Origin of the sequence: Pseudomonas sp. FEN (assembly GCF_904067045.1) — a bacterium.
Lineage (GTDB): Bacteria > Pseudomonadota > Gammaproteobacteria > Pseudomonadales > Pseudomonadaceae > Aquipseudomonas.
In genome coordinates, this window is record NZ_CAJFDC010000001.1 from 742004 (window position 1) to 797171 (window position 55168).

Below are 55168 nucleotides of genomic sequence, written 5' to 3' on the forward strand. Positions count from 1 at the left end.
GACTGCGTCAGCACATCCCCCGCGTCCGTGCGCAAGGCCGGCACCCGGCCCTGTGGGTTCACCGCCAGATAGGCCGCCTGCCGATGCTCACCGCCGCCCGGGGCGACGAGATTGACCGGCAGCGCATGATATTCCAGGCCCTTGAGGGCCAGGGCGATCCGCACACGGTAGGACGAGGTCGAACGGTAATACGTGTAAAGCTCCATGATCCAACTCCCTCAACGTGCCGGAACAATCCTGCCCCGGCATTCGCCGAAGCCGATGGAAGCAAAGCCCTCACGGTTGCAACGCGCCCGCAGGATGATTTCGTCGCCATCCTCGAGAAACTTGCGTACTTCGCCCGAGGCCAGTTGCACAGGTTTCTTGCCGCCTTCGGTGATCTCCAGCAGGCTGCCGAACTGCCCGGCCTCGGGACCGGACAAGGTGCCCGAACCGAACAGGTCGCCGGCCTGCAACTGGCAGCCGTTGACGCTGTGGTGCGCGACCAGTTGCGCCACGGTCCAGTACATGTACCGGGCGTTGCTCAAGGTCAGGCGCTCAGCCGGCAGATTCTGCTCGCGCATGGCCTCGGTCAGCAACAACACCTCCAGCTCGATATCGAAGGCACCGCCCTGCTGATCACGGGGGTCGAACAGGTACGGCAAGGGTTGCGGATCGCCTGGCGCACGCGCTGGCTGGGCCTTGCGGAACGGCTCCAACGCCTCGGCCGTTACCACCCAGGGCGAAACGCTGGTGATAAAGCTCTTGGACAGAAACGGCCCCAGCGGCTGGTATTCCCAGGCCTGGATATCCCGCGCCGACCAATCGTTGAGCAGGCAGAAACCGGCGATATGCTCGGCGGCATCGCCGATGGCAATCGACTCGCCCAGGGCATTGCCCTGGCCGATCCAGATGCCCAGTTCCAACTCGTAGTCCAGCCGCGCGCAGGGACCGAAGGTCGGTTCGCTTTGCCCGGCCGGCAAGGTCTGGCCCTTGGGCCGCCGCACCTCGGTGCCGGACGGACGGACAGTCGAGGCCCGGCCGTGATAGCCGATGGGCACGTACTTGTAGTTGGGCAGCAGCGGGTTATCGGGGCGGAACAGCTTGCCGACATTCTGCGCATGCTCGATGCCAACATAAAAATCGGTGTAGTCGCCGATCCGGGCCGGCAGGTGCAACTGGCAATCGGTCGCCAGCGGCAGCAGCTTCGTGCCCTGGGCTTCGAGCTTGCCACGCAGGCTGCTGGCTTCGCCGAGCAGTTCCAGCAGGCGTGCGCGTAAAGCCACGCGGGCTGGAGCCCCGAGTTCGAAGAACGCATTCAACTGGCCGCCACGGGTCGCTTCGACCGCGAGCTTGGCCTGGCCGTCAAACAAGCCGAGTTCCAGGGCCGCTTCCAGGTCGAAGATCTGTGCGCCGATCGCCACGCCACTGCGCGGCGCGCAACCTTTGTGGCTGAACACCCCCAGCGGCAGGTTCTGCAACGGAAAATCGGCATGGCCGTTGGCGGACGCAACCCAACTGCGAGGGATGGCTGGTTGAGTCATGGGTTATCTCCGATTCGGGTTGAAGGTGACGGGCAATGTGGCCCAGCAAGTATCGTAGTCGTTCTGCAACTGCGGGCAGTCGAGGGCGAAACGGCTCGGGCGCAGCACCTGGCTGGTCTCGAACATGAAGGCCATGGTGTTGTCGATCTTGCTCGGCGAAAGCTCTGCGGCAATCGCCCGGGTGCAGGTTTCGCCGTCCGGGCCGTGGGCGCTCATGCAACTGTGCAGCGACGCGCCACCGGGCAGGAAGCCCTCGGCCTTGGCGTCGTAGGCCCCCTGGATCAGGCCCATGAACTCATTCATCAGGTTACGGTGGAACCAGGGCGGACGGAAGGTATTCTCGGCCACCATCCAGCGCGGCGGGAAGATCACGAAGTCGAGGTTGGCCAGGCCCGGCACGCTGGTAGGCGAGGTCAGCACGGTGAAGATCGACGGGTCCGGGTGATCGAAGCTGACCGTGCCGAGGGTGTTGAAACGACGCAGGTCGTATTTGTACGGCACATTGTTGCCGTGCCAGGCGACCACGTTGAGCGGCGAATGATCCAGTTCGCAGCCCCAGAGTTCGCCGAGGAACTTCTGCACCAGGGTCGTCGGTTGCCGCAGGTCTTCATAATGGGCGACCGGCGTCAGGAAATCCCGCGGGTTGGCCAGGCCGTTGCTGCCGATCGGCCCCAGGTCCGGCAGGCGCAGCGGCGCCCCGTGGTTCTCGGCGAGGTAGCCACGGGCCTGCGGATCGAGCAGTTCGACACGGAATTTCAGGCCACGGGGCAATACGGCGATTTCCAGCGGCTCGATCTGCAGCACGCCCAGCTCGGTGACCAGCCGCAGCCGTCCCTGTTCCGGGACCAGCAACCATTCGCCGTCGGCATTGAAGAACACCCGCTCCATGGAACGATTGGCGCGGTAGCTGTAAATGCTGATGCCGGCCGGTTTTTCCGCCACCGAGTTGGCCGCCATGCTCACCAGGCCATCGAGGAAGTCGCTGGGCTCGCCGGGGATGTCCAGCGGATTCCAGCGCAGGCGGTTGGGGGTGACCGCGCCGAGCGGGCCGCCCGCCAATTGCCGCTCCAGTTTGATGAACGCCGGGTGCCGGGCCGACGGCTGGATACGGTACATCCAGGTACGCCGCGCTTCGCTGCGGGTCATGGTGAAGGCCGTGCCGGAGAACAGTTCGGCATACAGGCCGTAGGGCGCTTTCTGCGGAGAGTTCTGGCCGACCGGCAGCGCGCCAGGCAAGGCCTCGCTGCTGAATTCGTTACCGAAGCCGGACTGATAGGCCAGCACCGTGGAATCGGGGTTCATGGAGCCTCCTGGAGGGAGTGGGCCCGAGGCCGCCTTCCAGATTCGAGAGACGTGCGGCGCGGGCTGGTTTATTTTTATCAGGGAAAATTGTGCATAACGTAACTTGATTATGCAGAACGTAATTTGATTATGCAGAACGTAATTTGATTGACAGTGCCCGTCAAGCTATAAAGACGCCCATTCGTCCCAGGATTACATTGCCTCCATGGAAAAGCCGCGCCCTACCAGCGACAGCAACGGTAAACAGAAAGTCCGCTCGGCGGAGGTGGGTACCGACATCCTCAAGGCCTTGGCCGAGTTGTCGCCCAGCACCTCGCTGTCGCGCCTGGCCGAGCATGTGCGGATGCCGGCGAGCAAAGTCCACCGTTATCTGCAGGCCTTGATCGCCAGCGGCTTCGCCGAGCAGAACCCGGCGACCAACCACTATGGCCTGGGTCGCGAAGCGCTGCGGGTCGGCCTGGCCGCGCTCAACAGCATGGAGGTACTGCATGTGGCGGCGATGCCACTGGCGGAGTTGCGCGACGACCTGAATGAAAGCTGTTTCCTGGCGGTGTGGGGCAACCACGGGGCCACCGTGGTGCATATCGAACCGGCCGTGCGCGCGGTCACCGTGGTGACGCAACTGGGTTCGGTGTTGCCATTGCTCAGTTCCTCCACCGGGCTGGTGTTCAATGCCTTCCTGCCGGATCGGGAAACGTTCGAGCTGCGTGAAGCGGAGCTCAAGGCCGGTCATCCACACCCACTGGCCGATGTCGCCGCGTATACCGCGACGTGCGAACAGATCCGCCGACGCGGGCTGCATTTCGTCCATGGTTTATTGATGCCGGGGGTCGATGCCTTGTCGGCGCCGGTGTTCAATGCATTGGGGCAGGTTGTGGCCGTGCTGACGGTGGTGGGGCCGACCTCGCTGTTCCATGCCGATGAAGACGGTCCGGCGGCCAGGCGCTTGCTGGCGGCCAGTGAAGCGGTGAGTTGGCGGATGGGCTATCAGAAGACCTGAGCCCTGACCAGCGCTAGCCCATCAGGCCCAATGCCTTGGCCTTGGCTACCGCCTGGGTCCGCCGCTCCACCCCCAGCTTGCTGTGAATCCTCCGCGCATGGGTTTTCACCGTGTGCAGTGAAATAAACAACTGGTCGGCGATCTGCAGATTGGAGCTGCCCAGGGCAATCAGCTTGAGCACTTCCAGTTCACGCTGGCTCAGGGGATTGTCGCCCGTGGCGATCAACGCCTCTTCAAACCCCAGGCTCGCCAGCATCCCCGGCTGGCGCAAACGCAACTCACGCAGGGCCTGTTGCAGGTTGCAGCGACTGACCAGCGCCAGCCCCTCCTCCAGATGACTCTTGGCCAACGTGCCATGCCCCTGTAAAAAAGCCACTTCCGCCAGCGCCAGGCGCAGTTCCGTTTCCATGCCCTGCATGCCGCGACGCTGGGCCTGCTCCAGCAGCGGCGCCAGCGCTTCCAACGGGGCCTGGGCCTTGTGCAGATAGACCTGGGCCAGCACCAGCAGGTATTCAAGGCGCGGAATCAATTCCAGCGTCGCCGGCGGCGCCTGCAACCAATGCTCGCCGCGGTAATGGCGCAGCACCCGGGTCAACGCCTCTTCCGCCAGCTCCGGCCGGCCCTGCTGCAACCAGAAATGACAACTGACCATCAGCAGTACCGCGCGGTACACCACATCCGGAATATGCCGTTGCTGCATCAAGCGTTCGGCATCACGCAAACGGACAAATGCCTGGGCGTAGTCGCCGTGGTTGGCATCCAGCAAGGCCAGCCCGAGAAACCCGTACAGTGCCTGTTTATCCTGGCTGCGCAGGCACTCATCGAGGCCCTCCTGAAAGTGCTCGACCGCCTGTTGATCACGCCCCTGGCGCAAGGCTATCCGTCCTTGACGCAAGGCAATGCGCCCCAGCAGCGGTCCCGCCAGGTAACGCTTGGCCGACAACAAGGCATGTATGTTGTCCAGCAGGCTTTCGCTGCGGTGCAAGGCGCCACGCTGCTCCAGCAACTGCGCATGATCCAGTTCCAGCAGCGCTTCGAACAGCAGCGAGCCTTGTGCCCGCGCCAGGCACAGGGCGTCGCGGCTCAAGGCATGGGCCTGCTCCAACTCACCGTCGAGCAACGCCTGCTGGGTCAGCCCCGACAGACAGAACAAGCGCGCCGGCCAGGCGGCCGCGGGCAGGTCCTGCAAGGCTTCGAGGAAATGTTCACGGGCTCGTTGCGCCTGGCCTTGCAAGTGCAACAACCAGCCTTGCTGGGCCTGCCAGCGCGCCACCAGTTGCCGCTGTGCCGCCGCTGACGGCTGCGGGGTGAAGCGGGCCATCTGCGCGATGCTATGGGCCGCCTCGTCGAAACGACCGGCGAACAGCAAGGCGGTGGTGATCAAGCCCACCAGGTGCGGCGTGCCGAACATCAGCTCGTCCGGCTGTTCCTCGTGCAGACGCAATAGCAGCGCCACGTTATGGTCCTGGAACAGGTAGTCGAAGGTGAAATTATGTAACAGGCTGGCCGCCACTTCGAATTCCTCGGCGGCCAGGGCCTGTTCCACCGCCGCCTGCCAATCGCCCTGGGCACTGAACCACTGGCAGGCGCGCCGATGCCAGGAGCGGCCGGCCGGCCAGGGTTCATCGCGCAGCAACAGGGTCAGCGGCGTGAATATCCGCAGCCACTCCGAGGAATCATCCCAGGGTTCGATGAAACACCCCAGTTCCTGCAAGGTACGCATCCACTGGGCGCCCTCCCCCGCGCCGAACAAGTGCTCGCAGAGGTCGGCATTGAAGCGTGGCAGATGCACCAGCACGCGCCAGGCCTCGACCAACTCAGGCGCCAGGGCGTCGAACAGTTCATGTTGCAGGTAGTCGAGCAGCGTCGCCGAACGACGCGAGCCGGCGTCGGGGGCGTTGGCGATCCAGGCCGGGGCCTCCAGCAAGGCGACCCGTACCCCGGCGCACCAACCGGCGGTGTATTGGCTCATCCGGTCGATGCACTGCGGTGTCACCGTGATCGACGGGTGGCTCACCAACTGTTCGATTTCGCCGCGCTCGAACGCCAGGCTCGGGCCTTCGACTTCGTAGAGTTCACCTTCAAGCAACAGCCGTGGCCAGTTGCAGTGAGGCCGCCGCCGCACGCCCAACCACCAGCTCAGGAGCGGACTGCCGAGCACCAACAGCCGATCGAGCAACTGATCCAGGGCCGGATTGGGTAAACGGCAATAGTCGTCGAGAAAAATCCAGGTGGGGGTGGTCCAGCGCGCCAGCCGTGCCAGCAGGCTCGCCTCGTCGTGGGGCTCATCCAGCCCCAGCGCCTGGGCCAGGGCGGCACAGAAGGCCTCGTTCGTGAGGCTCGCACCGGACAGCGGCAGCCAGCACACACCGTGGCTGGCGGGCGCTTGCAGCAGGCATTCGGCGAGCAAGGCACTCTTGCCGCTGCCGGCGGGCGCGCAGAGCAGGCGGACGCGGGCCTGGGACTCGATCAAGGGTGTACTGAGCCGCGGACGCGGCAAATGGCGGGAGGATAAACGAGGCAGGAACCCGGGACGGTCCAGACGCGGGGTCATGGCGGTCATTGCGGCGGCCTTTCTTGATTTTATCCAGTCACCCTAGCTCTGTTCGAGCCAGGGGATGAACAAATATTCAGGAAACTTATCGCAGGCTATAAAAAAGAGCCCCCAAAGACCAACGAAAGGGATCTTGAAAACGCCACGCACCCTGTAGGAGCAGAGCTTGCTCGCGAAGCTTTTAGCGTGCTCACGGGCCTCTTCGCAAGCACGCTCCGCTCCTACAGGACGAGGGCGGTTAGCGCACTCCGGTCGCCCGCAATGCCGCCGGCGTGTAGTCCGCCGCCTTGCCGACAAAGCCGAACTGGAAGCTGTGTTTCTCTTCGTTCTTCATGCCCAGGGCGATGTAGCGCCCGGCAATCAGGTCGTACAGTGTCTCAACGGTATAAGCCGGCACCTGGTGGTCATAGTAGAACTGCGCATGCCCTTCGGCCACCCGCCACAGTTGGCCACGGCCGTCGTAGTGATCCACCAGCGCGACCTGCCAGCTGTCCTCATCGATGTACATATGACGCTTGGCATAGATATGCCGCTCACTCGGCTTGACCGTTCCCTCGATTTCCCAGACCCGGTGCAGCTCGTAACGGGTCAGGTCCTGGTTGAGATGACCGGCCTTGATCACATCGGTGTACTTGAGAGTCGGCGAGTCCAGCTTGTAGCTGTTGTAGGGAATGTACATCTCCTTCTTGCCGATCAGTTTCCAGTCGTAACGGTCCGGCGCGCCGGAGAACATATCGAAGTTGTCCGAGGTCCGCAGGCCATCGGCGGCGGTACCCGGACCGTCATAGGCGACTTGCGGGGCGCGCCGCACACGACGCTGGCCAGCGTTGTAGACCCAGGCCAGGCGCGGCTCCTTCACCTGGTCGAGGGTTTCGTGCACCAGCAGCACGTTACCCGCCAAGCGTGCCGGCGCGGTGACTTCCTGCTTGAAGAAGGTCAGCACGTTGGCGCCCTTGTCCGGCCCCAGGTCGGGGATTTCCGACGGTACCGCGGCTTCTTCCTCGAAGGTGATCGGGGTGAAGGAGCCGTCGGTCTGCGGCGTGGCCTGGGTAATGGTGCGGCGCAGGTTGCCACCGTGGTAGCGGGTGATGTGGTTCCACAGCACTTCCACGCCGTTCTTCGGAATCGGGAAAGCGTAGTAGCGCACGCCGGTGAAGTTCGACAAGCCGTTACCGTCGTTGATTGCCGTGACGTTGAGAGCGCTGCGCTTGGCCGCCTCTAGCACCGCGTCCGGCAGGACTACAGTGCGGTGTGTCGGGTAGACCGGGATCCTGTAGGTCTGCGGGTAGCGCTTGAACATCGCCAGTTGGCCTTCGGAGAGCTTGGCCTTGTACTGCTCGGCGGTGGCCGCGGTGATGATGAACAGCGGTTTTTCATTGGCGAACGGGTCGGCCAGGAAACCCTTGCTGTCCACCGCGCCGGCATTTTTTGGGATGCCACCGGTGTAGGCCGGGATCGAGCCGTCGGCGTTGCCGGCCTTCTCCGCGCCAATGGCGGTCAGGCTGGTGCCGAGCTTGGCCGCTTCCTCCGCGGAAACCGCCGCCATTACGTTGGCTGCCAGCAGGCTCAGGGCCAGGGCGCCACATTGCAGAATCATCTTGCGCATTAAAGTTGTCCTTCTCAAGCCTGGATCAGAAGTTCGCGCCGACGCTGAGCGCCACGAAATCACGGTCAATCAGGGTGTTGTAGCGGCCACCGAAAAAGTCGGTGTAGCTGAGGCTCGCGGTATAGGTGTTGCGATAGTCGGCATCGACACCGATGCTGACTGCCTTGGCGCCTTCATTGAAGATGCCGTTGGGGCCGTAACCCTTGACGTCATGAGACCAGGACAGGTTGGGCTTGAGGTTGATCCCGGCGAACACGTTGCTGTAGTCGAGGATCGCCCGGGCCCGGTAGCCCCAGGAGGTCGCGGTGACGAAACCGCCGGTATCGCCCTGGTAGCCATAGACGCCGTACACCGAGTCACGTCCGTAACGTAGCTTGTCCTTGGTCTCCAGACCGCCGACGTAGGTCATCCCCGCCTCGCCCACCAACGTCAGACGCTCGGCCCCCAGGACCTGGTCGAAGAACTGCGTGAGGGTGGTTTGTACCTGGGTGATTTCCTTGCGGCGGTAGCCGCTGTTGTCGGCGCCGAGGCTGGTCTGGATCGGTGACGCGGTGCCGCCGGCAATCGGATTGACCAGCGCCAGGGTCAGGTCGGTGGTGTTGAGCTGCACCGGGGCGTTGGGGCGGTAGCTGATCTCGCCGCTCCAGGCGGTGCCGGTGGGCAACGTGGTGGAGAAGCTGGCACCGTAGAGGCGGATATCTTCCGGGTACTCGAGGTAGTACTGACCACGCCCGAGCATGATGCTTTGCGCCAGGCCGCTACGGAACGCGGCCGGCGTCAATGGCAGGATACTGCCCAGCGCGGCGACGGTGCTGGCACCGGCGGTCGTGGTGCCGACGGTCGGGGTACGGCTGTGGTAGTTCATGAAATACAGCCCGTACTCGGTGTCGCTGCCCAGCCAGCGCAAGGCCATGCCCCATTGGCCGCCGTCACGCGCATCGCGGTCATCGCCGCGCTGCACCACGACGCCTTCCGAGGTGACCTGAAAGCCCTGGCCGAACGCCGCCGCCAGGGGTTGCAACGGCGCAATCGCCGGGCTGCCGACGGTGTAGTTGTTGTTGCAACCGTGTTGCACCACGTCGTTGCCGAAGAAGGTCCCGCAGTTGTCGACGACGGTGTTCTCCCAGTTCAACTGGTAGAACCCTTCAACCGTCAGCTGGTCGGTCAGGCTCTGCGAGGCGAAGAACATGTTGACCGGGATCAGCCCTTCCTTGATCTCGGCACCGGGCCGGCGGAAGGCCGATACGTCGATCGGGTTGATGCTGTTGATCGAGTTGCCGATGAAGGTGCTCTCACCCCAACTTACCACCTGCTTGCCCAGGCGCACGGTGCCCGGCAGGTCGGCGATGGAGTAGTTGTGGTAGACGAAGGCGTCGAGGATTTGCGCCCCCGAAGACCGTGCGCCTTCATCGCGGTGATGATCGCTGATGTCCTTGAAGTCCTGACCGCCGTCGGCGGTCGCGAAGTCATACCAGTACTTGCCGCGGACGAAGACACCGGTATCGCCGTACTTCAACTCCAGGTCGTGAATGCCCTTGATGATCTTCGAGAAGGCCTCGCCCTTCTTGTAGTTCAAGCGCCCATCATCACCGGTGGAAGCCTGGCCGGTACCGCCGTTGGGGACCCCAACCAACCCCTTGTTGGCATCGCGCATGCCCCAGCTCACGCCGGCCGACAGGGAGGAGTCGAATTTGCCTTCGATTTCCCCGATGTTGAACGAAACCGCCTGCGCCTGCGCACTGACGCCCATGGCAACCGCAATGGCCAGAGCCTGCAGTGTGAAGATGGCGCGCATTGTTGTTTTTGTCATGCGTCTTCCCCGGTGTGTGACAGAAGGCTTCACCCTACTCACCAGCAACGGGAGCGATAAGCGCACCAAGGAGGTATTCGTGCTGTACCTCGAAAGGATGAATGAGTGCTTGCGGCGCGGCTTTCAGCGGCCCATCGAACCCATGGATAACACGTCATAGCGCACATGGATGGAAGGAGCCCGAGGCAGGCCCGAATGCAGCGGCCTGAACAGACGACTGTTACCAGCTCGGTAACGGTGATTGTCGCAAACCGGGCTTTTTCAGCGAATCTGAAATCCTTAACATAATGACCAATTACTGATTGCCGACGTTGATTCACTCCTTGATCATACGTCTTCCCTTGGCCACCGCGTTTGCAGTGGCCTTTTTTATTCCCGCGCAATTCCACTTGGCACACTCGACACCATCACCTCGGGCGACGACCTGGGCGCGTTTCAGGAAGTAGGGGGTATGACGTGACGGGAACCGACACGCAAGAGGGGAGGGTCAGCAAACGCCATGCCCCCGTGGGAGCCGGCTTGCTGGCGACAGTGGTTTATCAGGCGACGGCGATGCCGACCATCAGATCGCATCGCCAGCAAGCCAGCCACGGGTTTTGCAGCGTATTCGTGAGCTCTGCCCTCGCTATCGAGGGCAGACTCAGGCCATGTACTTCTGCAGATTCGCCATCATTTCCCGCAGGGCTTCGGGCGTATCCTTCGGATGCACGGCCCCCTCGAAATCGCAGATCTGCTTCCAACTGGCCGCCACGTCTTCCACGGAAAAACCGTTGTGCGGATCGAAGCCGGCGCCCAGGCTGCGCTCCCAGCGGGTCTTGCCGATCCAGCCGCCACCGACTTCGAACAGGCCAGCGGTTTCATCGCACTGTTCACTACCGAGAAACACCACCAATGGGCTGATCAGTTCCGGCTTGAGCAGCTCGAACACCTGCGGCGGAATCAGGCCTTCGGTCATGCGCGTGCCGCCGGTCGGCGCGATGGCATTGACCAGGATATTGTTCTTGCGGCCCTCGATGGCCAGGGTCCGGGTCAAGCCATACAGGCCGAGCTTGGCCATGCCGTAGTTGGACTGGCCAAAATTGCCGTAGATACCGGAAGTCGACGCGGTGAAGATCACCCGGCCGTAGTTCTGCTCACGCATGTGCGGCCAGGCCGCGTGGGTGACTTTGTAGGCACCTTCGACATGCACCCGGTAGACCAGGTCCCAGTCGGCATCCTCCATCTTCAGGAAGGTCTTGTCGCGCAGGATCCCGGCGTTGTTCACCAGCACATCGATACGGCCAAAGGCATCCAGAGCGTTCTGCACGATCTTGTCACCATCGGTGACCGAGTCATGGTTGGCCACGGCGGTACCGCCAGCCTCGCGAATCTCGGCCACCACCTTGTCCGCCGCCGAGGCATTGGCGCCTTCACCGTGGGCCGAGCCGCCGAGATCGTTGACCACAACTTTCGCCCCATGGCGGGCGAACAGCAGTGCATGGGCACGCCCCAGGCCGCCGCCGGCACCCGTGACAATCACCACTTTATCTTCGAAGCGCACAGACTCACTCATACAGGACTCCAGCCAGGACCGAGGTAAATAGAACCCGAGTGTCGGACACCCAGCCTTTGGTCACAATAAAGTCAGCCAGGGCTGAATGGTACGCGATAAGGCAGCGGGATAGTCCGGCCCTGGCCGCGACTGCCCGCCTTGACGCCAGAGACCCGGAACAACCCCGGACAGGGGATCAGAGCCGGAACCCGGAATCCTGCTGGTCCAGTTTGCGCAGCAGCGCCGGCCAGGCCAACGCTCCGCCCATGCCCTGGGCGCTGCGGGTGACCCCGGCGAGCATGGCCTTGGCCCCGGCGAGAATCTGCGGCTCGATGGCGATCAGCGGTGCCGCGCCGTTTTGCGCCAGCACCTGGATATCGCAGGCGCGCTGGAAGGTGAACATCATCAGAAAGGTGTCGGCGATGGTCGCGCCACAGGTGAGCAGGCCGTGGTTGTGCAGCATGAGAAAGTTGTTTTCGCCGAGGTCGGCCTGCAGCCGCGCTTTCTCTTCATGGTTGAGGGCCACCCCTTCATAGGCGTGATAAGCCAGGCTCGACAGCACGAACAGCGATTGCTGGCTGATGGGCAGTACGCCCTGCCGTTGCGCCGAGACCGCAACACCCGCCGCCGTGTGGGTGTGCAACACACAGGTCACATCGTGGCGCGCCTCATGAACGGCACTGTGGATGGTGTAGCCGGCCGGGTTGATCTCGTAGGGGCTGTCCAGCAACTTGTTGCCGGCCTGGTCGACCTTGACCAGGCTCGACGCGCTGATCTCGTGGAACATCAGCCCGTAGGGATTGATCAGGAAATCCTCGGTGCCGGGCACCTTCGCCGAGATGTGGGTGAAGATCAGGTCATCCCAGCCATGCATCGCCACCAGGCGATAACAGGCCGCCAGGTCAACGCGGGTCTGCCATTCGGCGGCGCTGACTTGGCTCTTCACATCGGCTGCGGCGCTAACAGGGGCTGCGTTCACGGCACTGACCTCGGCGATTTTCGGCCTTTATTCTGCTACCGGCCAGTCTAGAGCAGCCCGCCGCCACAACGGAGTTGCATTGCCAGCCAGCTTGATGACCCAGCGGGTCAACACGCCGCCCAGGAGCACGCCTTCAGATCAGCATGGCCAACAAGGGTGCGGCAAACAGGTTGAGCAGACCAGTCAGGACCATCACCAGACCGGCCACCGAACCCTCTTCGCCGCCCACTTCACGGGCACGGCTGACACCCGCGCCGTGGGCCCCGACGCCAAACAACGCGCCACGCGCCAGGCTGCTGCGCAGCGGCAACCACTTGAGCAGCAGCCCGCCGAGCAAGGCGCCGAAAACGCCGGTAAGCATCACGAACACCGCGGTCAATTCGGGCACGCCGCCCAGGTCCCGGGCCAAGGGCATGGCAAAGGGCGTGGTGATCGAGCGCGGTACCAGCGACAGGGTCAGGCTATTGTCCAGCGACAGCGCCCTGGCCAGCCCATAGGAACTGCCGATGGAGGCCGCGCTGCCGACGAGCATCCCCAGCAGCAAGGCGGGGCCATACCGCACCAGCATCTGCCGCTGCTGCCAGATCGGCACCGCGAAGGCCACCGTGACCGGTCCCAGGATCAGCATCAACCAGTGGGTATCGCGCGAATACTCGGCGTAGGCGGTATGCAACGGTATCGCCACCGCCAACAACACAAACGGCACCAGGATCAGCGGCGAGAGCAGGTAGCGGCCCGTCCGGCCATACAGCCAACGACTGGACACATAAGCCACCAAGGTCAACCCCAACCAGAACAACGACATCCACTCAAGCTTCACGACGGGCACTCCAGCGGCAGACAAACTCGACGGTAAAGGCCGTCGCCAGCATCACTGCCAGGGTACTGGCGCCGATCACCAGCAGAATCCGCCAGCCGTCCTGGCGCACCATGGCGCCGTAGTCCAGCAGGCTCATCAACGCCGGGATGAAGAACAGCAGCATCTCGGCCATCAGCAGCCCGGCCCCCCGTTGCAGCGTGGCGGGTTTGACCCAGCCCGTGGCAAAGGCCAGCAACAGCAACGCCAAGCCGATCACACCGCCGGGAATCGGCCAGTGGCTCCAGGCAGCGAACAGCGCGCCCACTTGATAGAGCCCCAGCAACACGGCCAGCTCGACGAGCAGGCGGCAGGATTTTTTCAACAGCAAACGGTTCATCGGCTTCAGTCCTCTCTGGGAGCCGATTTTAAAGTTAGCGCTACCATCCCAAAAGCGAATTGTTAGACTGACCTCCATTCCAATCTGGAATCAGGCCATGGAATTCAAGCAACTACGCAGCTTCATCGAAGTGGTCCGCCAAGGCGGCTTCACCCAGGCGGCGAAAACCCTGCACATCAGTCAGTCGGCGGTGAGCAAGCAGGTCGCCCAGCTCGAACACGATCTCGGCACCCCCTTGCTCGACCGCCTGGGCTCACGGGTCCAGCTGACCGCGGCCGGCGGCGTGGTACTGCAACGGGCCGAAGAAATGCTGCGCCTGCGCGACGGGCTGCTCAGTGAACTGGACGACCTGAGCCAACTGGCCCGCGGCGAACTGCGCCTGGGCCTGCCGCAACTGGGCGGCGAAACGCTGTTCGCCGGCCTTTTCGCCGAATACCGGCGGCGTTACCCCAATATCCGCATTCAGTTGCTCGAAGGCGGCAGTCTGAATATCGAACCGGCGGTGCTGAGCGGCGAACTGGAGCTGGGCGGCAGCCTCAAGCCGAGCGATCCGGCGTTCGACTACCAGCCCTTCTGTGATGAACCGTTGGATGTGTTGCTGGCGGCGGACCATCCCCTGGCCGAGGCGGGCGCCATCCGCCTGGAGCAATTGGCCGATACGCCGTTTCTGCTGTACCAGCGCAGTTTCGTGCTCAATCACCGGTTGATGGAGGCCTGTCGAAAAGCCGGGTTCACGCCCAGGGAAAGCGGGCGCAGCGGCCAGGCGGACTTTCTCGCCGCGCTGGTGGCCGCCGGGCAAGGCGTGGCGCTGTTGCCCAGCGTGGTCGCCCGTTCGCTGATACGGCCCGGCGTGGTCCGCCTGGCCCTGAGCTCGCCCACCGACCTGCGCTGGGACATCACGTTCATCTGGCGCCGCGGCGCTTACCTGTCCAAAGCCGCCCAGGCCTGGCTGGCGCTGTTGCGGGAGCGACCAGCCGGCCTTAGCGCAACGCGCTGATGAACTCGGCCAGCCACGGCTCGGCGTCGGTTTCCGGGGTGACGCTTTCACTGGCATCCAGGCGCAGCATGTCCTTGACTTCCCGCACCCCCAATTCGGCAAACAGCTCGCGCATCTGTTCGCCGCCGCCACAGAAGGTGTCGCCGTAGCTGGAATCCCCCAGGCCGATCACCCCGCCCGGCAAACCACGCCATGCCGCCGGCAACTGGTCGCGGATGGCGTTGTACAGCGGCTGGATATTGTCCGGCAGCTCGCCCATGCCGGTAGTGGCGGTCACGGCCAGGAAAGCGTCCGGGGCGAAGGCCTGGACATCGGCCAGGGTCGCGCGCGCGTTGTGCCAGGTTTGGAAACCGGCCTCGCGCAGGATTTTTTCCGCGTGGCGGGCAACTTCTTCGGCGGTGCCATAGACCGAGCCGGAAAGGATGGCAACTTTCATCAATCTGATCCTGATACTGTGTAAAAAAACCCAGGATACCAGCAGATGCGAGACTTTCTCACGAAACCCTGCGCTTGTCTGGTTGGGGATGGACTATTCAAGACGATGCCTTAAACTTCGGCGAACAGGTCAATGGACTGCGGATGCTTTGCGAAATGATAAATCCCAAACTGCTGCAACTGGTGATTGACGCGTCGAGCGACGGTATCGTGGTAGCCGAACAGGAAGGCGAAGACCATATCCTGATCTACGCCAACCCGGCGTTCGAACGCCTGACCGGTTATACCAACGAAGAAATTCTCTACCAGGACTGTCGCTTCCTGCAGTCCGGCGACCGCGACCAGCCGGCACTGGAGCTGATCCGCGAGGCCCTGCACGCGCGCCAGCCGTGCCGCCAGATCCTGCGCAACTACCGCAAGGACGGCAGTCATTTCTGGAACGAGCTGTCGCTGTCCCCGGTCTTCAACGAAAGCGACCAACTGACCTACTTCGTCGGCGTGCAAAAAGACGTGACCGTTCAGGTCAAGGCGCAACAGCGGGTGGCGCAGTTGGAGGCGCAACTGGCCAAGGTTCAGGCTGAACTGGATGCGCTCAAGGCTACCGGCGGCAACCGGCAATAGCGCGGACGCTCAAGTATCGAGCCGGCCCGCCAGCAATTGCTGCAAGCGTCGACGCATCAGCCGACCATCATTGCCCAGGCAACCGATGCTCGAACCTTCCAGACGCTCTTGCAACAACTCCGAAACATCCCCGGCCAGCATCACCGCGCAATCCACCGAGAGCGCCAGGCGGTTGAGGCGACGCGGCAGATCCGCCATCGGCGAGCGGTTGGAATACAGCACCAGCGCCTCGGGTCGGACCTTTTCACAGATCAGGGTCAGCTCATCGAAGGGCTGGCCGACCGCCAGGACGCTGACGCAACGGTCGCCGTCGCCCAGCAACAGGCCCGCCACCAGCAACTCGAGCTCACGACATTGATCCGGCAAAGCGGCGAGCACGATGCGCTGACAGAGGAGTCCGCGGACCGAGTGCAGACGCTGCAATACCCGCGCGCGCAGGAACGCATCGAGAAACAGCCACTCGCTGACCTGGCCGAACTCACCCGGCAGGAGCAGACGCTGCCACAACGGCAGGAGGATACTCTGGAAGACTACGCTCAGCGGATAGCTGGAAAACACCTGTCCATAGAGACGTTCCAGGGCCGCTTCGTCGAAAATGCTGACCGCCGCGCGCAATTGCGTCTGCCAGTCGTCCCATTCAGCCTGGGCAATCGATTGCACCGCGATGCCGGATGGCGTGTGGATAGGCAACACCGGGGCAGCGCTTTTCGCCAGGAGCTTTCCCACTTTGCTTACAGCCACCCCGCGCTCAATCCAGCCCATGATGGTGCGGACCGTCTCGATATCGCTCATGGCGTAGAGTCGATGCCCACTTTCGGTGCGCGTCGGTTGAATCAGACCGTAGCGCCGCTCCCATGCCCGCAGGGTGACCGGATTGACGCCGGTCAGGCGCGAGACTTCACGAATAGGGAACAACTCTTCCTGTTTCAACGCCCGCAACAGCGGCGTGGCAGGTTCAAGTTCGATCATGACAGGCATCAGTCGCACATTTATGAATAGGAGTTGACAGCTATTCTAGCCCACAGCATCCAAACCTTCGCAAATAATACGCAATACAACCTGGCACCTTGGTGCAACACCCGAAATAGGGAATAATTCTTGCCTGTACAAAAACGCAGCCCACCACCCAGGCGCTGCGTTGCGCATCCGTCCTACCCGGGCGGCATGCTGGTCTTACGGAGATATATAATGTCTACCTCACCCGTCACCATGATGGTTGCCCGGCGCGTTGCCGATGGCCGCTACCAGGACATGCTCGCCTGGTTGCACGAAGGCGAATTGCTCGCCACCGACTTTCCCGGTTACCTGGGCTCCGGCGTGCTCGCCCCACCGCCCGGCGACAATGAATTCCAGATGATTTTCCGCTTCAGCGATGCCCTGACCCTCAATGCCTGGGAGCACTCCGCCTCGCGCAAGGCCTGGCTGATACGCGGCAACGACCTGTTCGCCGGACCGCGGGAACGGCGAGTCAGTGGCATCGACGGTTGGTTCGGCGCCGTGGGCCTGCGGCCACCGCGCTGGAAACAGGCGGTGGCGATCTGGCTGGCGTTTTTTCCGGTATCGCTGCTGTTCAACTTCGGCCTTGGGCCGTTGCTGGCCGAACTCAACCTGGCGCCTCGGGTATTGCTCAGCACGCTGATCCTGACACCGCTGATGGTCTATTTCTTCATTCCGCTGTCGACCCACCTGCTGGCGGGCTGGTTGCACCGTACACCGACCAAGCCGCTGCCGGGCGCCGGCGCCAGGAATTGAAACAACCCTCTCCCGTGACAGTTGTACAAGCCCAGTGGCTGGTATAGTTTTGACTTCAACGTCAACCGACGCCTCTCCACCGCTTGCCACGAGCCTTCGATGCCACCGTCTTGTGCCCCCATCCTGATTACCGGCGCCGGCCAGCGTGTCGGCCTGCACTGCGCAGAGCGACTGCTGGCCGACGGTTATCCGGTGATCGTCAGCTATCGCAGTGAGCGCCCTGGCGTGCAGGCCCTGCGCGACCTCGGCGCCACCGCGCTGTTCGCCGATTTCTCCAGCGAGGCCGGGATCCTGGCGTTTATCGCGGCACTGAAGCAGCACACCGACTGCCTGCGGGCGATCGTCCATAATGCCTCGGCCTGGTTGGCGGAAACCCCTGGCAACGAAACGGCGGCCTTTACCCAGATGTTCAGCCTGCATATGCTCGCGCCCTATCTGATCAATCTGCACTGCGCCGAATTGCTGGAGCGCTCGCCCAAGGCCGACATCGTGCACATCAGCGACGATGTCACCCGCAAGGGCAGCAGCCAGCACATCGCCTACTGCGCCAGCAAGGCCGGCCTGGACAGCCTGACGCTGTCCTTCGCGGCCCGCTATGCGCCGCGGATCAAGGTCAACGGCATTGCCCCGGCCTTGCTGATGTTCAACCCCGACGACGACGCGGCGTACCGCGCCAGGACCCTGGCCAAATCGGCCCTGGGTATCGAACCCGGAGCCGGGGTGGTCTACCAGAGCCTGCGCTATCTGCTGGACAACCCGTATGTCACCGGCACAACCTTGACCGTCAACGGCGGCCGGCACCTAAAATAAGCCGCCCCGCGAGGAACCTTTTCCATGAGTGCCACACTGCCCGAGCATTACCGCGAGATCCTCCTGGGACTGGGCGAAAACCCCGACCGCGAGGGTCTGCTGGACACCCCGAAACGGGCCGCCAAGGCCATGCAATACCTGTGTCATGGCTACGCCCAGAGTCTCGATGAGGTGGTCAACGGGGCGCTGTTCGCCTCCGACAATGACGAGATGATCATCGTCAAGGACATCGAGCTGTACTCGCTGTGCGAACATCACCTGCTCCCCTTCATCGGCAAGGTCCATGTCGCCTACATGCCGACCGGCAAGGTCCTGGGACTGTCGAAGATCGCCCGGATCGTCGACATGTTCGCCCGCCGCCTGCAGATCCAGGAAAACCTCACCCGGGAAATCGCCGACGCCATCGAACAAGTGACCCAGGCCGCCGGCGTGGCGGTGGTAATCGAAGCCCAGCACATGTGCATGATGATGCGCGGCGTGGAAAAACAGAATTCGACCATGAACACCTCGGTGATGCTCGGCGCCCTGCGCGACTCGAGCAGCACCCGCATGGAGTTCCTGCAATTGATTGGACGGAGCAAGTAGCAATGCCACAACTTCAACCAGGCATGGCGCGCATCCGGGTCAAGGACCTGTGCCTGCGTACCTTTATCGGCATCAACGAGGACGAGATCCTCAACAAGCAGGACGTGAGGATCAACCTGAGCATCCTGTATGCGGCCCAGGAAGCGGTCCGCGACAACGACATCGATCACGCCCTGAACTACCGCACCATCACCAAGGCGATCATCCAGCATGTCGAGGGCAACCGCTTTGCCCTGCTCGAACGCCTGACCCAGGAACTGCTCGACCTGGTGATGAACAACGCCGCCGTGCTGTATGCCGAGGTCGAAGTCGACAAGCCCCACGCGCTGCGGTTTGCCGAGTCCGTGTCGATTACGCTCGCGGCCAGCCGCTGAGCGCCTGAGCCGTCTGGCGCTCGCCGCGCCAGGCTTTTATCATCGCGCCCCCACCTTCACCCGCACAGAGCCCATCATGACCGAGCAAGAACGCCTCGAACTCGAAGCCGCCGCCTTCCGCCGGCTGGTCGCCCACCTGGACAGCCGCAAGGATGTGCAGAACATCGACCTGATGAACCTCGCCGGGTTCTGCCGCAACTGCCTGTCCAAGTGGTACAAGGCCGAAGCCGACGCACGCCAGATCGAGGTCAGCCTCGACGACGCCCGTGAAGTGGTCTACGGCATGCCTTATGCCGAGTGGAAAGCCCAATACCAGCAAGAAGCCAGCGCCGAACAACAGGCGGCGTTCGCCAAAGGAAAACCCCATGACTGATTTGAATACCCTGCGCACCCGCCTCAACAGCGGCACACATGTTTTCGCCGACACCCTGGCGTTCATTGCCGCCGGTTACGACTATCAACCACAAGCGTTCAACAACGGTGGCGTGGAAAACGCCGCCGGGCAGAACGAAGGCTCGTGCAAGACCCTGAGCCTGGCGCTGCTGGAAGGCTTGAGTGATCAGGAAGCCTTGCTGGCCTTCGGCGAACATTACCGTTCGGTGCTGGCCACCCCGGAAGGCAGCGACCACGGCAATATCCGCGCATTGATCGCCCATGGCCTGGCTGGCGTGAAGTTCGCCCAGGCGCCGCTGACCCGGCGCTGATTCCGCGTCCGGCAAACACATCGCGACTTTTAAGATTGACCCGGCAACTTTATTTCGTTTGCCGGGCAGCGCTGCTCACGGCTTAGATAAAAGAAGCACACCTTCTTCCGAGCCAGGTATCCATGAGCAGCGAAACCATCAGCCAGTCGATTTCCATCGTTCACCCGATCAGCCTCAGCCACGGCAAAAACGCCGAGGTCTGGGACATCCATGGCAAACGCTATATCGATTTTGTCGGTGGCATCGGCGTGCTCAATCTCGGTCATTGCCACCCGCGCATCGTCGAGGCCATTCGCGAGCAGGCCACCCGGCTGACCCACTACGCATTCAACGCCGCCCCCCATGCACCCTACCTCGCACTGATGGAGCGCCTGACGGCGTTTATTCCGGTGGACTACCCGGTCAGCGGCATGCTCACCAACAGCGGCGCGGAAGCGGCGGAAAACGCCCTGAAGATCGTCCGTGGCGCTACCGGGCGCACGGCCGTCATCGCCTTTGACGGTGCCTTCCACGGCCGCACGCTCGCCACCCTCAACCTCAACGGTAAAGTCGCGCCCTACAAACAGAAAGTCGGAGTGCTGCCGGGGCCGGTGTATCACCTGCCCTTCCCCAGTAAAGATAATGGCGTGAGCTGTGCCGAGGCCCTGAAGGCGATGGAGCGGCTGTTCAGCGTCGAGATCGACGTCAATGACATCGCCTGTTTTATCCTTGAACCGGTGCAGGGCGAAGCCGGCTTCCTGGCGCTGGACGTGGAGTTCGCCCAGGCGCTGCGGCGTTTCTGCGATGAGAAAGGCATCCTGCTGATCGCCGATGAAATCCAGTCCGGCTTCGGGCGCACCGGTCAGCGCTTTGCATTCTCGCGATTGGGGATTGAACCGGACCTGATCCTGTTGGGTAAAAGCATTGCCGGTGGCGTACCGCTGGGGGCGGTGGTCGGGCGCAAAGCGCTGCTCGACAGCTTGCCCAAGGGCGGACTGGGCGGCACCTATTCGGGTAATCCGCTTGCCTGTGCCGCGGCCCTGGCGACCCTCGACGAAATGACCGACACCCACTTGCACACCTGGGGCGCGCAACAGGAAGAAACGATTGTCAGCCGTTACCAGGCTTGGCGGGCCAACCAGCTGTCACCCTATCTGGGGCGGCTGACCGGTATCGGCGCCATGCGTGGTCTCGAATTGATCAACCCTGATGGCAGCCCGGCATCGGCACAATTGACGCAATTGCTGGCCTTGGCCCGCGAGGCCGGTTTGCTGCTGATGCCCAGCGGCAAGTCGCGGCACATCATTCGCCTGCTGGCACCGTTGACCACCGAAGTGACAGTGCTGGAGGAAGGCTTGGATATCCTTGAGGCCTGCCTGGCCAGGCTTGCCTGACCCCTGAGCAGAAAAAGTCAGGAGTCAGTAAGCCCAATGCACACCCTGTGGGAGCGATCCGACAAGCACCGCTCCCACAATCGGCATCAAGCGTTCTGCAGGTCGTCGAGGTAGCGCTCAACGTCCAGCGCGGCCATGCAGCCGGCGCCAGCCGAGGTGATGGCTTGACGGTAAACATGGTCAGCCACGTCGCCGGCGGCAAACACGCCTTCCACGCTGGTCGCCGTGGCATTGCCTTCACGACCGCCCTGCACCACCAGGTAGCCATCTTTCAAGGTCAACTGCCCCTCGAACAGCGAAGTGTTCGGAGTATGGCCGATGGCGATGAACACGCCGTCGACTTTCAGCTCGTCGAAGCTACCGTCGTTGTTCTTCAGACGAGCACCGGTCACACCCATGTTGTCGCCCAGTACTTCGTCCAGGGTGGCGTTGAGTTTGAGGACGATCTTGCCCTCGGCGACGCGAGCCTGCAGCTTGTCGATCAGGATCTTCTCGGCACGGAAGGTCTCGCGACGGTGCACCAGAGTCACCTTGCTGGCGATATTGGCCAGGTACAGCGCCTCTTCCACGGCAGTGTTACCACCACCGACCACGGCCACTTCCTTGTTGCGATAGAAGAAACCGTCGCAGGTAGCACAGGCGGAAACCCCCTTGCCCATGAACGTCTCTTCCGACGGCAGGCCCAGGTAACGGGCGCTGGCGCCAGTGGCGATGATCAGCGCGTCACAGGTGAAGGTAGCGCTGTCACCCACCAGGGTGTAAGGCTTCTTCGCCAGGTCCACGGCGTTGATGTGGTCGAAGACGATTTCGGTTTCGAAACGCTCGGCGTGTTCTTTCATCCGTTCCATCAGCGCCGGGCCGGTCAGGCCGTGCACATCGCCGGGCCAGTTGTCGACTTCGGTGGTGGTGGTCAACTGGCCGCCGGCCTGCATGCCAGTGATCAGCAGCGGCTTGAGGTTGGCGCGAGCGGCATAGACCGCGGCGCTGTAACCGGCGGGGCCGGAACCGAGAATAATCACTCGCGAATGGCGTACTTCAGACATGACTCACTCCTATCGACCGCCCGTCAGCTACCGGAGCGGAACGCCGGCTTGCCGGCTGGAATAAAAAAGGACTGCGAAAGCGCTTGGGGAAGGCTTGTAGCACACAGTCCTGAAAAATAATGAGGTGCAGCGTATCGAGGAGGCGAAGATTAAGGAAATACGCAATAACAATCCAGCTCATAGCGGGTCTCTATCCTGAGCGGCGCTCTTCGCGGCGCCTTTGTTACCGCAAATGTCGGCCCTTTCACCGTCCGTGCAAAGTCGGTAAGGTCGGCGCGTTTTCCCTCTTTCGGAGCACGTTATGCCCGCACCCGTCCTGTCCGGCCCGCAGTACCTGCGCGAGGGCCTGAAGCTGGTCCTGAGCCCGGGCCTGCGCCTGTTCGTCCTGATGCCGCTGGCGATCAACCTGGTGCTGTTCGTCGGGTTGATCTACCTGGCCGGCCACTATTTCAGTCTCTGGGTCGACACCCTGATGCCGACCCTGCCCGGTTGGCTGAGCTTTCTCAACTACATCCTCTGGCCGCTGTTCGTGGCACTGGTGGTGTTGATGGTGTTTTTCACCTTTACCATGATTGCCAATGTGATCGCCGCGCCGTTCAACGGTTTTCTCGCCGAGAAGGTCGAAGTGGTGGTGCGCGGCACCGACGACTTCCCGGCTTTCAGTTGGGCCGAACTGCTGGCGATGATCCCCCGCACCCTGGCGCGGGAAATGCGCAAGCTGGGTTATTTTTTGCCCAGGGCCATCGCGCTTTTGGTGTTGTCGTTCATTCCGGTGGTGAATATCGTCGCCGCGCCTCTATGGCTGTTGTTCGGGGTGTGGATGATGGCGATCCAATATATCGACTACCCGGCGGACAACCACAAGCTGAGCTGGCAGGGCATGCTCGCCTGGCTGCGGCAGAAGCGCTGGCAGTGCATGAGTTTTGGCGGGATCGTCTACCTGGTGCTGCTGGTGCCGGTGGTCAACCTGCTGATGATGCCGGCGGCAGTGGCCGGGGCGACCTTGTTCTGGGTCCGTGAGCGCGGCGACGAGGCCCTGGCCGGCGAACGGCGCTGAAATATCGGTATACCGCCGGCGGTGACTGGCCGCCCAGTCACAAATCCATCATCAAACAGCCACAGTGTCGCAACCGCCCGCGGCGACACTGTAAACATGACGACAGCTCTGCATATCACCCTGATCACCGAAACCTTCCCACCGGAAATCAATGGCGTGGCCAATACCCTTGGCCGCTTGTGCGATGGCCTGCGCGCCCGCGGGCATCAGATCGAACTGGTCCGTCCGCGCCAGAACTGCGACCAGGCCCGTCCCAGCGATACCGAGCTGCTGCTCTGCCGGGGCTGGCCGCTGCCCGGCTATCCCGGTCTGCAATGGGGGCAGTCGTCGATGCACAAGTTGCTGCGGCGCTGGAAACGCCAGCGTCCGGACGTACTGTATATCGCCACCGAAGGTCCACTCGGTTTGTCGGCCCTGCGCGCGGCCAGGCGCCTGGGAATTTCAGTGGTCAGCGGTTTCCACACCAACTTCCAGCAATACTCTCATCAATACGGCATGGGTTTGCTGACGCGACTGCTGACCCACTACCTGCGCTGGTTTCACAACCGCTCCAAGCTGACCCTGGTGCCCAGCGTCAGCCAGCGCGTGGAACTGGAGCGGCGGCATTTCGAACGCCTGGAACTGCTCTCCCGGGGCGTCGACAGCCAATTGTTCCATCCCGCCAAACGCTTGAGCGCCCTGCGCGACAGCTGGGGGCTGGCGGATGGCGAGATCGCCCTGCTCTATGTCGGGCGATTGGCGACCGAGAAGAACCTCGGCCTGCTCAAGCGCACCTTTGAGCGCCTGCGGGAAACTTATCCACAGACGGCGATGAAACTGATCGTGGTCGGCGATGGCCCGCAACGCGGCCTATTGGAAAAGGAACTGCCCGAGGCGATTTTCTGCGGCACGCAACGGGGCGAGGCCTTGGCCTGCCACTATGCGTCGGCGGATCTGTTCCTGTTCCCAAGCCTCACCGAAACCTTTGGCAATGTGGTGCTCGAAGCACTGGCGTCGGGATTGGGCGTGGTGGCCTACGACGAGGCCGCCGCCGCCCAGCATATCCGCCATGGCTACAACGGCGTGCTGGCCATGCCCGGCGATGAGGAAGCGTTCTGCGATGCCGCCTGCTGGTTGTTGGAAGGTCGGGAGACCTTGCGCAATGTTCGCCTCAATGCCCGCCAGCATGCCAGCCGGCAAGGTTGGGGGGCGATTATCGAGCAGTTCGAGAAGCAGTTGCGTGGGGCCTGTGACGCGTTGCCGGTGGAACAACAGGCTCCGGGGCTGCCTGCGGATGCCATTGTGACAGCCGGCATTCTGAAAACACCACGCAACCTGTAGGAACCTGACTTGCCGGCGATGGCGATGGCGATGGCGATCAAACATACGCCAGCGCCAGCGCGGCGACCTACACCAGGCTCATCAACGCCTCACGGCTGAATGGCAGGATGTCCTGCTCGCGACCGTCGCGCACTTTCACCGCCCAATCCGGGTCCACCAGCAGGGCACGGCCCACCGCGACCAGATCGAACTCGTCGTTGTTCAGACGCTCCAGCAGCTTCTCCAGGCTCGCCGGCTGCGCCACCTTGTCGGTGTTGACCATGAACTGCAGGAACTCGCCGTCCAGGCCGACGCTGCCGACGGTGATAGTCGGCTTGCCGGTCAGCTGGCGGGTCCAGCCCGCCAGGTTCAGCTCTGAACCTTCGAATTCCGGCTCCCAGAAACGCCGCGTCGAGCAGTGGAAAATATCCACGCCCGCGTCGGACAACGGCTTGAGGAACTCGCCCAGGGCCTCCGGCGTCTGCACCAGACGGGCGCTGTAATCCTGCTGCTTCCACTGGGAAAACCGGAAGATGATCGGAAAGTCCGGCCCCACCGCCGCGCGCACGGCCTGGATCAGCTCGATGGCAAAACGCGAACGCTTGGCCAGGCTGCCACCGTATGCGTCGGTGCGCGGATTGCTACCCTCCCAGAAGAACTGGTCGATCAGGTAACCGTGGGCACCATGGATCTCGACACCATCCATGCCGATGCTTTGGGCATCACGGGCGGCCTGGGCGAATGCCGCGATCACCTCGTCGATGTCCTGTTGGCTCATGCCGTGCACCACGACCTGGCCATCCTTGAGCTTCTCGCTCGGGCCATAGCCCGGCACGCTGGCGTCCGGCTCGGTGCCCAGGCGCCGCACATTACCCACGTGCCAGAGCTGGGGAACGATCTTGCCTCCTTCGGCATGCACCGCATCAACGACCTTTTTCCAACCGGCCAGGGCCGCTTCGCCGTAGAAGTGCGGCACGTTCGGATAGCCGTTGGAGGCCAAGTGACCGACTGTAGTGCCTTCGGTGATGATCAGGCCGACACCGGCCGCCGCACGCTTGCGGTAGTACTCGATGACTTTCGAATTGGGTATGCCGCCCGGGGAAAACGAACGGGTCATCGGCGCCATGACCACACGGGTCGGCAACTCCAGCGCACCGAGATGAAAAGGTCGGAACAGGGCTTCAACGGGCATGGGAGCACTCCACGGCGCAAGGGGAATTTATGATCAGGATAATATTCCGCCTTGCGCACACCGCCCAGCACTATTGATCTGAGTGATTAAGCTTTAGAAGTGCCAGGAGAGCCCGCCCAGTTGAGTACCGGCATCAAGCCAGGGCTTTTTCGATCGCCTGGATCACCGCCGGATCATCCGGAGCGGTGCGCGGCGAGAAACGCGCCAGTACGCGGCCATCCTTGCCCAACAGGAATTTCTCGAAGTTCCAGGTGATGTCGCCAGGAAACTCCGCGCCCTCGCCCGCCAGCAAGCGGTACAACTGGTGACGGTCATGGCCGTTGACCGCAAGCTTGCTGCTCAACGGAAAGCTCACGCCATAGTTCAGGCTGCAGAACGCCTGGATCTCCTCCTCGGAGCCCGGTTCCTGGCCGGCAAACTGGTTGCACGGCAAACCCAGCACAGTGAACCCCTGGTCCTTGTAATGCTGGTAGAGGTGTTCAAGGGCAGCATACTGTGGCGTCAACCCACACTTGGAGGCCACGTTGACCACCAGCACCACATGTCCCTTGAAAGGCGCCAGCGGCAGTTCCTGACCATCCAGCGCTTTTAGTGTCAGATCGTGAAAAGCACTCATGACGAACTCCCGTTATTCCCGGACTCATACGCAAACATTGTTGCCCGACCCCCTGACCGGTTTCCAGTTAAAAACCGCGGAGGACTAAAAAAGGCGCCCGTGGGCGCCTTCCAACTACCAGAGCTTAGCAGCAGAAATCAGTGGTGATGGCCACCTTCGCCATGGACGTGACCATGGGCGACTTCTTCCTGGCTGGCGTCACGGATTTCGATGATCTTGACCTGGAAATTCAAGCGCTGGCCGGCCAACGGGTGGTTGCCGTCGACGGTGACATCGTCGCCCTCCAGATCGCGGATGGTAACGATCTGCATCTGGCCGTCCGGAGCGGAAGCGTGGAACTGCATGCCCACTTCCAGCTCGTCGACACCTTCGAACATGCTACGGTTCAGGGTGCTGACCAGTTCAGCGGAATATTCGCCGTAGGCGTCTTCCGGCTCGACGGCCACGTTCAGCTCGTCGCCGACCTTCTTGCCTTCCAGGGCCTTTTCCAGACCTGGGATAATATTGCCGGCACCGTGCAGGTAAACCAGCGGGGCGCCGCCGGCAGAGCTGTCGATGACCTCACCAGCATCGTTGGTAAGGGTATAGTCGATGGAGACAGCCTTGTTGGCAGCGATCGTCATATGAGCGAGACCTTTTGCATAGGAATAAAGAGCGGACAAGTCTAAACAAGGATTCGTCCGAAAGCGAACTGAACCCGGACAGACGGCCCAAGGCCACACCTGCAACCGTCATCGGTTTTCATCAGGATCAGGACGGGCACTGGGTGGCCGAGCTGTCCTGCGGGCATACCCAGCACCTGCGCCATCAACCGCCCTGGCAATCGCGCGCCTGGGTCCTGGATCCACGGCAACGGGCGGAAAAAATCACTCAAGGCTTTGAATGTGGTTGGTGCGCTCAAGGCTCGGTTAACGATAACCTTGGCGACTGAACTTCGCAGACGGCCAAGCATAGGCCGTCGCACTTGCGCTTCCTCAAGAGAATACGCATGCAAACTTTTTTTATCGCGCCCACCGATTTTGGTGTGGGTCTGACCTCGATCAGCCTCGGGCTGGTACGCACACTGGAACGCGCCGGTTTGAAAGTCGGCTTTTTCAAACCCATTGCCCAGCCCCATCCCGGCGACCTCGGCCCGGAGCGCTCCACTGAACTGGTGGCCCGCACCCATGGCCTGAAACCACCGCAGCCGCTGGGCCTGGCCCATGTCGAGCGGATGCTTGGCGACGGCCAGCTCGATGAGCTGCTGGAAGAAATCATCACCCTCTACCAGCAGGCCGCCGTCGGCAAGGACGTGCTGGTGGTCGAAGGCATGGTCCCGACCCGCAGCGCCAGCTACGCCGCGCGGGTCAACCAGCACCTGGCCAAGAGTCTGGATGCCGAGGTGATCCTGGTTTCGGCCGCGGAAAACGAAGTACTGAGCGAACTCTCCGGGCGGGTGGAGCTGCAGGCGCAACTGTTTGGTGGTCCCAAGGACCCGAAAGTCCTCGGAGTGATCCTCAACAAGGTCCGTACCGACGAGAGCATCGCCGACTTCTCCGCCCGCCTGAAGGAACACTCGCCGCTGCTGCGCAGTGGCGATTTCCGCCTGCTGGGCTGCATTCCGTTCCAGCCCGACCTCAATGCGCCGCGCACCCGCGACGTCGCCGAACTGCTTGGCGCGCAGGTGCTCAACGCCGGTGACTACGAGCAGCGGCGCATGAACAAGATCATCATCTGCGCCCGTACCGTGCGCAACACCATCGACCTGCTCAAGCCCGGCGTGCTGGTGGTGACCCCGGGCGACCGCGACGACATCATTCTCGCCGTGAGCATTGCCGCGATGAACGGCGTGCCCCTGGCCGGCCTGCTGCTGACCAGTGACACCCTGCCCGATCCGCGCATCATGGAACTCTGTCGCGGGGCGATGGCCGCTGGCCTGCCGGTGTTGTCGGTGAGCACCGGCTCCTATGAGACCGCCAACCAGCTCAACAGCCTGAACAAGGAAATTCCCATCGACGACCGCGAGCGCGCGGAGATCATTACCGATTTCGTCGCCGGGCATCTGGACGCCCAGTGGTTGCACCAACGCTGCGGCACCCCGCGGGAAATGCGCCTGACGCCAGCGGTGTTCCGCTACCAGTTGATCCAGCGCGCCCAGCAAGCCAACAAGCGCATCGTCCTGCCCGAAGGCAGCGAACCGCTGACCGTGCAGGCCGCCGCCATCTGCCAGACCCGGGGTATCGCCCGCTGTGTGCTGCTGGCCAAGCCGGCGGAGGTCGAGGCGGTGGCCCGGGCGCATGGTTTCGAACTGCCGCCGGGCCTGGAGATTCTTGACCCGGACCTGATTCGCGGGCGCTATGCCGAACCCATGGTGGCCCTGCGCAAGAGCAAGAGCCTGAACACGCCGATGGCCGAGCAGCAACTGGAAGACACCGTGGTGATCGGCACCATGATGCTGGCGCTGGACGAAGTCGACGGACTGGTCTCCGGGGTGATCCACTCCACCGCCAACACCATCCGCCCGGCCTTGCAACTGATCAAGACCGCGCCGGGTTGCACCCTGGTGTCGTCGGTGTTCTTCATGCTGTTCCCGGACCAGGTGCTGGTCTATGGCGACTGCGTGATGAACCCTCATCCCTCGGCGGCGGAGCTGGCGGAAATCGCCCTGCAAAGCGCCGACTCGGCCCAGGCGTTCGGCATCAGCCCACGGGTGGCGATGATCAGTTACTCCAGCGGCGAATCGGCCAGTGGCGAGGAAGTGGAGAAAGTCCGCGAGGCCACCCTGCTCGCCCATGAGGCCCAGAGCACTTTGCTGATCGACGGGCCGCTGCAGTACGACGCCGCGGCCAACGAAACCGTGGCCCGGCAGTTGGCGCCCAACAGCCAGGTAGCGGGACGCGCCACGGTGTTCGTGTTCCCCGACCTGAACACCGGCAACACCACCCACAAGGCGGTGCAACGCAGCGCCGACTGCGTCAGCCTGGGGCCGATGCTGCAAGGCCTGCGCAAGCCGGTCAATGATCTGCCGCGCGGTGCCCAGGTGGACGATATCGTCTACACCATCGCCCTCACCGCGATCCAAGCCGCCAACCGACCTGTGGATATCTGAATGTTAGACTTTCTTCCGGCCCCGTTGCGAGGTGTGATCGCCTCGCTGCTGTTGACGTTGAATACCCTGCTGCTGTGTTCGTTCCTGTTCTGCGTGGCCCTGCTCAAGGCCCTGCCCTTTGCCCTGACCCAGCGTCTCAGCCACTGGCTGATGAACCATACCCATGAGGCCTGGATCAGCAACAACAAAGCCTGGATGCAACTGGTGCGCCGGACCCGCTGGCACCTCAGCGGCCTGGAGGGCCTGGACTACCAGCACTCCTACCTGGTCACCAGCAACCACCAGAGCTGGGTCGATATCATGGTCTTGCAGTACGTGCTCAACCGGAAGATCCGGCCCTTGAAGTTCTTTCTCAAGCAGGAGCTGATCTGGGTCCCGGTGATCGGCCTGGCCTGGTGGGCGCTGGGTTTTCCCTTCATGAAGCGCTATTCCAAGGCGTACCTGGAGAAGCACCCGGAAAAGAAGGGCAAGGACCTGGAAACCACGCGCAAGACCTGCGCGAAGTTTCGCAACGACCCTGTGGGTATCTTCAATTTCGCCGAAGGCACACGCTTTACCCAGGGCAAGCACGCGCAGCAGCAGTCACCGTTCCGTTATCTGCTCAAACCCAAGGCCGGCGGCATCGCTTTTGTGCTGGATGCCATGGGCGAGCAGTTGGAATCCATCATCAACGTGACCATTCATTATCCGGGCGGCAAGCCGGGGTATTGGGATCTGTTGTGTGGCAACGTGCGGGATGTGGTGGTGCATTTCCAGGAGTTGAAGGTTCCGCCGCAGTTCATTGGCCGCAACTATGACCAGGATGGCGAGTATCGCCTGGAGTTCCAAGGCTGGATCAACCAACTGTGGCAAGACAAGGACGCCTTGCTGGCGCAGATGCATCGCGAGTATCCCGCCAAGTCTTGAGGCGCCAGGAAAACCTTTGTGGCGAGGGGGCTTGCCCCCGTTCGGCCGCGAAGCGGTCGCAAACCCTATATCTGCGGTTTGCCTGAACGCATGCGGCGCCTGAATTCAGGGCCGCTTCGCGCCCCAACGGGGGCAAGCCCCCTCGCCACAAGTCGCTTCCCGACACGTGCAAAAAAGCCCGCGGCCGATCACTCGGCCGCGGGCTTTTCAATGCAGCTGATCCTTAGATCGCGCCGCGCTGGCGCAACAGCTCCAGAACCTGCTTCACGCTGTCCTCCAATGACAACGACTGTGTATCCACCACCAGGTCGGCATTGAGCGGTACGTCGTAAGGGAACGACTCGCCCGGAATGTTATCGCCACCGGCCGCGTACAGGCCCTGGGGATCACGCGCCTGGCAGGCCTGCGGCGAAGCCTGGACATACACCGTCAACATGCGCTCGGCGCCGATCAGTGCCTTGGCCTGTTCACGACCTTCGGCATCCGGCGCCACGAAGGCCGCCAGGGTCAGCAGGCCAGCCTCGTTGAACTGACGCGCCACGTGCGCGGCACGCCGCCAGTTCTCGGTGCGGCCAACACGATCCTGCGGCAAGCCCTTGTTCAGGTCTTGACGCAGATTCTGACCATCGAGCACGAACACCGCACGCCCCATGTCAAACAACTTGCGCTCCACGGCGTAGGCCAGGGTGCTCTTGCCCGCGCCCGACAGGCCGGTGAACAGCACCGTCGCCGGCTGCTGGCCGAAACGCTGGGCACGTTCCTCGGTGGCGACATGGGCCAGCTTGCCGTGGTGCGTGGCGCCGCCATGGACCAGCGGCTGGGCGACGATCATGCCGGCACCCACGGTTCCATTGGTCAAACGGTCGATGATGATGAACGAGCCGGTGGTGCGGTTACTCTCGTAACCATCCAGGGCAATCGGTGCATCCAGGGCGATCTTGACCTTGCCGATCTCGTTCAGCTGCAAGGCGCTGGCCGGGCCCTCTTCGAGGGTGTTCACATCGACTTTGTTGACGATGCTGGCAATCGAGCCTGGCACGTAGCTGGTGGCACGCTTGATGTCGTACTTCTTGCCCGGCAGCATCGGTTCCTCGGCCATCCAGACCAGCATGGCCTCGAAGCTGTCGGTCACTGGAGGCACATTGTCGGCATGTACCAACAGGTCGCCACGGGAGATATCGATCTCGTCTTCCATGGTCAGCGTTACCGCCTGGCCAGGACCGGCATGTTCCAGCTCGCCGTCGAAAGTGACGATGGATTTCACCCGGCTGCTCTTGCCCGAGGGCAGCACCACCACCTCGTCACCCTTCTTCACGATGCCGCTGGCCAGGGTGCCGGCAAAGCCACGGAAATTCAGGTTCGGCCGGTTGACGTACTGCACCGGGAAACGCAGGTCGGTGAAATTGCGATCACCCGCCACTTCCACGGTTTCGAGGATTTCCATCAGCGACTGGCCGGTGTACCAGGGCGACCGCTCGCTCTTGTTCACCACGTTGTCGCCCTTCAAGGCCGACATCGGCACGAAATGCATGCTGGTCGGCTTCAGCTTCAAGCCCTCGGCGAACTTCAGGTAGTCGGCCTTGATCGACTCGAACACGCCCTGGTCGAAGTCCTTGAGGTCCATCTTGTTGATGGCGACGACGATATGCTTGATCCCCAGCAACGAGGCGATGAAGCTGTGGCGACGGGTCTGGGTCTGCACGCCATAGCGGGCATCCACCAGGATGATCGCCAGGTCACAGGTGGAGGCACCGGTGGCCATGTTACGGGTGTACTGCTCATGGCCGGGGGTATCGGCGATGATGAACTTGCGCTTGGCGGTGGAGAAGTAGCGGTAGGCGACATCGATGGTGATGCCCTGCTCACGCTCGGCCTGCAGGCCGTCGACCAGCAACGCCAGGTCGATGTCGTCACCGGTGGTGCCGACTTTCTTCGAATCGCGGGTGATGGCTTCCAGATGGTCTTCGTAGATCATCTTGGAGTCGTGCAGCAAGCGCCCGATCAGGGTGCTCTTGCCGTCGTCGACGTTACCGCAGGTCAGGAAACGCAGCAGTTCCTTGCGTTCGTGCTGGCCCAGGTAGGCGAGGATGTCCTCGCTGATCAAATCAGATTGATGCGACATGCTTAGACCCTGTTTAGAAATAGCCCTGACGTTTCTTGTCTTCCATCGAACCGGCACCATCGTGGTCGATGACCCGGCCCTGGCGCTCGGAAGTACGCGTCAGGAGCATTTCCTGAATGATGTCCGTGAGGGTTTCAGCCTCGGACTCCACCGCGCCCGTCAACGGGTAGCAGCCAAGGGTACGGAAACGCACCTTCTTCTTGACGATACGCGCCTTGTCCTCGTCGGACAGGTGCTCGAGGATCCGCTCGTCGTCGATCATGATCAGGGTGCCGTTCTTCTCGATGACGTCGCGTTCGGCGGCGAAATACAGCGGCACGATCGGGATGCCTTCAAGGTAGATGTATTGCCAGATGTCCAGCTCGGTCCAGTTCGACAGCGGGAAGACGCGGATCGACTCGCCCTTGTTGACCTTGCCGTTGTAGACGTTCCACAACTCCGGGCGCTGGTTCTTCGGGTCCCAACGGTGCTTGCTGTCACGGAAGGAGTAGACACGCTCCTTGGCCCGCGACTTCTCTTCGTCACGCCGGGCACCGCCGAAGGCGGCGTCGAAGCCGTACTTGTCCAGGGCCTGCTTGAGGCCCTCGGTCTTCATGATGTCGGTGTGCTTGGCGCTGCCGTGGGTGAAGGGATTGATGCCTTGCGCCACGCCGTCCGGGTTCACGTAGGTGATCAGGTCCAGGCCCAGCTCGGCAACCATCTTGTCGCGAAAGCTGTACATCTCCTGGAATTTCCAGCGGGTATCGACATGCATCACCGGAAACGGCAGCTTGCCCGGGAAAAACGCCTTGCGCGCCAGGTGCAGCATCACGGCGGAGTCTTTACCGATGGAGTACAGCATCACCGGATTATCGAACTCGGCGGCCACCTCGCGGATGATATGGATGCTTTCCGCCTCCAGCTGTTTCAGATGCGTCAGTTTGTCGACCATGGCTACTCACGAAAAGCGTTCTTATGGACGGCCAGCGGGCCGTGTTCGAGCGAGGCATGCTAGCACAGCCCCCTATTCTATTGAGGGGGCCAACTAGATCGAAACGATATAAGAATATACCCCCCTGTTTGGCCAGGCCAGACCCGTGGGAGCGCCGTCCTTGCAGGAGCGGAGCTTGCCCGCGAAGAGCGATAGCGCGGTGTATCTGAAAAACCGCGGCACTCCTTTCGCGGCGGCGCGGCGTTCCGACAAGCTCCGCTCCCACAAGGGCCAGTCAGCAGTTGCTAGATCGGATTCGGGCAATCGATAAACAGGTGCTCCAGCGCGAAACGCCGCGCCAGGTACTCGCCCAACGCCTGCACGCCATAACGCTCGGTGGCGTGATGGCCAGCGGCGATAAAGCTGATACCGTTCTCCCGCGCACTGTGGAAGGTCTGTTCCGACGCCTCGCCACTCAGGTACAGGTCGACACCAGCCAGCACCGCCTGATCAATGTAACCCTGGCCACCGCCGGTACACCAGCCGACCCGACGGATCATCTCGTCGCCCTCGATCAGCAACGGTTCGCGCCCCAGCACTTGCTGGACCTTGCGCGCGAAGTCGCGGGCGGTCAGCGGTTCATGCAGCGAGCCCACCAGTCCGACAATCTTCGGGTTGTCCGGGTCCAACGGGCCTTCCACGGTGATATCCAGCTGTCGCGCCAGCTGCACGTTGTTGCCGACTTCCGGATGCAGGTCCAGTGGCAGGTGGTAGGCCAGCAGGCTGATGTCGTGCTTGAGCAAGGTCTTGAGCCGGCGCTGCTTCATGCCGGTGACGCAAGGGTCCTCGCCCTTCCAGAAATAACCGTGGTGCACCAGGATCAGGTCGGCCTGGGCTTCGACGGCCGCGTCCAGCAGCGCCTGGCTGGCGGTCACGCCGCTGACGATACGCATCACCTGCGGCCGGCCCTCGACCTGCAGGCCGTTGGGGCAATAATCGGCAATCCGCGCGCTGTTCAGAAAGCGATCCGCTTCCTCGACCAGCGTATTCAATGAAACCGCCATAAAAACTCCTGAATATCCCATTCAGAGGCGCTCGCGGCCTCGTATAATGCGCCACATTATGGGCCGTCCGACATGGCCTGCAACCTTCCAGGACTTTGCTCAATGCTCAAGGCTCTGCGTTTCTTAGGCTGGCCACTGCTGGCCGGTGTGCTGGTGGCAATGCTGATCATCCAGCGCTACCCGCAATGGGTCGGCCTGCCCAACCTCGACGTGAACCTGCAACAGGCGCCGCAGACCACCCTCAGCCAGCAAGGCCCAGCCTCCTATGCCGACGCGGTGAGCCTCGCCGCACCGGCGGTGGCCAACCTGTACACCACCAAGATGGTCAACAAGAACACTCATCCGCTGTTCGAGGACCCGCAGTTCCGACGCTTCTTCGGCGACAACCTGCCCAAGCAGAAGCGCATGGAGTCGAGCCTCGGTTCGGCGGTGATCATGAGTTCCACCGGCTACCTGCTGACCAACAACCATGTGACGGCCGGGGCCGACCAGATCGTGGTGGCCCTCAAGGACGGTCGTGAAACCCTGGCCAAGGTCGTCGGCAGCGATCCGGAAACCGACCTGGCGGTGCTCAAGATCGATCTGCCGAACCTGCCGTCGATCACCATCGGTCGTTCGGACCAGATCCGCATCGGCGACATCGCCCTGGCCATCGGCAACCCGTTCGGGGTTGGCCAGACCACCACCATGGGCATTATCAGCGCCACCGGCCGCAACCAGTTGGGGCTGAACAACTATGAAGACTTCATCCAGACCGACGCGGCCATCAACCCCGGCAACTCCGGCGGCGCACTGGTGGATGCCAACGGCAACCTGACCGGTATCAACACCGCGATCTTCTCCAAATCCGGCGGTTCCCAAGGCATCGGCTTTGCGATTCCGATCAACCTGGCGGTGGAAGTGATGAAGGCGATCATCGAGCACGGCCAGGTGATTCGTGGCTGGCTGGGGATCGAAGTGCAGCCCTTGACCCAGGACCTGGCGGAATCATTCGGTCTCAGCGGACGTCCGGGCATCGTCGTGGCCGGGGTATTCCGTGACGGTCCGGCGCAGAAGGCCGGCTTGCAGTTGGGCGATGTGATTCTCAGCATCGACGGCGTGCCGGCCACGGACGGTCGTCGCTCGATGAACCAGGTGGCGCGGATCAAGCCGACCGACAATGTGGCCATCCAGGTGCTGCGCAATGGCAAGGAACTCAAGCTGATGGCGGAAATCGGCCTGCGTCCACCGCAGCAGACGCCACCGCAGGAAGAGGAATAACAAACACGCTCCCTTGTAGGAGCGCCGACCGGCTGCTCCTACACCCGGCCAGCAGGCCGGGGTAAACCGTCAGAGATCGCCCAGGGCGTCGACCAGGGCCTGGTTCTGCTCAGGCGTGCCGATGGTGATCCGCAGGAACTGGGCAATACGCTCCTGCTTGAAGTGCCGCACGATCACCCCCTGCTCCCGGACCTTGGCCGCCAGCGCCGCCGCATCGTGTTGCGGGTGACGGGCGAAGATGAAGTTCGCCGCCGACGGCAGCACCTCAAAGCCCTTGACCTGCAGCTGCGCCACCAGCCATTCGCGACTGTCGATGACCTTGCGGCAGGTTTCCTCGAAGTAGGCCCGGTCCTCGAATGCCGCCGCCGCCCCGGCAATCGCCATACGGTCCAATGGGTAGGAGTTGAAGCTGTTCTTGATCCGCTCCAGGGCCTCGATCAGGTCCGCGTGCCCAATCGCCAGGCCGACCCGCAAGCCCGCCAGGGAACGGGACTTGGACAGGGTCTGGGTGACCAGCAGATTCGGGTAACGGTCCACCAGGCTGATGGCCGTTTCGCCGCCGAAATCGATATAGGCTTCATCGACCACCACCACCGAATCCGGGCTGGCCTTGAGCATCTGCTCCACCGCGTCCAGCGCCAGCAGGCAACCGGTCGGCGCATTCGGGTTGGGGAAAATGATCCCGCCGTTGGGCCGAGCGTAGTCCGTCACACGGATCTGGAACTGCTCGTCCAGCGCTACCGCCTCGAAGTTGATCCCATACAGGCCGCAGTACACCGGGTAGAAGCTGTAGCTGATATCCGGGAACAGCAGTGGCCGGTCCTGCTGGAACAGCCCGTGGAAGATGTGCGCCAGGACTTCGTCGGAACCATTGCCGAGAAACACCTGGTTGGTCTTGACGCCGTAGTACCCGGCCACGGCCTGCTTGAGCAGATCACCGTTGGGATCCGGGTACAGACGCAGATTGTCGCTCACCTCGGCCTGCATCGCCGCCAGGGCCTTGGGCGAAGGACCATAGGGGTTCTCGTTGGTATTGAGCTTGACCAGTTTGGCCAGCTTCGGTTGCTCACCTGGCACATAAGGCACCAGGTCCTTGACGAATTTGCTCCAGAACTTGCTCATGCTTGTTTCCCCTGTTCCTTATCAGCGACGATCCGATATTCCGCGCTGCGGGCGTGCGCGCTCAGCGACTCGCCACGGGCCAGTACCGAAGCGGTCTTGCCCAGTTCGGACGCGCCCTGCTCCGAGCAGAAAATGATCGACGAACGTTTCTGGAAGTCATACACCCCCAGCGGCGACGAGAAGCGTGCGGTCCCGGAAGTCGGCAACACGTGGTTGGGACCGGCGCAGTAGTCGCCCAGGGCCTCGGAGGTGTGCCGGCCCATGAAGATTGCTCCGGCGTGGCGGATCTGCGGCAACCAGGCCTGCGGGTCGGCGACCGATAGTTCCAGGTGTTCCGGCGCGATGCGATTGGCCACGTCAATGGCCTGCTGCATGTCACGTACCTGGATCAGCGCTCCACGGCCGTTGATCGAGGTCTCGATAATCGCCGCGCGCTCCATGGTCGGCAGCAGTTTGGCGATGCTCGCGGCAACCCGGTCGAGGAAATCGGCATCCGGGCTGACCAGAATCGCCTGGGCATCTTCGTCGTGCTCGGCCTGGGAGAACAGGTCCATGGCAATCCAGTCCGGGTCGGTCTGGCCATCGCAGACCACGAGGATCTCCGAGGGGCCGGCGATCATGTCGATACCGACCTGGCCGAACACATGGCGCTTGGCCGTCGCCACATAGATGTTGCCGGGACCGACCACCTTGTCGACCCTGGGCACGCTCTCGGTGCCGTAGGCCAGCGCCGCGACCGCCTGGGCGCCGCCGATGGTGAACACCCGGTCGACCCCGGCGATGCACGCCGCCGCCAGCACCAGTTCGTTGATTTCACCACGCGGGGTCGGCACCACCATCACCACCTCAGCGACACCCGCCACCTTGGCCGGAATCGCATTCATCAGCACCGAAGACGGATAGGACGCCTTGCCACCCGGTACGTACAACCCGGCCCGGTCCAGCGGCGTGACCTTCTGGCCCAGCACCGTGCCGTCGGCCTCGGTGTAGCTCCAGGAGTCCTGTTTTTGCTTCTCGTGGTAGCTACGCACGCGCTCGGCGGCTTTTTCCAGGGCCAGGCGCTGCGGTTCGGTGATCCGGGTCAAGGCCAGTTCCAGGCGCTCGCGGGGCAGGATCAGATCGGCCATGGAGGCGACTTCCAGGCCGTCGAAACGCTGGGTGAACTCCACCAGCGCCGCGTCGCCGCGCTCACGCACGGCCTTGATGATGTCCAGCACCCGCTGGTTGACCGAGTCGTCGGACACACTTTCCCAGCTCAGCAGATGATCCAGATGATGAGCGAAATCAGGATCGGCGGCGTTGAGTCGGCGAATGGCGATAGACGTGGTCATAGCGTGGGCCTCAATAATTGGCGAATGCTTGGGAACAGCAGATCTCAGGCGCCGCAAGATTACCAAGCCATCCGCGTGGGCACCTGAGAATTCTGGCTATGACACGGATAGATGGGCGCGGCTCAAGGCCGCGCATGTGAGTCAGTTGCGGTGTCGCGACTCCACTGCCTTGCGCAGGGTGTCGATCAGGGACTGGATGCGGGCGTGCTGCATTTTCATCGACGCCTTGTTCACCACCAGCCGGGAGCTGATGGTCGCGATCAGTTCCTGCGGTTCGAGGCCGTTGGCCCGCAGGGTATTGCCGGTGTCGACGACGTCGATGATCTTGTCGGCCAGGCCGATCAGCGGTGCCAGTTCCATGGAGCCATAGAGCTTGATGATGTCGACCTGACGACCTTGCTCGGCGTAGTAGCGCTTGGCAACGTTGACGAACTTGGTCGCCACGCGCAGACGGCCCTTGGGCTCGACGGCACCGATGGCGCCGGCGGTCATCAGCTTGCACTGGGCGATCTGCAAGTCCAGCGGCTCGTACAGACCCTGGCCGCCGTACTCCATCAACACATCTTTACCGGCCACACCGAGGTCGGCCGCGCCATGCTCGACATAAGTCGGCACGTCGGTAGCCCGCACGATCAGCAGACGGACATCGTCCTGGGTCGTGGGGATGATCAGCTTGCGACTCTTGTCCGGATTCTCGGTCGGCACGATGCCCGCTTCAGCGAGCAGCGGCAGGGTGTCATCGAGAATGCGGCCCTTGGACAGTGCAATGGTCAGCATGGGGAAACCTAAGTCCTTCAACCTGTATCAAAAAAGCACACGCCACCTGTAGGAGCAGCGTCGGTACTAGCCTGGAACGCGGCGGATCTTGGCACCGAGCATCTGCAACTTCTCTTCGATGCACTCATAACCACGGTCAATGTGGTAGATGCGATCGATCAGCGTGTCGCCCTCAGCGGTCAGGGCCGAAATTACCAGGCTGGCCGAAGCCCGCAGGTCGGTGGCCATGACCGGCGCGCCTTTCAGGCGTTCGGTACCGGTGACGATGGCGGTGTTGCCTTCGACCTGGATCTTGGCGCCCATGCGATGCAACTCGTAAACGTGCATGAAACGGTTTTCGAAAATGGTCTCGATCACCGCGCCAGTGCCCTCGGCGATGGCGTTGAGGGAAATGAACTGGGCCTGCATGTCGGTCGGGAATGCCGGATACGGCGCGGTGCGCACGTTGACGGCCTTCGGACGCTTGCCATGCATGTTCAGCTCGATCCAGTCTTCACCCGTGGTGATTTCGGCACCGGACTCTTTCAGTTTCTCCAGCACGGCTTCGAGGATGGTCGGATCGGTGTCCTTGACCTTGACCCGACCACCGGTAGCGGCCGCAGCCACCAGGTAGGTGCCGGTCTCGATACGGTCCGGCATCACCTTGTAGGTGGCCGAATGCAGGCGCTCGACGCCGTCGATGGTGATGGTGTCGGAACCAGCACCGCTGACCTTCGCGCCCATGGCGTTGAGGAAGTTCGCCAGGTCGACGACTTCCGGCTCGCGCGCGGCGTTCTGCAGCACGCTGCGGCCACGGGCCAGGGAAGCGGCCATCATGATGTTCTCGGTGCCGGTCACGGAGACGGTATCGAAGAAGAAGTTCGCCCCACGCAGGCCGCCTTCCGGCGCCTTGGCCTTGATGTAACCGCCTTCGACGTCGATCACCGCGCCCATGGCTTCCAGGCCACGGATGTGCAGGTCCACCGGACGCGAGCCAATGGCGCAACCGCCGGGCAGGGCGACTTCGGCCTCACCGAAACGAGCGACCATCGGCCCCAGCACCAGGATCGAGGCGCGCATGGTTTTCACCAATTCGTAAGGCGCGATCAGGGTCTTGATGGTGCGCGGATCGATTTCCACGCTGAGCTTTTCGTCGATCACCGGCTCAATACCCATGCGCCCGAACAGCTCGATCATGGTAGTGATGTCGTGCAGGTGCGGCAGGTTGGCCACGGTCACCGGGCCATCGCACAGCAAGGTGGCGGCGAGGATCGGCAGGGCGGAGTTCTTCGCCCCGGAAATGCGGATTTCGCCATCAAGACGAACGCCGCCAGTAATAATCAATTTGTCCATAAGGGTCTCGACGCCAATTCAGGCTCAGGTGCGCTCGGCCCAGGCCGCGCGGCTGAAAAATTTCATAGTGACCGCATGGATGCTGCCATCGGCGATCCACGGGTTCAAATGGGCATAGATGCTTTGCTGACGCTTCACCGGGCTCAGGGCCACCAGTTCGTCGCTAATCACGTTCAGTTGGAAGTTGCAGCCTTCGCCTTCAACTTCAACCTGCACCTGGGAAAGAGAGCCCGACAGCTTTCCTTCAAGGAAGCTCTTTACTTCGTAGGCCTGCATGCTCAACCTCAATCGGCGCCCAACGCGCGCGGGTCGGCCATCATACAAAAAAGCCCCGCGCCTGCGAACCCCGTATTGCAGGGACGCTGACGGAGGGCCTCTTTATTTATGGCACAGTTAATGAACGCCGAGGATCTCCGTCAACTCGGAAACCTCGGCGATTTCGCGCATATCTTGTGGCATGGCGCGAATGCTCAGGGATTTACCCAGCTCAACGGCGTCACGCATGAACGCCAGCAGCAAGGCCAGGCCGACACTGCTGGACTTCTGCACGGCAGAGCAGTCGACCACCACGGCCTGCGCCTTGCTGGCCTTGATCAACGCCTGCCCGTCCTTGCGCAGGGCCGGGCCGGTGCTGTAGTCGATCACGCCGGCCAGCAGCAAGTCACCCGCCTCACCGGCGCGAACGCTGGCCTCACTCATTCTGCGCGGCCTTCTGCGGGTTCTTCTCGGATTCGGCCTTGGCCTTCTCCACCTCGCCAGCCCAGTTGTTGATGGTCAGGTCCAGGTTGTTGCCGTTGCGCTGCATCGCGTCGGCGAACTGATCGCGGAACAGCTTGCCGATATTGATGCCATTGATGATCACGTTGCGCAGTTTCCACTCGCCGTTGATTTTCTCAAGGGTGTAGGAAACCGGATAGATCGCGCCGTTGCTGCCCTTGACGGTCATGCCAACGCTAGTACGGTCGCCCGACTCATCCTTGGGCGAGTCGACGGTGATGCCCTGGTTGTTGTACTCAAGCAAGGCGTTGCCATAGAACTGGAACAGGCCCTTCTTGAAGTTTTCCGCGAAGGTCTTCATCTGCTCGGGCGTGGCCTTGCGCGAGTACTTGACCGTCATGATGCTTTTGGAAATACCCTCGGCGTCCACCACCGGACCGACGATGGTATTGAGCGCGTCATAGAAGGCACTGGGGTTTTGCTTGTACTGGGCCTTGTTGGCCGACAGATCGGCCAACATCCGGTCGGTGGTGTTCTTGACCAGGTCATGGGCCGAGGTTGCCGCCAGGGCGTTGCCCATCAAGGGCAAAGTCGCCAGCAACACCAGCAGACCGCGTCGCAACATCGAGATCATGGAAAAACTCCTCATTTGGCGTCTTTGTTCACGGTATTGAGCAGGAATTTACCGATCAGATCTTCCAGCACCAGCGACGACTGGGTGTCGTGAATGGTCCCACCATCCTTGAGCAGGGTGTCTTCCCCGCCCACGCTGAGGCCGATGTACTTCTCACCGAGCAAGCCCGCCGTGAGGATAGACGCGGTGGAATCAGTCGGCAGGTTGTTCACGCGTTTTTCAACTTGCATGGTCACCCGGCCGGTGAAACTGTCGCGGTCCAGATCGATCGCCGTCACCTTGCCGATAGTGACACCGGCCATGGTGACCTTAGCTCTGACAGTCAAACCGGCGATATTGTCGAAGTACGCATATAATTTATACGTGTCAGTGTTTGTCGTAGGGGACAGTCCACTGACCCGCAACGCAAGCAGCAGCAAAGCCAGGATGCCAGCCAGCAGAAAAAGGCCGACACCGATTTCCAGGGTGCGGTTTTGCATCAGAAATCTCCAAACATCAAGGCGGTCAGAATAAAGTCAAGGCCCAGCACTGCCAGGGAGGCATAGACCACGGTCTTGGTCGTGGCACGGCTGATCCCCTCGGATGTGGGCTCACAGTCGTAGCCTTGAAAAACGGCAATCCAGGTCACCACGAAGGCGAATACGATACTTTTGATAATGCCGTTGAGCACATCACTGTTGAACGTCACGCTGTTTTGCATGTTGGCCCAGTAGGAGCCCTCATAGACCCCCAGCCAGTCCACCGCCACCCACGAACCGCCCCAGATCCCGACCACGCTGAAGATCATCGCCAGCACCGGCAGGGAAATGAAGCCGGCCCACAGCCGCGGCGCGATGATGTACTTGAGCGGATCGACACCGATCATTTCCAGGCTGGACAGTTGCTCGGTGGACTTCATGTTGCCGATTTCGGCGGTGAGCGCCGAACCGGCCCGCCCGGCAAACAGCAGCGCGGTGACCACCGGCCCGAGTTCACGCAACAGCGTCAGGGCAACCATCTGCCCCACCGCCTGCTCGGAACCGTAGCTGGACAGGATATTGAAGCCCTGCAGGGCCAGGACCATGCCGATGAAAACCCCGGAGACGACGATGATCACCAGGCTCATCACGCCCACGGAATGCAGTTGCTTGACCAGCAAGCCGAAGCCACCGCCAATCCCGCCACGGCCGAACAGCACATGGAACAGGAACAGCGTCGAACGACCGAGCACGGCAAGCACGTCCAGGCCCGAACGACCGAACAGACGCACTCTCTCGATAATGGATGTCTTGCGCATTGTCAGCGCTTCCCCAACAGGTCGGTGCGGTAGTCCGGCGCCGGAAAGTGGAACGGTACGGGACCGTCGGGATCGCCTTTCATGAACTGGCGAATACGCGGGTTATCGGCGTTCATCAGCTCTTCGGGCGTACCTTGCCCGAGCACCTGGCCGTCGCCGACCACGTACAGGTAGTCGGCGATACTGGCGGTTTCGGCCAGATCGTGGGAGACCACGATGCTGGTGATGCCCAGGGCGTCATTGAGCAGCCGGATCAGGCGCACGAGCACGCCCATGGCGATGGGGTCCTGGCCGACGAACGGTTCATCGTACATGAGGATCTGCGGATCCAGGGCGATCGCCCTGGCCAGCGCCACGCGACGCTTCATGCCGCCGGACAGCTCGTCGGGCATCAGGTCGATCGCCCCGCGCAAGCCGACGGCTTGTAGTTTGAGCAGGACAATGTCACGAATCATTTCATCCGGCAGTTCGGTGTGAACCCGCAGCGGAAAGGCGACATTCTCGAAAACGTCCAGGTCGGTGAACAGTGCACCGCTCTGGAACAGCACCCCCATATGTTTGCGGGCATCGAACAGATCGCCGCGCGACAGCGTGGGCAGGTTCTGCCCATTGACCCATACTTCACCGGCGTTGGGCCGCAGTTGCGCGCCCATCAGCCGCAACAGGGTGGTCTTGCCGCACCCGGACGGCCCCATGATGCCGGTGACCTTGCCTCGCGGGATACGAATGTCGACATTATTGAAGATGCTCCGCGTACCGCGCTTGAAGGTCACACCCTTCAGCTCGACCGCGTAGGCGTTATCGGCGTTCATCTAAACTCCTTGCGATGCAGCCTCTGACTCGGACACCAGGTCTCCCTTGAAAAAGAAGCACACACTTCCTGAGCGGGCCGAGCTGGCCGCGAACTATATCACTGCTAATACGAGCCGCCCAAGGCCGAAGCCATCCTTGTTCAGGATAAATACAGCCGGGTTTGACCGCCTGCGAGAGCAAAACCGAAGGCAAAGTCCTACAGATCCAGTGCAAAACACAACGATCTAGTGTGAGTGAAGAAGGCATTACCGCTATAATCGCGCCTTTTCATCAGGCTATACGATTTCTGACATGAGCCAATCCAGCGACCTGATTCAATCAGCACAACGCACCATCCGCCTCGAACTCGAAGCCGTAGAAGGCTTGCTGCCGCATATCGACGCTGATTTCGTACGCGCTTGCGAAATGATTCTGGCCAGCAAGGGCCGTGTGGTCGTGGTCGGCATGGGCAAATCCGGGCACATAGGTAACAAGATCGCCGCCACCCTGGCCAGCACCGGCACCACGGCCTTTTTCGTGCATCCCGCCGAGGCCAGCCACGGCGACATGGGCATGATCACCCGGGACGACATCATCCTGGCCCTGTCCAATTCCGGCTCGACCGCGGAAATCGTCACCCTGCTGCCCTTGATCAAGCGCCTGGGCATCCAATTGATCAGCCTGACCGGCAATCCCGAGTCGCCGCTGGCCAAGGCCGCCGAAGTCAACCTGAACGTGCACGTCGAGCATGAAGCCTGCCCGCTGAACCTGGCGCCGACTTCCTCCACCACGGCGGCCCTGGTGATGGGCGACGCCCTCGCGGTGGCGCTGCTCGAGGCCCGTGGCTTCACCGCCGAGGACTTTGCCTTTTCCCACCCGGGCGGCGCCCTGGGTCGTCGACTGCTGCTGAAAGTGGAAAATGTCATGCACGCCGGCACAGAGCTGCCGCAGGTGCTGCGCGGCACCCTGCTGAAAGACGCGCTGATGGAAATGACCCATAAAGGCCTGGGCATGACCGTGATCGTCGAAACCGATGGGCGCCTGGCCGGGATCTTCACCGACGGCGATCTGCGCCGGACCCTGGACCGGACCATCGACATTCACACAGCCCGGATCGAAGACGTCATGACCCCCCACGGCAAGACCGCCCGGGCCGAGATGCTTGCCGCCGAAGCCCTGAAAATCATGGAAGACCACAAGATCAGCGCGCTGGTGGTGGTCGACGACGCGGATCACCCGGTGGGCGCCCTGAACATGCACGATCTGCTGCGCGCGGGAGTGATGTAAATGAACGACGATCTACTGCAACGCGGCAAGGCCATCAAGCTGGCGGTCTTCGACGTCGATGGCGTACTGACCGACGGTCGCCTGTACTTCCTCGAAGACGGCAGCGAATTCAAGTCATTCAGCACCCTCGACGGCCAGGGCATCAAGATGCTGATGAGCGCCGGCGTGCAAACCGCGATCATCAGCGGACGCAAGACCACCCTGGTCGAGCGCCGCGCGCAGAACCTCGGCATCCCCCATGTCTACCAGGGCCGCGAAGACAAACTGGTAGTGCTCGACGCGCTGCTCGCCCAGCTCAATCTAAGCTATGAACAGGTGGCCTACCTGGGCGACGACCTGCCGGACCTGCCGGTGATCCGCCGCGTCGGCCTGGGCATGGCCGTGGCCAACGCCGCCAGCTTCGTCCGCGAACACGCCCACGGCATTACCCGCGCCCGGGGTGGCGAAGGCGCCGCCCGCGAATTCTGCGAGCTGATCCTGCAAGCCCAGGGCAGCCTTGAAGCGGCTCACGCCGCCTACCTGTAGAGCTATTTATGCTGAGCAAGAAAATTCGCAATATTCTGCTGTTCGCTGTCATTGCCGCCATGTTCGCGGCCGTTGGCTACTGGAACATCAGTCCGGAACGCTTTCTGGAGCGCCCGGTGGCGCAGGTCGATGAAACACAGATCGACTACTACGCTATTAACGCCCACAGCATTCAATACATGCCCGACGGTCGCGTGCAGTACGACCTGACCGGCGACAAGGTCGAACACCTCAGGGCCTCGGATGTGACCCTGGTGACCAAGCCCGACATGCACATCTACCGCGGCACGGTCTATCCCTGGCATGTCCAGAGCGAGCACGCCGAGGTCAATCCGGACGGTACCGAGATCGAACTGATCGACTCGGTGCGGGTGGCGCGCACCGACGAACTACAACGCGAAGTCATTATTACCAGCAGCCGAATGACAGTATTCCCACAGAAGCAATATGCGCAGACCGAGCAAGCCGTTAGAATCGACGGCGCCGACGGCGTGACCACTGGCAAGGGAATGAAAGCGTATTTGAACGACAGCCGGATACACCTGCTGTCCAATGTAAGAGGACAGTATGAGTCTCGTTAAAACCCTCCCTATTTTGCTTGGCCTGGGTGCGGCACTGGGAAGCGTGAGCGCCTGGGCACTGCCGACCGACAACCAGCAGCCCATCCGCATCCAAGCCGACGACGCTCAACTGGACGACAAGCAAGGCATCGCCACCTATAAGGGCGACGTGGTCATCACCCAGGGCTCGATGATCGTCAAGGGCAACACCGTGACGCTGACCCGCACCAAGGACGGCGCCATCGACGTGGTGACCTCGGTGGGCAACCTGGCCTACTTCGAACAACTGCAGAAAGTCGGCGATCCGAAGCCGGTGCAAGGCTATGGCGTGACCATCCAGTACCACGCCCAGCAGAATCGCATCATCCTGATCGACAAGGCCAAGGTGATCAACGACGGCAACACCACCGAAGGCGAGAAAATCGTCTACGACACGGTGAAGCAGATCGCCCAGGCCGGTCGCGCCAACGGTAGCGCCATCACCGCACCGCGCCCACGCATCGACATGGTCATCCAGCCGAAGCCGAAAACCGACCAGCAGAAGGCGCAGTAATGGCAACCCTGAAAGCCCAGCATCTGGCCAAGGCCTACAAAAGTCGCCAGGTGGTGCGTGATGTCAGCCTGTCGATCGACAGCGGGCAGATCGTCGGCTTGCTCGGCCCCAACGGTGCCGGCAAGACCACCTGCTTCTACATGATTGTCGGCCTGGTCCAGGCCGACCAGGGTCGCGTGCTGATCGACGACCAGGACGTCAGCCACCAGCCCATGCATGGCCGCGCCCGCGCCGGGATCGGCTACCTGCCCCAGGAAGCATCGATTTTCCGCAAACTGTCGGTGGCCGACAACATCATGGCGATCCTCGAGACCCGCAAGGACCTCGACAAGAACGATCGCCGCAAGGAACTGGAAAGCCTGTTGCAGGAGTTCCACATCAGCCACATTCGCGACAACCTCGGCATGAGCCTGTCCGGTGGCGAGCGGCGTCGCGTGGAAATCGCCCGCGCCCTGGCCACCGCGCCGAAATTCATCCTGCTCGATGAGCCCTTCGCCGGGGTCGACCCGATTTCCGTAGGCGATATCAAACAGATCATCTATCACCTCAAGGCCAAGGGTATCGGCGTACTGATCACCGACCACAACGTCCGCGAGACTCTGGATATCTGCGAAACCGCCTACATCGTCAACGATGGACAACTGATCGCCGAGGGCGACTCAGCCACCATCCTGGCCAACGAACTGGTCAAGGAAGTCTATCTGGGCCACGAATTCCGCCTGTAGACATGAGGTAGCGGACCAATCGCCAGAGCGCGCTCCGTTCAATAAAAACCACACGATTTTTATTGTTACAGCGCTCTAGGCAAACGCTCGGGTTTCAGGCATATAATTTGCTTATGTTTGGCGCCCCGGCGCCCTGTAGAGTGGATGGCGCATGCGCGCCGGCGAATAAGGTGTTAAGCCCCTGCCATGAAACCATCGCTAGTCCTGAGAATGGGCCAGCAGCTGACGATGACACCGCAGCTGCAACAGGCCATCCGCCTGCTCCAATTGTCGACCCTGGACCTTCAGCAGGAAATCCAGGAGGCCCTGGAGTCCAACCCGATGCTCGAACGCCAGGAAGAAGGCGACGACTTCGACAATACCGACCCGCTGGCCGACAACGCCGAGCACACAGCCAATACCGAGATCCAGGAACCGTCCTACCAGCAGGAGACCGCGCCGACCGTGGACAACCTCGAGGAAGGCGACTGGAACGAGCGCATTCCCAACGAACTGCCGGTCGACACCGCCTGGGAGGATGTCTACCAGACCAGCGCCAGCAGCCTGCCCAGCAGCGATGACGACGAGTGGGACTTCACCACTCGCACCTCGGCCGGGGAAAGCCTGCAGAGCCATCTGCTCTGGCAACTGAACCTGGCGCCGATGTCCGACACCGACCGCCTGATCGCCGTGACCCTGATCGACTGCATCAACAATCAGGGCTACCTGGACGAAACCCTCGAGGAAATCCTCGACGCCTTCGACCCGGAGCTGGATATCGAGCTGGACGAGATCGAAGCGGTACTGCATCGCATCCAGCAATTCGAACCGGCCGGCATCGGCGCCCGCAACCTGGGTGAATGCCTGTTGCTGCAACTGCGCCAGTTGCCGGCGCGCACGCCCTGGCTGGCCGAGGCGCAGCGCCTGGTCAGCGACTACATCGACCTGTTGGGCAGCCGCGACTACAGCCAGTTGATGCGCCGCATGAAGATCAAGGAAGACGAGCTGCGCCAGGTCATCGAACTGGTCCAGAGCCTCAACCCGCGTCCGGGCTCGCAAATCGAGTCCAGCGAAGCCGAGTACGTGGTACCCGACGTGATCGTGCGCAAGCACAACGAGCGTTGGCTGGTGGAACTGAACCAGGAGTCGGTGCCACGCCTGCGGGTCAACCCGCAGTACGCCGGTTTCGTCCGGCGCGCCGACACCAGCGCCGACAACACTTTCATGCGCAACCAGTTGCAGGAAGCCCGCTGGTTCATCAAGAGCCTGCAGAGCCGCAACGAAACCCTGATGAAAGTCGCCACCCAGATCGTCGAGCACCAGCGCGGCTTCCTGGAGTACGGCGATGAAGCGATGAAACCGCTGGTGCTGCATGACATCGCCGAGGCGGTCGGCATGCATGAGTCGACGATTTCCCGGGTAACCACACAGAAATTCATGCATACCCCACGCGGTATCTATGAACTGAAATACTTTTTCTCCAGCCATGTCAGTACCTCCGAAGGCGGTGAATGCTCGTCCACGGCGATCCGCGCGATCATCAAAAAACTGGTTGCGGCGGAAAATCAGAAAAAGCCGTTGAGTGACAGCAAGATCGCTGGTTTACTGGAGGCACAAGGCATTCAGGTGGCCCGCCGTACCGTCGCCAAATACCGTGAGTCGTTGGGGATCGCCCCCTCCAGCGAACGGAAGCGACTGATGTAGCACGGGCCCCGTTACAGCGTCTGGCTGTGTTTTGAAACTCGCCGCGCAGGCAGTTTCAGGACATGGCACTGTGGCAGGCAATCGCCTGCCGCGTTATGCACTGGCAACGAAGGAGAAGCTGTATGCAAGTCAATATCAGTGGACATCAACTGGAAGTGACCGACCCCCTGCGCACTTACATCGGCGAGAAATTCGACCGATTGGAGCGTCATTTCGACAAGATCACCAACGTACAGGTGACCATGGCCGTCGAAAAACTGAAGCAGAAAATCGAAGCCACCTTGCATATCCACGGCGGTGAAGTAGTCGCCAACGCCGAGCATGACGACATGTATGCGGCGATCGACCTGCTTACCGACAAGCTGGACCGACAACTGAAAAAACATAAGGAAAAGAACCTGCACCTGCTCCAGGGTACGGGTCGCTGACACCCATCCATGATCCGACTTGAAAGCATCCTGACCCCCGGCCGTTCCCTGGTGAACGTGCCGGGCGGCAGTAAAAAGAAAGCCCTCGAGCAAATTGCCAACCTGATCAGCCACGAAGTCCCTTACCTGGCCATGCAGGATGTCTTCGATAGCCTGGTCGCACGGGAAAAGCTCGGCTCGACCGGTTTTGGCAATGGCATCGCCATTCCACACTGCCGCCTCAAGGGTTGCGTAACACCCATCAGCGCCCTGATGCATCTGGATGCCCCCATCGATTTCGACGCTATCGACGGGGCTCCGGTTGACCTGCTGTTCGTCCTGCTGGTCCCGGAAGCGGCTACCGATGCCCATCTGGAGCTGCTTCGGCAGATTGCCAGCATGCTGGACCGCAAGGACGTCCGCGAAAAACTGCGTGGTGCCACCTCCAACCAGGCCCTGTATCAGGTGGTCCTGGACGAGCAGAGCGGTCATTGACCATGCGCTTGATCATCGTCAGCGGGCGCTCCGGCTCGGGTAAAAGCACCGCCCTCGATGTTCTCGAGGACAGCGGCTACTACTGCATCGACAACCTGCCAGCCGGGCTGCTGCCGGAGCTGGCCGAGCGAGCGCTGATCCATACCGAGCTGGCGCAACCGTTGGTCGCCGTCTCCATCGATGCGCGCAACCTGCCCAGCCACCTGTCGCGATTCCCGGAACTGCTGGATGAAGTGCGCAGCCGCCATATCCAGTGCGATATCCTGTACCTGGATGCCGACGAGGAGACCCTGCTCAAGCGCTTTTCCGAAACCCGTCGGCGCCACCCGCTGAGCAGTGCCAATCGCTCCCTGGCCGAGGCCATCCGCGACGAAAGCAACCTGCTCGGGCCGATCTCGGACCTGGCGGACCTCAAGGTCAATACCACCCACCTGAACCTCTATCAGTTGCGCGACACCATCAAGCTGCGTCTGCTCAACCAGCCGGAACCGGGGACTGCCTTTCTGGTCGAATCATTCGGCTTCAAGCGCGGGATGCCCGTGGATGCCGATCTGGTGTTCGATGTGCGCTGCCTGCCCAACCCCTACTGGAAACCGGAGTTGCGCGAGCAGTCCGGGCTCGACCCGGCGGTAGCCGAGTACCTGGCCGCGCAGCCGGATGTCGAGGAAATGTACCAGGATATTTCCAGCTATTTGCTCAAATGGTTGCCGCGTTTTGCCGCGAGCAACCGGGCTTATGTCACTATTGCCATCGGCTGCACGGGCGGGCATCACCGCTCCGTCTACCTTACCGAACGCTTGGGCAAGGCCCTGCAACAATCCCTGAAGAACGTCCAGGTCCGCCACCGCGACCTTAGCTGAAAGGACCACCACCGCGATGCCCGCTCTGGAAATTGAAATCATCAACAAACTCGGCCTGCACGCCCGCGCTTCGGCGAAGTTCGTCGGCGTTGCCGGCCAGTTTCCCTGCCAGATCCGCGTTGGGCGCACGCCCGAAAGCATGATCGATGGCAAGAGCATCATGGCCATGATGATGCTGGCCGCCGGCAAGGGCACGCGGATTTACCTGAAGACCGAGGGCGAACAGGAAAACGAGGCGATGGATGCGCTGGCCAAGCTGATCAACAACTATTTCGACGAAGGCCAATAACGCCCCGCCCCTGTAGGAGCGAGCTTGCTCCTACAGGGGCGACGGCGATGACAGCCGCAAGCCTTGCGGCTGTCCGGCCGCTATCGCCGGCAAGCCGGCTCCTACAATCAGCTACCGGCGACAGTCATCCGCTCGATCAACACCGAGCCCGTGCGGATATGGCTGCGCAGTTCAAGATCGCTACCTATAGCCACGATCTGCTTGAACATATCGCGCATGTTGCCGGCGATGGTCACTTCCTGGACCGGGAACTGGATCTCGCCATTCTCGACCCAGAAACCCGCCGCGCCCCGCGAATAATCCCCGGTGACCATGTTCAGGCCGTGGCCCATCAACTCGGTCACCAGCAGACCGCGATCCATGCGCCGGATCAGCGCATCCTGATCCTCGGCCCCATGGGTCACGAACAGGTTGTGCACGCCACCAGCGTTGGCCGTGCTCGGCAGACCCAGCTTGCGTCCCGAGTAGGTACCCAGCACATAGGAGACCAGGCTGCCATTTTCGACGAACGGCTTGGCATAGGTCGCCAGGCCGTCGCCGTCAAACGCCGAACTACCCATGCCACGCATCAGGTGCGGACGCTCGTCGAGGGTCAGCCACTCCGGGAACAGGCGTTGGCCCATCGCCCCCTCGAGGAACGAAGACTTGCGGTACAGGTTGCCACCGGAAATCGCCGAGAGGAAACTGCCGAACAAGCCACCGGCCAACTCCGCCGAGAACAGCACCGGCACTTCGCAGGTTGGCACCGGACGCGCGCCCAGGCGGCTGGCCGCCCGCTGCGCGGCCTTGCGGCCAATGCTGGCGGCATCTGCCAGCAATTCGCCCTGGCGATTGACGTCATACCAGTAATCGCGCTGCATCTGGCCATCGCCTTCGGCGATCATCACACAACTGAGGCTATGCCGGGTCGATGCGGAACCACCGATAAAACCATGGCTGTTGCCATATACGCGACAGCCCTGGGAGGTGCTCAGGGTCGTACCGTCGGCATTCTTGATCCGGCTGTCGGCATCGAAAGCCGCCGCTTCGCAGATCAATGCGCGCTCGATGGCCTGCTCGGGGCTGATGTCCCAGGCATGGAACAGATCGAAGTCCTTGATCTCCTTTGCCATCAGCGCTGCGTCAGCCAGGCCCGAGTGCTCGTCTTCCGAGGTGTGCTGGGCAATGGCCAGGGCCGCCGCCACGGTCTCGCGAATCGCTTCGGGGCCACTGGCCGAGGTGCTGGCCGAGCCCTTGCGCTGACCTACGTACAAGGTGATGCCGAAGCCCTGGTCGCGGTTGAACTCGACGGTTTCCACTTCCCGCTGGCGCACCGAAGTCGACAGCCCCTGCTCCAGGGACACCGCCACTTCACAGGCACTGGCGCCCTGGCGTTTGGCTTCGGCGAGGATCTGCTCGACCTGCTCCTGCAGGACCGGCAACGCCTGCGGGCCGACGCTTTGTGCTGAACTCATGGCTTTCTCCACTCAAATTCTGCTTTCGGTCTAGGTCTTCGAGCGACCGGGCCGGACAAGCGGCCCCCGACTGGTTATCATGGCGGCGTTTCTTTGCGGACTGCCACCATGGTTGATTCTTACGACGACTCCCTCGATGGGGAGAAAAGCAAAACCCAGGTCAAACGCGAGCTACATGCTCTGGTTGATCTCGGCGAGCGCCTCACCACTCTCAAGCCTGACTTGCTGGCCAAACTGCCACTGACCGACGGCTTGCGCCGTGCCTTGGCCGATGCGCCGAAGCACACCGCGAATATCGCGCGTAAACGGCATATCCAGTTCATCGGCAAGCTGATGCGCGATCAGGACATCGACGCGGTTCTGCAGTTGCTCGATCAACTCGATGCCTCCACCCGGCAATACAACGAACGTTTCCACAATCTCGAACGCTGGCGCGATCGCCTGATCGCAGGCGCCGACGATGTGCTGGAAAAATTCGTCGTCGAATACCCGGACGCTGATCGCCAGCAACTGCGTTCCCTGATCCGCCAGGCTCAACATGAGCTTGCGCAGAGCAAGGCGCCGGCCGCCAGCCGTAAAATCTTCAAGTACATCCGTGAGCTGGACGAAACTCAACGCGGTCTGCGCTGATCTTCGCCCCGGGTGAGTCGCCTTGGCGCTCACCCGACGCTCCACCTCTTCCTACGACCCCGTGCCACCCACGGTGATCGCATCGATCTTCAAGGTCGGCTGGCCGACACCCACCGGTACCGACTGCCCATCCTTGCCGCACGTCCCCACGCCACTGTCCAGTGCCAGGTCGTTGCCGACCATCGACACCCGACTCATGGCTTCCGGTCCATTGCCGATCAGCGTTGCCCCCTTGACCGGCGCGGTGATCTTGCCGTCCTCGATCAGATAGGCCTCGCTGGTGGAGAACACGAACTTGCCACTGGTGATATCGACCTGGCCGCCGCCGAGGTTGGCGCAGTAGATACCACGCTTCACCGAGGCGATGATTTCCGCCGGATCGCTTTCGCCGCCAAGCATGTAGGTGTTGGTCATACGCGGCATCGGCAGGTGCGCGTAGGACTCGCGACGACCGTTACCGGTCCGGGCCACCCCCATCAAGCGGGCATTGAGCTTGTCCTGCATATAGCCTTTGAGCACGCCGTTTTCGATCAGCGTGGTGCACTCGGTCGGCGTGCCTTCGTCGTCAACGCTCAGGGAACCGCGACGGCCCGCCAAGGTACCGTCATCGACGATGGTGCAGAGCTTGGAGGCGACCATTTCACCCATCCGCCCGCTGTAGGCCGAACTGCCCTTGCGGTTGAAATCGCCTTCCAGGCCGTGGCCGACCGCTTCGTGCAGCAACACTCCGGACCAACCGGAACCAAGCACCACCGGCAGGGTACCTGCCGGCGCGGGAATGGCCTCGAGGTTGACCAACGCCTGGCGCAAGGCCTCGCGGGCATACCCCATGGCACGGTCCTCGGTGAGGAAATAGCGATAGTCGGTGCGCCCGCCGCCGCCGTGACCGCCGCGCTCGCGACGGCCATTCTGCTCGACGATCACGCTGACATTGAAACGCACCAGCGGCCGTACATCGGCCGCCAGGCCGCCGTCGGTGGAGGCGACGAGAATTCGCTCCCAGACCCCGGCCATGCTCACCGAGACCTGCTGGATACGCGGATCCAGGGCCCGCGTGGCGACATCGACGCGCTTGAGCAACTCGACCTTCTCGGCACGGCTCATCACGTCCAGCGGGTTGTCCGGCGCATACAACTGCGTCACTTCCTGGCTGCTGAATACCTGGACCTTGCCGTGCTGCCCGGCCCGGGAAATCGAACGCGCGGCGCGCGCCGCCGAGCCCAGGGCTTCGAGGGTGATGGCGTTGCTGTAGGCAAACCCGGTTTTCTCACCGGACTGGGCACGTACGCCGACCCCCTGGTCAAGGTTGAAACTGCCTTCCTTGACGATGCCGTCTTCCAGGGCCCAGGACTCGGAAATCTGCCCCTGAAAGTACAGGTCGGCAGCATCGATGCCCGGCCCGGCCAGGTCGCCCAACACTGCTTGCAGGCTTTCGATGCTTACGCCACCCGGCGCCAACAGGTGTTCACTGACTGAGGACAACAACTCGCTCATGGTTTTGCGCCTTATTTCGTCATTCCGATGCAGGCCGCCGCGCGCCCTGCGAGAAAAAGCGCCGATGGCTCGCCACCGGCATCCGCGCCCGGATGGACGCTTGTTCCTTACTGTCGCGTTCGGCCAGCAACACCGCTTCGCCTTGATCCTGTTCGGCAACGATGCGTCCCCACGGGTCGACAATCGCCGCATGCCCGAAGGTTTCCCGTGGCCCCGGATGGACACCGCCCTGGGCCGCCGCCAGCAGGTAGCACTGGGTCTCGATGGCCCGGGCGCGAATCAGCACCTCCCAATGCGCGGCCCCCGTCACAGCAGTAAAAGCCGAGGGCGCGCTGATCAATTCGGCACCGGCCTTGCGCAACTCGCTGTAGAGCTCGGGAAAGCGCAGGTCGTAGCACACGCTCAGGCCCAGGCGCCCGACCGGAGTATCGGCCACCACCACCTGGTTACCATGAGCATAGTCATCGGATTCGCGATAACGCCCGCGCGTGTCCGCCACGTCCACGTCGAACAGAT

The 55168-nt window shown here is 62.2% G+C and carries 59 protein-coding genes (2 of these 59 cut by a window edge); 27 read left to right on the forward strand and 32 right to left on the reverse strand.

What is annotated here, in order from left to right; translation table 11 throughout:
- The 3 genes in view from maiA to hmgA are tightly spaced (at most 12 nt apart) and all read right to left on the reverse strand, a layout consistent with a single transcriptional unit that may run on beyond the window.
- Positions 1–206: the 5' end (the start) of a maleylacetoacetate isomerase gene (maiA, locus tag PFEN_RS03465; protein ID WP_191485633.1), read on the reverse strand. The gene continues 433 nt to the left of window position 1, outside the view; 206 of the gene's 639 nt are visible here — the first part of the coding sequence; it begins with the start codon at positions 204–206; its stop codon lies beyond the left edge, outside the window.
- 12 nt (positions 207–218) lie between these two features.
- A complete protein-coding gene (gene fahA, locus PFEN_RS03470; RefSeq protein WP_191485634.1) occupies positions 219–1523 on the reverse strand; it encodes a fumarylacetoacetase in 1305 nt (434 codons plus the stop codon).
- A gap of 3 nt (positions 1524–1526) precedes the next feature.
- The gene (hmgA, locus tag PFEN_RS03475; protein WP_191485635.1) at positions 1527–2825 is read right to left on the reverse strand and encodes a homogentisate 1,2-dioxygenase; all 1299 of its coding nucleotides are present in this window, start codon (positions 2823–2825) and stop codon (positions 1527–1529) included.
- Between the two features lie 205 nt (positions 2826–3030).
- Between hmgA and PFEN_RS03480 the strand changes: the two genes are divergently transcribed.
- The gene (locus tag PFEN_RS03480; RefSeq protein WP_191485636.1) at positions 3031–3825 is read left to right on the forward strand and encodes an IclR family transcriptional regulator; all 795 of its coding nucleotides are present in this window, start codon (positions 3031–3033) and stop codon (positions 3823–3825) included.
- A gap of 13 nt (positions 3826–3838) precedes the next feature.
- Here PFEN_RS03480 and PFEN_RS03485 read toward each other — a convergent pair whose 3' ends face one another.
- The 7 genes from PFEN_RS03485 to PFEN_RS03515 all read right to left on the reverse strand — a co-directional run bounded on the left by PFEN_RS03485 (position 3839) and on the right by PFEN_RS03515 (position 13501).
- Positions 3839–6388 carry a LuxR C-terminal-related transcriptional regulator gene (locus tag PFEN_RS03485; protein ID WP_191485637.1) on the reverse strand — a complete coding sequence of 850 codons (2550 nt, stop codon included), beginning with the start codon at positions 6386–6388 and terminating at the stop codon, positions 3839–3841.
- Between the two features lie 229 nt (positions 6389–6617).
- Positions 6618–7985: a DUF1329 domain-containing protein gene (locus tag PFEN_RS03490; protein WP_191485638.1), complete on the reverse strand. Its 1368-nt coding sequence runs from the start codon at positions 7983–7985 to the stop codon at positions 6618–6620.
- Between the two features lie 25 nt (positions 7986–8010).
- Positions 8011–9795 (reverse strand): DUF1302 domain-containing protein, encoded by a 1785-nt coding sequence (locus PFEN_RS03495; RefSeq protein WP_191485639.1) that lies wholly within the window; start codon positions 9793–9795, stop codon positions 8011–8013.
- A 640-nt stretch (positions 9796–10435) separates the two neighbouring features.
- Positions 10436–11347, reverse strand: coding sequence for an SDR family oxidoreductase (locus tag PFEN_RS03500; RefSeq protein ID WP_191485640.1), 912 nt, complete (start codon positions 11345–11347; stop codon positions 10436–10438).
- A gap of 175 nt (positions 11348–11522) precedes the next feature.
- Positions 11523–12305 (reverse strand): class II aldolase/adducin family protein, encoded by a 783-nt coding sequence (locus PFEN_RS03505; protein ID WP_191485641.1) that lies wholly within the window; start codon positions 12303–12305, stop codon positions 11523–11525.
- A 133-nt stretch (positions 12306–12438) separates the two neighbouring features.
- The gene (locus PFEN_RS03510; RefSeq protein WP_191485642.1) at positions 12439–13125 is read right to left on the reverse strand and encodes an LrgB family protein; all 687 of its coding nucleotides are present in this window, start codon (positions 13123–13125) and stop codon (positions 12439–12441) included.
- Positions 13115–13501: a CidA/LrgA family protein gene (locus PFEN_RS03515; protein WP_191485643.1), complete on the reverse strand. Its 387-nt coding sequence runs from the start codon at positions 13499–13501 to the stop codon at positions 13115–13117. Before PFEN_RS03515 ends, PFEN_RS03510 begins: the two co-directional genes overlap by 11 nt.
- A 97-nt stretch (positions 13502–13598) precedes the next feature.
- On the opposite strand from PFEN_RS03515, the gene PFEN_RS03520 reads away from it, so the two are divergent.
- Positions 13599–14498: a LysR family transcriptional regulator gene (locus tag PFEN_RS03520; protein WP_191485644.1), complete on the forward strand. Its 900-nt coding sequence runs from the start codon at positions 13599–13601 to the stop codon at positions 14496–14498.
- Here PFEN_RS03520 and PFEN_RS03525 read toward each other — a convergent pair.
- A complete protein-coding gene (locus PFEN_RS03525; protein ID WP_191485645.1) occupies positions 14482–14934 on the reverse strand; it encodes a flavodoxin in 453 nt (150 codons plus the stop codon). The genes PFEN_RS03520 and PFEN_RS03525 overlap by 17 nt on opposite strands.
- A gap of 155 nt (positions 14935–15089) precedes the next feature.
- Between PFEN_RS03525 and PFEN_RS03530 the strand changes: the two genes are divergently transcribed.
- A complete protein-coding gene (locus PFEN_RS03530) occupies positions 15090–15554 on the forward strand; it encodes a PAS domain-containing protein (RefSeq protein WP_191485646.1) in 465 nt (154 codons plus the stop codon).
- A 9-nt stretch (positions 15555–15563) separates the two neighbouring features.
- On the opposite strand, the gene PFEN_RS03535 is transcribed toward PFEN_RS03530, so the two are convergent.
- Entirely contained in the window at positions 15564–16532 is a 969-nt protein-coding gene (locus tag PFEN_RS03535) for a MerR family transcriptional regulator (RefSeq protein WP_191485647.1), read from the reverse strand.
- A 210-nt stretch (positions 16533–16742) separates the two neighbouring features.
- Here PFEN_RS03535 and PFEN_RS03540 point away from each other — a divergent pair, with 210 nt between their 5' ends.
- The 7 genes from PFEN_RS03540 to PFEN_RS03570 all read left to right on the forward strand — a co-directional run bounded on the left by PFEN_RS03540 (position 16743) and on the right by PFEN_RS03570 (position 21152).
- Positions 16743–17306 carry an antibiotic biosynthesis monooxygenase gene (locus PFEN_RS03540; RefSeq protein ID WP_191485648.1) on the forward strand — a complete coding sequence of 188 codons (564 nt, stop codon included), beginning with the start codon at positions 16743–16745 and terminating at the stop codon, positions 17304–17306.
- Between the two features lie 99 nt (positions 17307–17405).
- Positions 17406–18116, forward strand: coding sequence for a dihydromonapterin reductase (gene folM, locus PFEN_RS03545; RefSeq protein WP_191485649.1), 711 nt, complete (start codon positions 17406–17408; stop codon positions 18114–18116).
- Positions 18117–18140: 24 nt separating this feature from the next.
- On the forward strand, positions 18141–18701 hold the full coding sequence (gene folE, locus PFEN_RS03550) for a GTP cyclohydrolase I FolE (protein WP_191485650.1): 561 nt from the start codon (positions 18141–18143) through the stop codon (positions 18699–18701).
- A 2-nt stretch (positions 18702–18703) separates the two neighbouring features.
- Positions 18704–19075, forward strand: coding sequence for a dihydroneopterin triphosphate 2'-epimerase (gene folX, locus PFEN_RS03555; protein WP_191485651.1), 372 nt, complete (start codon positions 18704–18706; stop codon positions 19073–19075).
- A gap of 76 nt (positions 19076–19151) precedes the next feature.
- On the forward strand, positions 19152–19448 hold the full coding sequence (locus PFEN_RS03560; protein WP_191485652.1) for a DUF1244 domain-containing protein: 297 nt from the start codon (positions 19152–19154) through the stop codon (positions 19446–19448).
- Positions 19441–19779 carry a HopJ type III effector protein gene (locus PFEN_RS03565; RefSeq protein ID WP_191485653.1) on the forward strand — a complete coding sequence of 113 codons (339 nt, stop codon included), beginning with the start codon at positions 19441–19443 and terminating at the stop codon, positions 19777–19779. The genes PFEN_RS03560 and PFEN_RS03565 overlap by 8 nt, the downstream gene beginning before the upstream one ends.
- A 122-nt stretch (positions 19780–19901) precedes the next feature.
- The gene (locus PFEN_RS03570; protein WP_191485654.1) at positions 19902–21152 is read left to right on the forward strand and encodes an aspartate aminotransferase family protein; all 1251 of its coding nucleotides are present in this window, start codon (positions 19902–19904) and stop codon (positions 21150–21152) included.
- A gap of 86 nt (positions 21153–21238) precedes the next feature.
- On the opposite strand, the gene trxB is transcribed toward PFEN_RS03570, so the two are convergent.
- Positions 21239–22195, reverse strand: coding sequence for a thioredoxin-disulfide reductase (trxB, locus tag PFEN_RS03575; RefSeq protein WP_191485655.1), 957 nt, complete (start codon positions 22193–22195; stop codon positions 21239–21241).
- 301 nt (positions 22196–22496) lie between these two features.
- On the opposite strand from trxB, the gene cysZ reads away from it, so the two are divergent.
- Together cysZ and PFEN_RS03585 are read left to right on the forward strand one after the other, a co-directional pair.
- Entirely contained in the window at positions 22497–23252 is a 756-nt protein-coding gene (gene cysZ / locus PFEN_RS03580; protein ID WP_191485656.1) for a sulfate transporter CysZ, read from the forward strand.
- Positions 23253–23348: 96 nt separating this feature from the next.
- A complete protein-coding gene (locus tag PFEN_RS03585; protein ID WP_224770879.1) occupies positions 23349–24572 on the forward strand; it encodes a glycosyltransferase family 4 protein in 1224 nt (407 codons plus the stop codon).
- Between the two features lie 67 nt (positions 24573–24639).
- Here PFEN_RS03585 and PFEN_RS03590 read toward each other — a convergent pair whose 3' ends face one another.
- The 3 genes from PFEN_RS03590 to PFEN_RS03600 form a co-directional block, all read right to left on the reverse strand.
- Complete coding sequence (locus PFEN_RS03590) at positions 24640–25743, reverse strand: NADH:flavin oxidoreductase (RefSeq protein ID WP_191485657.1); 1104 nt, start codon at positions 25741–25743, stop codon at positions 24640–24642.
- 133 nt (positions 25744–25876) lie between these two features.
- Positions 25877–26359 carry a glutathione peroxidase gene (locus tag PFEN_RS03595; RefSeq protein WP_191485658.1) on the reverse strand — a complete coding sequence of 161 codons (483 nt, stop codon included), beginning with the start codon at positions 26357–26359 and terminating at the stop codon, positions 25877–25879.
- A gap of 137 nt (positions 26360–26496) precedes the next feature.
- Entirely contained in the window at positions 26497–26982 is a 486-nt protein-coding gene (locus tag PFEN_RS03600) for an FKBP-type peptidyl-prolyl cis-trans isomerase (RefSeq protein ID WP_191485659.1), read from the reverse strand.
- A 14-nt stretch (positions 26983–26996) separates the two neighbouring features.
- On the opposite strand from PFEN_RS03600, the gene PFEN_RS03605 reads away from it, so the two are divergent.
- The 3 genes from PFEN_RS03605 to PFEN_RS03615 are packed head-to-tail and all read left to right on the forward strand — an operon-like array spanning position 26997 to position 30353.
- Entirely contained in the window at positions 26997–27290 is a 294-nt protein-coding gene (locus PFEN_RS03605; protein WP_191485660.1) for a DUF3565 domain-containing protein, read from the forward strand.
- A 57-nt stretch (positions 27291–27347) separates the two neighbouring features.
- On the forward strand, positions 27348–29447 hold the full coding sequence (gene pta / locus PFEN_RS03610; protein ID WP_191485661.1) for a phosphate acetyltransferase: 2100 nt from the start codon (positions 27348–27350) through the stop codon (positions 29445–29447).
- Positions 29448–30353 carry an acyltransferase gene (locus PFEN_RS03615; protein WP_191485662.1) on the forward strand — a complete coding sequence of 302 codons (906 nt, stop codon included), beginning with the start codon at positions 29448–29450 and terminating at the stop codon, positions 30351–30353.
- Positions 30354–30576: 223 nt separating this feature from the next.
- Here the strand turns inward: PFEN_RS03615 and cysN are convergent, their stop codons facing one another.
- From cysN to PFEN_RS03630, 3 genes are all read right to left on the reverse strand, one after another.
- Positions 30577–32475 carry a sulfate adenylyltransferase subunit CysN gene (gene cysN / locus PFEN_RS03620; RefSeq protein WP_191485663.1) on the reverse strand — a complete coding sequence of 633 codons (1899 nt, stop codon included), beginning with the start codon at positions 32473–32475 and terminating at the stop codon, positions 30577–30579.
- A gap of 13 nt (positions 32476–32488) precedes the next feature.
- Positions 32489–33406 carry a sulfate adenylyltransferase subunit CysD gene (cysD, locus tag PFEN_RS03625; protein WP_191485664.1) on the reverse strand — a complete coding sequence of 306 codons (918 nt, stop codon included), beginning with the start codon at positions 33404–33406 and terminating at the stop codon, positions 32489–32491.
- A gap of 284 nt (positions 33407–33690) precedes the next feature.
- Positions 33691–34449 (reverse strand): Nif3-like dinuclear metal center hexameric protein, encoded by a 759-nt coding sequence (locus PFEN_RS03630; RefSeq protein WP_191485665.1) that lies wholly within the window; start codon positions 34447–34449, stop codon positions 33691–33693.
- Positions 34450–34551: 102 nt separating this feature from the next.
- Between PFEN_RS03630 and algW the strand changes: the two genes are divergently transcribed.
- Positions 34552–35709, forward strand: coding sequence for a Do family serine endopeptidase AlgW (algW, locus tag PFEN_RS03635; protein WP_191485666.1), 1158 nt, complete (start codon positions 34552–34554; stop codon positions 35707–35709).
- A gap of 69 nt (positions 35710–35778) precedes the next feature.
- On the opposite strand, the gene hisC is transcribed toward algW, so the two are convergent.
- From hisC to PFEN_RS03685, 10 genes are all read right to left on the reverse strand, one after another.
- Positions 35779–36831 carry a histidinol-phosphate transaminase gene (hisC, locus tag PFEN_RS03640; protein WP_191485667.1) on the reverse strand — a complete coding sequence of 351 codons (1053 nt, stop codon included), beginning with the start codon at positions 36829–36831 and terminating at the stop codon, positions 35779–35781.
- Complete coding sequence (gene hisD, locus PFEN_RS03645) at positions 36828–38162, reverse strand: histidinol dehydrogenase (protein WP_191485668.1); 1335 nt, start codon at positions 38160–38162, stop codon at positions 36828–36830. The genes hisC and hisD overlap by 4 nt, the downstream gene beginning before the upstream one ends.
- A gap of 141 nt (positions 38163–38303) precedes the next feature.
- Entirely contained in the window at positions 38304–38939 is a 636-nt protein-coding gene (gene hisG, locus PFEN_RS03650) for an ATP phosphoribosyltransferase (RefSeq protein ID WP_191485669.1), read from the reverse strand.
- Positions 38940–39005: 66 nt separating this feature from the next.
- A complete protein-coding gene (gene murA, locus PFEN_RS03655; protein ID WP_191485670.1) occupies positions 39006–40271 on the reverse strand; it encodes a UDP-N-acetylglucosamine 1-carboxyvinyltransferase in 1266 nt (421 codons plus the stop codon).
- A 24-nt stretch (positions 40272–40295) separates the two neighbouring features.
- Complete coding sequence (locus tag PFEN_RS03660; RefSeq protein ID WP_121136659.1) at positions 40296–40547, reverse strand: BolA family protein; 252 nt, start codon at positions 40545–40547, stop codon at positions 40296–40298.
- A gap of 117 nt (positions 40548–40664) precedes the next feature.
- A complete protein-coding gene (locus PFEN_RS03665; protein ID WP_191485671.1) occupies positions 40665–40970 on the reverse strand; it encodes a lipid asymmetry maintenance protein MlaB in 306 nt (101 codons plus the stop codon).
- A complete protein-coding gene (locus PFEN_RS03670; protein WP_191485672.1) occupies positions 40963–41622 on the reverse strand; it encodes a phospholipid-binding protein MlaC in 660 nt (219 codons plus the stop codon). The genes PFEN_RS03665 and PFEN_RS03670 overlap by 8 nt, the downstream gene beginning before the upstream one ends.
- 11 nt (positions 41623–41633) lie before the next feature.
- Positions 41634–42101 carry an outer membrane lipid asymmetry maintenance protein MlaD gene (gene mlaD, locus PFEN_RS03675; protein ID WP_191485673.1) on the reverse strand — a complete coding sequence of 156 codons (468 nt, stop codon included), beginning with the start codon at positions 42099–42101 and terminating at the stop codon, positions 41634–41636.
- Complete coding sequence (gene mlaE / locus PFEN_RS03680; RefSeq protein WP_191485674.1) at positions 42101–42898, reverse strand: lipid asymmetry maintenance ABC transporter permease subunit MlaE; 798 nt, start codon at positions 42896–42898, stop codon at positions 42101–42103. Before mlaE ends, mlaD begins: the two co-directional genes overlap by 1 nt.
- 2 nt (positions 42899–42900) lie before the next feature.
- Positions 42901–43710 (reverse strand): ATP-binding cassette domain-containing protein, encoded by an 810-nt coding sequence (locus PFEN_RS03685; RefSeq protein ID WP_191485675.1) that lies wholly within the window; start codon positions 43708–43710, stop codon positions 42901–42903.
- A 292-nt stretch (positions 43711–44002) separates the two neighbouring features.
- Here PFEN_RS03685 and PFEN_RS03690 point away from each other — a divergent pair, with 292 nt between their 5' ends.
- From PFEN_RS03690 to PFEN_RS03735, 10 genes are all read left to right on the forward strand, one after another.
- Positions 44003–44977, forward strand: coding sequence for a KpsF/GutQ family sugar-phosphate isomerase (locus PFEN_RS03690; RefSeq protein ID WP_191485676.1), 975 nt, complete (start codon positions 44003–44005; stop codon positions 44975–44977).
- The gene (locus tag PFEN_RS03695) at positions 44978–45502 is read left to right on the forward strand and encodes a KdsC family phosphatase (protein ID WP_191485677.1); all 525 of its coding nucleotides are present in this window, start codon (positions 44978–44980) and stop codon (positions 45500–45502) included.
- A gap of 8 nt (positions 45503–45510) precedes the next feature.
- Positions 45511–46083: an LPS export ABC transporter periplasmic protein LptC gene (lptC, locus tag PFEN_RS03700; protein ID WP_191485678.1), complete on the forward strand. Its 573-nt coding sequence runs from the start codon at positions 45511–45513 to the stop codon at positions 46081–46083.
- Positions 46070–46615 (forward strand): lipopolysaccharide transport periplasmic protein LptA, encoded by a 546-nt coding sequence (gene lptA / locus PFEN_RS03705; RefSeq protein WP_191485679.1) that lies wholly within the window; start codon positions 46070–46072, stop codon positions 46613–46615. The genes lptC and lptA overlap by 14 nt, the downstream gene beginning before the upstream one ends.
- Positions 46615–47340 (forward strand): LPS export ABC transporter ATP-binding protein, encoded by a 726-nt coding sequence (gene lptB / locus PFEN_RS03710; protein WP_191485680.1) that lies wholly within the window; start codon positions 46615–46617, stop codon positions 47338–47340. The genes lptA and lptB overlap by 1 nt, the downstream gene beginning before the upstream one ends.
- A gap of 186 nt (positions 47341–47526) precedes the next feature.
- The gene (locus tag PFEN_RS03715) at positions 47527–49023 is read left to right on the forward strand and encodes an RNA polymerase factor sigma-54 (protein ID WP_191485681.1); all 1497 of its coding nucleotides are present in this window, start codon (positions 47527–47529) and stop codon (positions 49021–49023) included.
- Between the two features lie 122 nt (positions 49024–49145).
- Entirely contained in the window at positions 49146–49451 is a 306-nt protein-coding gene (hpf, locus tag PFEN_RS03720; protein ID WP_191485682.1) for a ribosome hibernation-promoting factor, HPF/YfiA family, read from the forward strand.
- A 9-nt stretch (positions 49452–49460) separates the two neighbouring features.
- Positions 49461–49925, forward strand: a complete 465-nt coding sequence (gene ptsN, locus PFEN_RS03725; RefSeq protein ID WP_191485683.1) for a PTS IIA-like nitrogen regulatory protein PtsN — start codon at positions 49461–49463, stop codon at positions 49923–49925.
- 2 nt (positions 49926–49927) lie between these two features.
- The gene (gene rapZ / locus PFEN_RS03730; protein WP_191485684.1) at positions 49928–50785 is read left to right on the forward strand and encodes an RNase adapter RapZ; all 858 of its coding nucleotides are present in this window, start codon (positions 49928–49930) and stop codon (positions 50783–50785) included.
- A gap of 16 nt (positions 50786–50801) precedes the next feature.
- Entirely contained in the window at positions 50802–51074 is a 273-nt protein-coding gene (locus PFEN_RS03735; RefSeq protein WP_191485685.1) for an HPr family phosphocarrier protein, read from the forward strand.
- 107 nt (positions 51075–51181) lie between these two features.
- Here the strand turns inward: PFEN_RS03735 and pmbA are convergent, their stop codons facing one another.
- Positions 51182–52528: a metalloprotease PmbA gene (pmbA, locus tag PFEN_RS03740; RefSeq protein WP_191485686.1), complete on the reverse strand. Its 1347-nt coding sequence runs from the start codon at positions 52526–52528 to the stop codon at positions 51182–51184.
- Positions 52529–52636: 108 nt separating this feature from the next.
- On the opposite strand from pmbA, the gene yjgA reads away from it, so the two are divergent.
- Positions 52637–53158, forward strand: coding sequence for a ribosome biogenesis factor YjgA (gene yjgA / locus PFEN_RS03745; RefSeq protein ID WP_191485687.1), 522 nt, complete (start codon positions 52637–52639; stop codon positions 53156–53158).
- Between the two features lie 51 nt (positions 53159–53209).
- Here yjgA and tldD read toward each other — a convergent pair whose 3' ends face one another.
- Both tldD and PFEN_RS03755 read right to left on the reverse strand, forming a co-directional pair.
- Positions 53210–54652: a metalloprotease TldD gene (gene tldD, locus PFEN_RS03750; protein WP_191485688.1), complete on the reverse strand. Its 1443-nt coding sequence runs from the start codon at positions 54650–54652 to the stop codon at positions 53210–53212.
- A 19-nt stretch (positions 54653–54671) separates the two neighbouring features.
- A protein-coding gene (locus PFEN_RS03755; RefSeq protein ID WP_191485689.1) for a carbon-nitrogen hydrolase family protein crosses the window boundary here: on the reverse strand, positions 54672–55168 show its 3' portion. It continues 349 nt past the right edge of the window; 497 of the gene's 846 nt are visible here — the last part of the coding sequence; the start codon falls outside the window, past its right edge; the stop codon is at positions 54672–54674.

Coding starts and splice junctions, on each gene's coding strand:
- fahA (WP_191485634.1), bottom strand. CDS start 1,523: ATGACTCAACCAGCCATCCCTCGCAGTTGGGTTGCGTCCGCCAACGGC.
- hmgA (WP_191485635.1), bottom strand. CDS start 2,825: ATGAACCCCGATTCCACGGTGCTGGCCTATCAGTCCGGCTTCGGTAAC.
- PFEN_RS03480 (WP_191485636.1), top strand. CDS start 3,031: ATGGAAAAGCCGCGCCCTACCAGCGACAGCAACGGTAAACAGAAAGTC.
- PFEN_RS03485 (WP_191485637.1), bottom strand. CDS start 6,388: ATGACCGCCATGACCCCGCGTCTGGACCGTCCCGGGTTCCTGCCTCGT.
- PFEN_RS03490 (WP_191485638.1), bottom strand. CDS start 7,985: ATGCGCAAGATGATTCTGCAATGTGGCGCCCTGGCCCTGAGCCTGCTG.
- PFEN_RS03495 (WP_191485639.1), bottom strand. CDS start 9,795: ATGACAAAAACAACAATGCGCGCCATCTTCACACTGCAGGCTCTGGCC.
- PFEN_RS03500 (WP_191485640.1), bottom strand. CDS start 11,347: ATGAGTGAGTCTGTGCGCTTCGAAGATAAAGTGGTGATTGTCACGGGT.
- PFEN_RS03515 (WP_191485643.1), bottom strand. CDS start 13,501: ATGAACCGTTTGCTGTTGAAAAAATCCTGCCGCCTGCTCGTCGAGCTG.
- PFEN_RS03520 (WP_191485644.1), top strand. CDS start 13,599: ATGGAATTCAAGCAACTACGCAGCTTCATCGAAGTGGTCCGCCAAGGC.
- PFEN_RS03525 (WP_191485645.1), bottom strand. CDS start 14,934: ATGAAAGTTGCCATCCTTTCCGGCTCGGTCTATGGCACCGCCGAAGAA.
- PFEN_RS03530 (WP_191485646.1), top strand. CDS start 15,090: ATGATAAATCCCAAACTGCTGCAACTGGTGATTGACGCGTCGAGCGAC.
- PFEN_RS03535 (WP_191485647.1), bottom strand. CDS start 16,532: ATGCCTGTCATGATCGAACTTGAACCTGCCACGCCGCTGTTGCGGGCG.
- PFEN_RS03540 (WP_191485648.1), top strand. CDS start 16,743: ATGTCTACCTCACCCGTCACCATGATGGTTGCCCGGCGCGTTGCCGAT.
- folM (WP_191485649.1), top strand. CDS start 17,406: ATGCCACCGTCTTGTGCCCCCATCCTGATTACCGGCGCCGGCCAGCGT.
- folE (WP_191485650.1), top strand. CDS start 18,141: ATGAGTGCCACACTGCCCGAGCATTACCGCGAGATCCTCCTGGGACTG.
- folX (WP_191485651.1), top strand. CDS start 18,704: ATGCCACAACTTCAACCAGGCATGGCGCGCATCCGGGTCAAGGACCTG.
- PFEN_RS03560 (WP_191485652.1), top strand. CDS start 19,152: ATGACCGAGCAAGAACGCCTCGAACTCGAAGCCGCCGCCTTCCGCCGG.
- PFEN_RS03565 (WP_191485653.1), top strand. CDS start 19,441: ATGACTGATTTGAATACCCTGCGCACCCGCCTCAACAGCGGCACACAT.
- PFEN_RS03570 (WP_191485654.1), top strand. CDS start 19,902: ATGAGCAGCGAAACCATCAGCCAGTCGATTTCCATCGTTCACCCGATC.
- trxB (WP_191485655.1), bottom strand. CDS start 22,195: ATGTCTGAAGTACGCCATTCGCGAGTGATTATTCTCGGTTCCGGCCCC.
- cysZ (WP_191485656.1), top strand. CDS start 22,497: ATGCCCGCACCCGTCCTGTCCGGCCCGCAGTACCTGCGCGAGGGCCTG.
- PFEN_RS03585 (WP_224770879.1), top strand. CDS start 23,349: ATGACGACAGCTCTGCATATCACCCTGATCACCGAAACCTTCCCACCG.
- PFEN_RS03590 (WP_191485657.1), bottom strand. CDS start 25,743: ATGCCCGTTGAAGCCCTGTTCCGACCTTTTCATCTCGGTGCGCTGGAG.
- PFEN_RS03595 (WP_191485658.1), bottom strand. CDS start 26,359: ATGAGTGCTTTTCACGATCTGACACTAAAAGCGCTGGATGGTCAGGAA.
- PFEN_RS03600 (WP_191485659.1), bottom strand. CDS start 26,982: ATGACGATCGCTGCCAACAAGGCTGTCTCCATCGACTATACCCTTACC.
- pta (WP_191485661.1), top strand. CDS start 27,348: ATGCAAACTTTTTTTATCGCGCCCACCGATTTTGGTGTGGGTCTGACC.
- PFEN_RS03615 (WP_191485662.1), top strand. CDS start 29,448: ATGTTAGACTTTCTTCCGGCCCCGTTGCGAGGTGTGATCGCCTCGCTG.
- cysN (WP_191485663.1), bottom strand. CDS start 32,475: ATGTCGCATCAATCTGATTTGATCAGCGAGGACATCCTCGCCTACCTG.
- cysD (WP_191485664.1), bottom strand. CDS start 33,406: ATGGTCGACAAACTGACGCATCTGAAACAGCTGGAGGCGGAAAGCATC.
- PFEN_RS03630 (WP_191485665.1), bottom strand. CDS start 34,449: ATGGCGGTTTCATTGAATACGCTGGTCGAGGAAGCGGATCGCTTTCTG.
- algW (WP_191485666.1), top strand. CDS start 34,552: ATGCTCAAGGCTCTGCGTTTCTTAGGCTGGCCACTGCTGGCCGGTGTG.
- hisC (WP_191485667.1), bottom strand. CDS start 36,831: ATGAGCAAGTTCTGGAGCAAATTCGTCAAGGACCTGGTGCCTTATGTG.
- hisD (WP_191485668.1), bottom strand. CDS start 38,162: ATGACCACGTCTATCGCCATTCGCCGACTCAACGCCGCCGATCCTGAT.
- hisG (WP_191485669.1), bottom strand. CDS start 38,939: ATGCTGACCATTGCACTGTCCAAGGGCCGCATTCTCGATGACACCCTG.
- murA (WP_191485670.1), bottom strand. CDS start 40,271: ATGGACAAATTGATTATTACTGGCGGCGTTCGTCTTGATGGCGAAATC.
- PFEN_RS03660 (WP_121136659.1), bottom strand. CDS start 40,547: ATGCAGGCCTACGAAGTAAAGAGCTTCCTTGAAGGAAAGCTGTCGGGC.
- PFEN_RS03665 (WP_191485671.1), bottom strand. CDS start 40,970: ATGAGTGAGGCCAGCGTTCGCGCCGGTGAGGCGGGTGACTTGCTGCTG.
- PFEN_RS03670 (WP_191485672.1), bottom strand. CDS start 41,622: ATGATCTCGATGTTGCGACGCGGTCTGCTGGTGTTGCTGGCGACTTTG.
- mlaD (WP_191485673.1), bottom strand. CDS start 42,101: ATGCAAAACCGCACCCTGGAAATCGGTGTCGGCCTTTTTCTGCTGGCT.
- mlaE (WP_191485674.1), bottom strand. CDS start 42,898: ATGCGCAAGACATCCATTATCGAGAGAGTGCGTCTGTTCGGTCGTTCG.
- PFEN_RS03685 (WP_191485675.1), bottom strand. CDS start 43,710: ATGAACGCCGATAACGCCTACGCGGTCGAGCTGAAGGGTGTGACCTTC.
- PFEN_RS03690 (WP_191485676.1), top strand. CDS start 44,003: ATGAGCCAATCCAGCGACCTGATTCAATCAGCACAACGCACCATCCGC.
- PFEN_RS03695 (WP_191485677.1), top strand. CDS start 44,978: ATGAACGACGATCTACTGCAACGCGGCAAGGCCATCAAGCTGGCGGTC.
- lptC (WP_191485678.1), top strand. CDS start 45,511: ATGCTGAGCAAGAAAATTCGCAATATTCTGCTGTTCGCTGTCATTGCC.
- lptA (WP_191485679.1), top strand. CDS start 46,070: ATGAGTCTCGTTAAAACCCTCCCTATTTTGCTTGGCCTGGGTGCGGCA.
- lptB (WP_191485680.1), top strand. CDS start 46,615: ATGGCAACCCTGAAAGCCCAGCATCTGGCCAAGGCCTACAAAAGTCGC.
- PFEN_RS03715 (WP_191485681.1), top strand. CDS start 47,527: ATGAAACCATCGCTAGTCCTGAGAATGGGCCAGCAGCTGACGATGACA.
- hpf (WP_191485682.1), top strand. CDS start 49,146: ATGCAAGTCAATATCAGTGGACATCAACTGGAAGTGACCGACCCCCTG.
- ptsN (WP_191485683.1), top strand. CDS start 49,461: ATGATCCGACTTGAAAGCATCCTGACCCCCGGCCGTTCCCTGGTGAAC.
- rapZ (WP_191485684.1), top strand. CDS start 49,928: ATGCGCTTGATCATCGTCAGCGGGCGCTCCGGCTCGGGTAAAAGCACC.
- PFEN_RS03735 (WP_191485685.1), top strand. CDS start 50,802: ATGCCCGCTCTGGAAATTGAAATCATCAACAAACTCGGCCTGCACGCC.
- pmbA (WP_191485686.1), bottom strand. CDS start 52,528: ATGAGTTCAGCACAAAGCGTCGGCCCGCAGGCGTTGCCGGTCCTGCAG.
- yjgA (WP_191485687.1), top strand. CDS start 52,637: ATGGTTGATTCTTACGACGACTCCCTCGATGGGGAGAAAAGCAAAACC.
- tldD (WP_191485688.1), bottom strand. CDS start 54,652: ATGAGCGAGTTGTTGTCCTCAGTCAGTGAACACCTGTTGGCGCCGGGT.